Source organism: Nocardioides pymetrozini, assembly GCF_046058985.1.
Classification (GTDB): Bacteria; Actinomycetota; Actinomycetes; order Propionibacteriales; family Nocardioidaceae; genus Nocardioides.
The window spans coordinates 3,019,225-3,074,100 of record NZ_CP175556.1 but is presented as its reverse complement, the minus strand read 5'-3'; the positions used below and the strand labels follow the sequence as shown (position 1 = coordinate 3,074,100).

At 72.5% G+C, this 54,876-nt stretch carries 52 protein-coding genes and 2 tRNA genes (2 of these 54 cut by a window edge); 35 read left to right on the top strand and 19 right to left on the bottom strand.

What is annotated here, in order from left to right; all coding sequences use genetic code 11:
• Positions 1 to 957: the 3' portion of a phosphoglycerate dehydrogenase gene (serA, locus tag ACJ5H2_RS15090; RefSeq protein ID WP_408896230.1), read on the top strand. It extends 648 nt beyond the left edge of the window; 957 of the gene's 1,605 nt are visible here — the last part of the coding sequence; its start codon lies off the left edge, out of view; the stop codon is at positions 955 to 957.
• A gap of 157 nt (positions 958 to 1,114) precedes the next feature.
• On the opposite strand, the gene ACJ5H2_RS15085 is transcribed toward serA, so the two are convergent.
• Positions 1,115 to 2,569: a PLP-dependent aminotransferase family protein gene (locus tag ACJ5H2_RS15085; protein WP_408896229.1), complete on the bottom strand. Its 1,455-nt coding sequence runs from the start codon at positions 2,567 to 2,569 to the stop codon at positions 1,115 to 1,117.
• A 61-nt stretch (positions 2,570 to 2,630) separates the two neighbouring features.
• On the opposite strand from ACJ5H2_RS15085, the gene ACJ5H2_RS15080 reads away from it, so the two are divergent.
• The 12 genes from ACJ5H2_RS15080 to ACJ5H2_RS15025 are packed head-to-tail and all read left to right on the top strand — an operon-like array spanning position 2,631 to position 16,739.
• A complete protein-coding gene (locus ACJ5H2_RS15080; protein WP_408896228.1) occupies positions 2,631 to 3,344 on the top strand; it encodes a YczE/YyaS/YitT family protein in 714 nt (237 codons plus the stop codon).
• A gap of 40 nt (positions 3,345 to 3,384) precedes the next feature.
• Entirely contained in the window at positions 3,385 to 4,614 is a 1,230-nt protein-coding gene (locus ACJ5H2_RS15075) for a toxic anion resistance protein (RefSeq protein WP_408896227.1), read from the top strand.
• A gap of 33 nt (positions 4,615 to 4,647) precedes the next feature.
• A complete protein-coding gene (locus tag ACJ5H2_RS15070) occupies positions 4,648 to 5,166 on the top strand; it encodes a hypothetical protein (protein ID WP_408896226.1) in 519 nt (172 codons plus the stop codon).
• Positions 5,163 to 6,848 carry an AAA family ATPase gene (locus ACJ5H2_RS15065; RefSeq protein ID WP_408896225.1) on the top strand — a complete coding sequence of 562 codons (1,686 nt, stop codon included), beginning with the start codon at positions 5,163 to 5,165 and terminating at the stop codon, positions 6,846 to 6,848. Before ACJ5H2_RS15070 ends, ACJ5H2_RS15065 begins: the two co-directional genes overlap by 4 nt.
• Positions 6,845 to 8,119, top strand: coding sequence for a hypothetical protein (locus ACJ5H2_RS15060; RefSeq protein WP_408896224.1), 1,275 nt, complete (start codon positions 6,845 to 6,847; stop codon positions 8,117 to 8,119). The genes ACJ5H2_RS15065 and ACJ5H2_RS15060 overlap by 4 nt, the downstream gene beginning before the upstream one ends.
• Positions 8,116 to 9,045 carry a glutamate ABC transporter substrate-binding protein gene (locus ACJ5H2_RS15055; RefSeq protein ID WP_408896223.1) on the top strand — a complete coding sequence of 310 codons (930 nt, stop codon included), beginning with the start codon at positions 8,116 to 8,118 and terminating at the stop codon, positions 9,043 to 9,045. The genes ACJ5H2_RS15060 and ACJ5H2_RS15055 overlap by 4 nt, the downstream gene beginning before the upstream one ends.
• Positions 9,042 to 10,172, top strand: coding sequence for a hypothetical protein (locus tag ACJ5H2_RS15050; protein WP_408896222.1), 1,131 nt, complete (start codon positions 9,042 to 9,044; stop codon positions 10,170 to 10,172). The genes ACJ5H2_RS15055 and ACJ5H2_RS15050 overlap by 4 nt, the downstream gene beginning before the upstream one ends.
• Positions 10,169 to 12,577, top strand: a complete 2,409-nt coding sequence (locus tag ACJ5H2_RS15045) for a tetratricopeptide repeat protein (RefSeq protein ID WP_408896221.1) — start codon at positions 10,169 to 10,171, stop codon at positions 12,575 to 12,577. Before ACJ5H2_RS15050 ends, ACJ5H2_RS15045 begins: the two co-directional genes overlap by 4 nt.
• Positions 12,574 to 13,731 carry a protein phosphatase 2C domain-containing protein gene (locus ACJ5H2_RS15040; protein ID WP_408896220.1) on the top strand — a complete coding sequence of 386 codons (1,158 nt, stop codon included), beginning with the start codon at positions 12,574 to 12,576 and terminating at the stop codon, positions 13,729 to 13,731. The genes ACJ5H2_RS15045 and ACJ5H2_RS15040 overlap by 4 nt, the downstream gene beginning before the upstream one ends.
• Positions 13,724 to 15,013 (top strand): VWA domain-containing protein, encoded by a 1,290-nt coding sequence (locus ACJ5H2_RS15035; protein ID WP_408896219.1) that lies wholly within the window; start codon positions 13,724 to 13,726, stop codon positions 15,011 to 15,013. The genes ACJ5H2_RS15040 and ACJ5H2_RS15035 overlap by 8 nt, the downstream gene beginning before the upstream one ends.
• A complete protein-coding gene (locus ACJ5H2_RS15030) occupies positions 15,010 to 15,798 on the top strand; it encodes an FHA domain-containing protein (protein ID WP_408896218.1) in 789 nt (262 codons plus the stop codon). Before ACJ5H2_RS15035 ends, ACJ5H2_RS15030 begins: the two co-directional genes overlap by 4 nt.
• 47 nt (positions 15,799 to 15,845) lie before the next feature.
• Positions 15,846 to 16,739: an SDR family oxidoreductase gene (locus ACJ5H2_RS15025; RefSeq protein WP_408896217.1), complete on the top strand. Its 894-nt coding sequence runs from the start codon at positions 15,846 to 15,848 to the stop codon at positions 16,737 to 16,739.
• A gap of 10 nt (positions 16,740 to 16,749) precedes the next feature.
• On the opposite strand, the gene ACJ5H2_RS15020 is transcribed toward ACJ5H2_RS15025, so the two are convergent.
• A complete protein-coding gene (locus ACJ5H2_RS15020; protein WP_408896216.1) occupies positions 16,750 to 17,319 on the bottom strand; it encodes an O-methyltransferase in 570 nt (189 codons plus the stop codon).
• Between the two features lie 429 nt (positions 17,320 to 17,748).
• Between ACJ5H2_RS15020 and ACJ5H2_RS15015 the strand changes: the two genes are divergently transcribed.
• From ACJ5H2_RS15015 to cimA, 5 genes are all read left to right on the top strand, one after another.
• Positions 17,749 to 17,913, top strand: coding sequence for a hypothetical protein (locus ACJ5H2_RS15015; RefSeq protein WP_408896215.1), 165 nt, complete (start codon positions 17,749 to 17,751; stop codon positions 17,911 to 17,913).
• 11 nt (positions 17,914 to 17,924) lie between these two features.
• Positions 17,925 to 19,025, top strand: a complete 1,101-nt coding sequence (locus ACJ5H2_RS15010; protein ID WP_408896214.1) for a 3-isopropylmalate dehydrogenase — start codon at positions 17,925 to 17,927, stop codon at positions 19,023 to 19,025.
• An 81-nt stretch (positions 19,026 to 19,106) separates the two neighbouring features.
• The gene (locus ACJ5H2_RS15005; RefSeq protein WP_408899640.1) at positions 19,107 to 20,186 is read left to right on the top strand and encodes a branched-chain amino acid aminotransferase; all 1,080 of its coding nucleotides are present in this window, start codon (positions 19,107 to 19,109) and stop codon (positions 20,184 to 20,186) included.
• 76 nt (positions 20,187 to 20,262) lie between these two features.
• Entirely contained in the window at positions 20,263 to 21,990 is a 1,728-nt protein-coding gene (locus ACJ5H2_RS15000; protein WP_408896213.1) for a serine/threonine-protein kinase, read from the top strand.
• Between the two features lie 169 nt (positions 21,991 to 22,159).
• A complete protein-coding gene (gene cimA, locus ACJ5H2_RS14995; protein WP_408896212.1) occupies positions 22,160 to 23,776 on the top strand; it encodes a citramalate synthase in 1,617 nt (538 codons plus the stop codon).
• Here the strand turns inward: cimA and ACJ5H2_RS14990 are convergent.
• The gene (locus ACJ5H2_RS14990) at positions 23,742 to 24,356 is read right to left on the bottom strand and encodes a TetR/AcrR family transcriptional regulator (RefSeq protein ID WP_408896211.1); all 615 of its coding nucleotides are present in this window, start codon (positions 24,354 to 24,356) and stop codon (positions 23,742 to 23,744) included. The two genes, cimA and ACJ5H2_RS14990, sit on opposite strands and share 35 nt — an antisense overlap.
• A 155-nt stretch (positions 24,357 to 24,511) precedes the next feature.
• Here ACJ5H2_RS14990 and ACJ5H2_RS14985 point away from each other — a divergent pair, with 155 nt between their 5' ends.
• From ACJ5H2_RS14985 to ACJ5H2_RS14975, 3 genes are all read left to right on the top strand, one after another.
• Positions 24,512 to 25,069, top strand: coding sequence for an NAD(P)H-dependent oxidoreductase (locus ACJ5H2_RS14985; protein ID WP_408896210.1), 558 nt, complete (start codon positions 24,512 to 24,514; stop codon positions 25,067 to 25,069).
• Positions 25,070 to 25,292: 223 nt separating this feature from the next.
• Positions 25,293 to 26,123, top strand: coding sequence for a hypothetical protein (locus ACJ5H2_RS14980; RefSeq protein ID WP_408896209.1), 831 nt, complete (start codon positions 25,293 to 25,295; stop codon positions 26,121 to 26,123).
• A 61-nt stretch (positions 26,124 to 26,184) separates the two neighbouring features.
• Positions 26,185 to 27,618, top strand: a complete 1,434-nt coding sequence (locus ACJ5H2_RS14975) for an amidase (RefSeq protein WP_408896208.1) — start codon at positions 26,185 to 26,187, stop codon at positions 27,616 to 27,618.
• Between the two features lie 74 nt (positions 27,619 to 27,692).
• Here the strand turns inward: ACJ5H2_RS14975 and bioD are convergent, their stop codons facing one another.
• The 7 genes from bioD to ACJ5H2_RS14940 all read right to left on the bottom strand — a co-directional run bounded on the left by bioD (position 27,693) and on the right by ACJ5H2_RS14940 (position 34,065).
• A complete protein-coding gene (bioD, locus tag ACJ5H2_RS14970) occupies positions 27,693 to 28,442 on the bottom strand; it encodes a dethiobiotin synthase (protein WP_408896207.1) in 750 nt (249 codons plus the stop codon).
• Positions 28,439 to 29,566, bottom strand: coding sequence for an 8-amino-7-oxononanoate synthase (locus ACJ5H2_RS14965; RefSeq protein WP_408896206.1), 1,128 nt, complete (start codon positions 29,564 to 29,566; stop codon positions 28,439 to 28,441). The genes bioD and ACJ5H2_RS14965 overlap by 4 nt, the downstream gene beginning before the upstream one ends.
• Entirely contained in the window at positions 29,563 to 30,861 is a 1,299-nt protein-coding gene (bioA, locus tag ACJ5H2_RS14960; protein ID WP_408896205.1) for an adenosylmethionine--8-amino-7-oxononanoate transaminase, read from the bottom strand. Before bioA ends, ACJ5H2_RS14965 begins: the two co-directional genes overlap by 4 nt.
• A 10-nt stretch (positions 30,862 to 30,871) precedes the next feature.
• Positions 30,872 to 32,038, bottom strand: a complete 1,167-nt coding sequence (gene bioB / locus ACJ5H2_RS14955) for a biotin synthase BioB (RefSeq protein WP_408896204.1) — start codon at positions 32,036 to 32,038, stop codon at positions 30,872 to 30,874.
• A gap of 113 nt (positions 32,039 to 32,151) precedes the next feature.
• Positions 32,152 to 32,763 (bottom strand): energy-coupling factor transporter transmembrane component T family protein, encoded by a 612-nt coding sequence (locus ACJ5H2_RS14950; RefSeq protein ID WP_408896203.1) that lies wholly within the window; start codon positions 32,761 to 32,763, stop codon positions 32,152 to 32,154.
• On the bottom strand, positions 32,760 to 33,461 hold the full coding sequence (locus ACJ5H2_RS14945) for an energy-coupling factor ABC transporter ATP-binding protein (protein WP_408896202.1): 702 nt from the start codon (positions 33,459 to 33,461) through the stop codon (positions 32,760 to 32,762). Before ACJ5H2_RS14945 ends, ACJ5H2_RS14950 begins: the two co-directional genes overlap by 4 nt.
• Before the next feature lie 7 nt (positions 33,462 to 33,468).
• The gene (locus ACJ5H2_RS14940) at positions 33,469 to 34,065 is read right to left on the bottom strand and encodes a biotin transporter BioY (protein ID WP_408896201.1); all 597 of its coding nucleotides are present in this window, start codon (positions 34,063 to 34,065) and stop codon (positions 33,469 to 33,471) included.
• Positions 34,066 to 34,178: 113 nt separating this feature from the next.
• Here ACJ5H2_RS14940 and ACJ5H2_RS14935 point away from each other — a divergent pair, with 113 nt between their 5' ends.
• Together ACJ5H2_RS14935 and zwf are read left to right on the top strand one after the other, a co-directional pair.
• Complete coding sequence (locus ACJ5H2_RS14935) at positions 34,179 to 34,670, top strand: TetR family transcriptional regulator (protein ID WP_408896200.1); 492 nt, start codon at positions 34,179 to 34,181, stop codon at positions 34,668 to 34,670.
• 72 nt (positions 34,671 to 34,742) lie between these two features.
• The gene (gene zwf, locus ACJ5H2_RS14930; protein ID WP_408896199.1) at positions 34,743 to 36,191 is read left to right on the top strand and encodes a glucose-6-phosphate dehydrogenase; all 1,449 of its coding nucleotides are present in this window, start codon (positions 34,743 to 34,745) and stop codon (positions 36,189 to 36,191) included.
• A gap of 97 nt (positions 36,192 to 36,288) precedes the next feature.
• Here the strand turns inward: zwf and ACJ5H2_RS14925 are convergent, their stop codons facing one another.
• Positions 36,289 to 37,698, bottom strand: coding sequence for a DUF222 domain-containing protein (locus ACJ5H2_RS14925; RefSeq protein ID WP_408896198.1), 1,410 nt, complete (start codon positions 37,696 to 37,698; stop codon positions 36,289 to 36,291).
• Between the two features lie 74 nt (positions 37,699 to 37,772).
• Positions 37,773 to 38,360: a TetR/AcrR family transcriptional regulator gene (locus ACJ5H2_RS14920; protein ID WP_408896197.1), complete on the bottom strand. Its 588-nt coding sequence runs from the start codon at positions 38,358 to 38,360 to the stop codon at positions 37,773 to 37,775.
• Between the two features lie 91 nt (positions 38,361 to 38,451).
• Between ACJ5H2_RS14920 and ACJ5H2_RS14915 the strand changes: the two genes are divergently transcribed.
• A complete protein-coding gene (locus ACJ5H2_RS14915) occupies positions 38,452 to 39,384 on the top strand; it encodes an alpha/beta hydrolase (RefSeq protein WP_408896196.1) in 933 nt (310 codons plus the stop codon).
• A gap of 24 nt (positions 39,385 to 39,408) precedes the next feature.
• Here ACJ5H2_RS14915 and ACJ5H2_RS14910 read toward each other — a convergent pair whose 3' ends face one another.
• Complete coding sequence (locus ACJ5H2_RS14910) at positions 39,409 to 40,305, bottom strand: LuxR C-terminal-related transcriptional regulator (protein ID WP_408896195.1); 897 nt, start codon at positions 40,303 to 40,305, stop codon at positions 39,409 to 39,411.
• A 142-nt stretch (positions 40,306 to 40,447) separates the two neighbouring features.
• Here ACJ5H2_RS14910 and ACJ5H2_RS14905 point away from each other — a divergent pair, with 142 nt between their 5' ends.
• A complete protein-coding gene (locus ACJ5H2_RS14905) occupies positions 40,448 to 41,776 on the top strand; it encodes an MFS transporter (RefSeq protein WP_408896194.1) in 1,329 nt (442 codons plus the stop codon).
• On the opposite strand, the gene ACJ5H2_RS14900 is transcribed toward ACJ5H2_RS14905, so the two are convergent.
• The 3 genes from ACJ5H2_RS14900 to ACJ5H2_RS14890 are packed head-to-tail and all read right to left on the bottom strand — an operon-like array spanning position 41,734 to position 45,019.
• Positions 41,734 to 43,254, bottom strand: a complete 1,521-nt coding sequence (locus ACJ5H2_RS14900) for a flavin-containing monooxygenase (protein WP_408896193.1) — start codon at positions 43,252 to 43,254, stop codon at positions 41,734 to 41,736. The two genes, ACJ5H2_RS14905 and ACJ5H2_RS14900, sit on opposite strands and share 43 nt — an antisense overlap.
• Complete coding sequence (locus tag ACJ5H2_RS14895) at positions 43,251 to 44,099, bottom strand: SDR family oxidoreductase (RefSeq protein ID WP_408896192.1); 849 nt, start codon at positions 44,097 to 44,099, stop codon at positions 43,251 to 43,253. The genes ACJ5H2_RS14900 and ACJ5H2_RS14895 overlap by 4 nt, the downstream gene beginning before the upstream one ends.
• On the bottom strand, positions 44,096 to 45,019 hold the full coding sequence (locus tag ACJ5H2_RS14890) for a patatin-like phospholipase family protein (protein WP_408896191.1): 924 nt from the start codon (positions 45,017 to 45,019) through the stop codon (positions 44,096 to 44,098). The genes ACJ5H2_RS14895 and ACJ5H2_RS14890 overlap by 4 nt, the downstream gene beginning before the upstream one ends.
• 86 nt (positions 45,020 to 45,105) lie before the next feature.
• Between ACJ5H2_RS14890 and ACJ5H2_RS14885 the strand changes: the two genes are divergently transcribed.
• The 5 genes from ACJ5H2_RS14885 to ACJ5H2_RS14865 all read left to right on the top strand — a co-directional run bounded on the left by ACJ5H2_RS14885 (position 45,106) and on the right by ACJ5H2_RS14865 (position 49,599).
• The gene (locus ACJ5H2_RS14885; protein ID WP_408896190.1) at positions 45,106 to 45,747 is read left to right on the top strand and encodes a TetR/AcrR family transcriptional regulator; all 642 of its coding nucleotides are present in this window, start codon (positions 45,106 to 45,108) and stop codon (positions 45,745 to 45,747) included.
• 149 nt (positions 45,748 to 45,896) lie between these two features.
• Entirely contained in the window at positions 45,897 to 46,904 is a 1,008-nt protein-coding gene (locus tag ACJ5H2_RS14880) for a methionine ABC transporter ATP-binding protein (RefSeq protein WP_408896188.1), read from the top strand.
• A complete protein-coding gene (locus tag ACJ5H2_RS14875; RefSeq protein WP_408896187.1) occupies positions 46,901 to 47,572 on the top strand; it encodes a methionine ABC transporter permease in 672 nt (223 codons plus the stop codon). Before ACJ5H2_RS14880 ends, ACJ5H2_RS14875 begins: the two co-directional genes overlap by 4 nt.
• 14 nt (positions 47,573 to 47,586) lie before the next feature.
• Entirely contained in the window at positions 47,587 to 48,528 is a 942-nt protein-coding gene (locus tag ACJ5H2_RS14870; RefSeq protein WP_408896186.1) for a MetQ/NlpA family ABC transporter substrate-binding protein, read from the top strand.
• A 174-nt stretch (positions 48,529 to 48,702) separates the two neighbouring features.
• Positions 48,703 to 49,599: a sulfite exporter TauE/SafE family protein gene (locus ACJ5H2_RS14865; protein ID WP_408896185.1), complete on the top strand. Its 897-nt coding sequence runs from the start codon at positions 48,703 to 48,705 to the stop codon at positions 49,597 to 49,599.
• A gap of 141 nt (positions 49,600 to 49,740) precedes the next feature.
• Here ACJ5H2_RS14865 and ACJ5H2_RS14860 read toward each other — a convergent pair whose 3' ends face one another.
• Both ACJ5H2_RS14860 and ACJ5H2_RS14855 read right to left on the bottom strand, forming a co-directional pair.
• A complete protein-coding gene (locus tag ACJ5H2_RS14860; RefSeq protein WP_408896184.1) occupies positions 49,741 to 50,103 on the bottom strand; it encodes a DUF222 domain-containing protein in 363 nt (120 codons plus the stop codon).
• A 70-nt stretch (positions 50,104 to 50,173) separates the two neighbouring features.
• Positions 50,174 to 51,115, bottom strand: a complete 942-nt coding sequence (locus tag ACJ5H2_RS14855) for a 3-methyladenine DNA glycosylase (protein ID WP_408896183.1) — start codon at positions 51,113 to 51,115, stop codon at positions 50,174 to 50,176.
• Between the two features lie 32 nt (positions 51,116 to 51,147).
• On the opposite strand from ACJ5H2_RS14855, the gene ACJ5H2_RS14850 reads away from it, so the two are divergent.
• From ACJ5H2_RS14850 to ACJ5H2_RS14830, 5 genes are all read left to right on the top strand, one after another.
• The gene (locus tag ACJ5H2_RS14850; protein WP_408896182.1) at positions 51,148 to 51,960 is read left to right on the top strand and encodes a fumarylacetoacetate hydrolase family protein; all 813 of its coding nucleotides are present in this window, start codon (positions 51,148 to 51,150) and stop codon (positions 51,958 to 51,960) included.
• Entirely contained in the window at positions 51,957 to 53,441 is a 1,485-nt protein-coding gene (gene gltX / locus ACJ5H2_RS14845) for a glutamate--tRNA ligase (protein WP_408896181.1), read from the top strand. Before ACJ5H2_RS14850 ends, gltX begins: the two co-directional genes overlap by 4 nt.
• Entirely contained in the window at positions 53,401 to 54,423 is a 1,023-nt protein-coding gene (locus tag ACJ5H2_RS14840; protein WP_408896180.1) for a lysostaphin resistance A-like protein, read from the top strand. The genes gltX and ACJ5H2_RS14840 overlap by 41 nt, the downstream gene beginning before the upstream one ends.
• Positions 54,424 to 54,467: 44 nt before the next feature.
• A tRNA-Gln gene (locus ACJ5H2_RS14835) sits at positions 54,468 to 54,539 on the top strand.
• Between the two features lie 104 nt (positions 54,540 to 54,643).
• Positions 54,644 to 54,716, top strand: a tRNA-Glu gene (locus ACJ5H2_RS14830).
• A gap of 59 nt (positions 54,717 to 54,775) precedes the next feature.
• Here ACJ5H2_RS14830 and ACJ5H2_RS14825 read toward each other — a convergent pair.
• Positions 54,776 to 54,876, bottom strand: partial view of a hypothetical protein gene (locus ACJ5H2_RS14825; RefSeq protein ID WP_408896179.1) — the end only. 367 nt of this gene lie beyond the right edge of the window; the window shows 101 of its 468 coding nt (coding positions 368–468); its start codon lies beyond the right edge, outside the window; it ends in the stop codon at positions 54,776 to 54,778.

The following is a 54,876-nucleotide window of genomic DNA, read 5'->3' as shown; positions in this document are numbered from 1 at the left end:
ATCGATGCCGACGCGCTCGCGAAGGCGAAGCCGTCGCTCGTGCTGGTCAACGCCGCGCGCGGCGGCATCGTCGACGAGGCCGCCCTGTTCGACGCGCTCAAGACCGGGCGGATCGCGGCGGCGGGCCTCGACGTGTTCGCCAAGGAGCCGTGCACCGACAGCCCGCTGTTCGAGCTCGACAACGTCGTGGCCACCCCGCACCTGGGAGCCTCGACCGACGAGGCGCAGGAGAAGGCCGGCATCGCGGTCGCGAAGTCGGTGCGCCTCGCGCTCTCCGGTGAGCTGGTCCCCGACGCCGTCAACGTGCAGGGCGGTGTGATCGCGGAGGACGTCCGGCCCGGCATCCCGCTCACGGAGAAGCTCGGCCAGGTGTTCACCGCGATCGCCGGCGAGGTCGCCCAGCAGCTCGACGTGGAGGTCAGCGGCGAGATCGCCGACCACGACGTGAAGGTGCTCGAGCTGGCCGCCCTCAAGGGCGTCTTCAGTGCCGTCGTCGAGGACCAGGTCTCCTATGTGAACGCCCCGCTGCTCGCGGCAGAGCGCGGTGTCGCCGTACGGCTCGTGCTGGACGGCGAGAGCGGCGACCACCGCAACCTCATCACGCTGCGGGGGACGCTCGCCGACGGCACGCAGGTCTCCGTCAGCGGGACGCTCGTGGGGATGGCCCAGCGCGAGCGGCTGGTGGAGGTCAACGGCTATATCGTCGACATCGAGCCCACCGAGCACCTGGCCTTCTTCACCTACGTCGACCGGCCGGGCATGGTCGGCACCGTCGGCCAGATCCTCGGTGAGGCGCAGGTCAACATCGCCGGCATGCAGGTCTCCCGAGAGACCAAGGGCGGCGAGGCCCTGGTCGCCCTGTCCGTCGACTCCGCCATCCCGCCCGACGCGCTCACCCAGATCGAAGCCGCCATCGAAGCGACCTCGATCCGCGCGGTGGATCTGGTCGGTGGTTGAGTCGTCACTTCCGACCCGCCGAGTTGCCGCTTGTGACCGGTCGAGATGACGAAAAGTGTCCCGAGCCCGCGAGGGGTGGTGACTCGGCGGGTCGAAAGTGACGACTCGAAGGGTCGGAAGTGACGACTCGAAGGGTCGGAAGTGACGACTCAACGGATCAGGCCACCAGCACCGGGTCCGATCCGGGTACGGCGGGGCGGCGGCCGGCGCGGCCGGAGGTGACGACGGTCCAGGCGTCGGCGATCCGGCGTACGGCCTCGACCAGCTGGGGCGCGGCGATCGCGTAGGGAAGGCGGACGTAGCGGTCCAGGCCGCCCTCCGGGGCGAACGAGGGTCCGGGCGCCAGCAGGACGCCGTGCCGCTCGGCCTCGGTCGACAGCGCCGTCGCCCCGGCGACGGGGAGGTGGCACCACAGCGCCATGCCGCCGGTCGGCGGACGGAACTCCCAGTCGGGCAGGTGCTCGGCGAGCGCACCGGCGAGCGCGTCGCGCTGCTCGCGCAGCCGGGCGCGCTGGCCACGCAGCACCGCCTCGAGATCGCCGGTCAGCAGCCGGGTGAGCACCAGCTGCTCGAGGACGGGTACGCCGAGGTCGAGCCCGACCCGGGCCCGGGTGAGCCGGTCGACGAGGGCGTGGGGCGCCCGGATCCAGCCCAGGCGCAGACCTCCCCAGATGCACTTGCTGGCGCTGCCCACGCACACCGCGTCCCTGGCGAGCGAGGCGAAGGGCGTGCCGGCCACCTCGTCGTCGAGGGGGAGGAGGTGGTGCGCCTCGTCGACCACCGCGACCGCACCGTGGCGCGCGAGCAGGTCGGCGTACCGCTCGCGGTCCGGCTCGGACATCACCAGCCCGGTCGGGTTGTGGAAGTCCGGCATCACGTGGACCAGCCGCGGTCGGTGGCGCGCCACGGTCGCGGTCACGGCGTCGAGGTCCCAGCCGTGCGGGTCGAGCGCGATCGTCGTCAGCCGTCCACCGCCGGCCCTGAGCGCCTGGACGGCGTTGGGGTACGTCGGCGACTCCATCAACACCCGGTCCCGCGGGCCGGCGAGCGCGCTGCCGACGACGGCCGTCGCGGCGAGGGCGCCCGGCGTCACCAGGATCTGCTCGGGTGCGGTCGGCAGCCCGCGCGCGTCGTACGTCGCCGCGATCGCGGCCTGCAGGTCGGGCATGCCCGCGGGGAAGTAGCCGTGGCCGCCGAGGTGGGCGGGCAGGTCGGCGGCCGCCTCGGCATAGACCGCGGCGATGCCGGGGGGAGCGGTCGCGGCCGCGCACACCAGGTCGATCACCCCGTTGCCGACGTCGCTGGGCCACAGGGCCCGGTCCAGGGCGCGGGTGCGCCCGCCGGGCAGCCGGGTGAAGGTGCCCGCGCCCTGCCGGGCCTGCGCGTAGGAGGAGTCCCGGAGGACGGCGTACGCCCGGGTCACGGTCGTGCGCGAGACGCCCAGCGCCTCGGTGAGATCCCGCTCGCTGGGCAGCCGGGTGCCATAGCCGATCCGGCCGTCGCCGATGAGCTCGCGCAGGGCGTCGGCCAGCCCGACGTACGCCGGTGAGCGGTCGAACCCGGCGACGAGGGTGGCGAGCCGGGCGGCGGTGAGCGCGGTGGACTGCTCCATGAAGGCCATTGGAACACGATTGGCTATTTCGGGACAGTCCAATCTCGGTCACGCTGGTGGCATGTCGATCGCCGCGCCCACTCCTCGCGTCGCCGCCCAGCTGGCCGATCTCGGCCCGATCGCGCAGCTGCGCGCCGGCCGCCTGCCCCGCCGCCTGGTCCAGCTGTACGTCGGCCTGTGGCTCTACGGCGTCAGCCTGGCGCTGATGGTGCTCGGCGACATCGGCCTGGCGCCGTGGGACGTGCTGCACTCCGGCTTCATCCGCCACGTGCCGATCACGCTCGGCCAGGCGGTGGTGCTGTTCAGCTTCGTCGTGCTCGTGCTGTGGATCCCCCTGCGCGAGAAGCCCGGGCTCGGCACGATCTCCAACGCCGTGGTCGTCGGGCTCGCCGCGGACGCCACCCTGGCGATGTTCGACGCTCCCGACGGGATCCTCGCGCGGGTCGCGCTCATGGCCGGGGGCATCGTGCTGTGCGGGCTCGCCACCGCGCTCTACATCGGCGCCCAGCTGGGTCGCGGGCCCCGCGACGGGCTGATGACGGGGCTGGCTCGCCGTACCGGACTGTCGATCCGGCTGGTCCGCACCGTCCTCGAGGTCACCGTCGTCGCCGTCGGCCTCGCGCTCGGTGGCATCCTCGGCGTCGGCACGGTCGCGTACGCCCTCACGATCGGTCCGATCGCGCAGTGGATGATGCCGTGGTTCCTGGTCGAGCTGCCCGCGCCCGCCCCGTCCCTGGGTGGGAACCCTGAACCCGACCCTGATTTGCTCTCCTGACCCTGCATGCGCGGAGGGTTCGCTGGATAGGCTCGGCTCCATGACCACCGACGGTTCCCAGGCTGCCGCTCCCGAGCCCACCCCGCTCGCACCCCCCGAGCCCGTCATCACGCTGACCGCACCGGAGGCTCCGGCCCCGGTGGTGGAGACCCAGGCGCCCAAGATGGCGCCCCAGGTCGAGGCGGCGATGGTGCCCGAGCTCGACGCGAAGGTCGACAGCTTCCTGGCGTCGCTGACCGCCACCAAGGCGGGGAGCCCGGAGTTCGCCAAGCAGGCCGAGAACGTCCGCACCATGGGAGATGCCGACATCCGCAAGGCGGCGGAGACGTCCAACCGGATGCTCGACCGCCCCGTCAACGCGCTCAAGACCGGTGGCATCGCGCAGGGCTCGAACGTCGGCAAGACGCTGCTCGAGCTGCGCCGTACCGTCGAGGACCTCGACCCCGGCCAGGCGACCGGGGTGAAGAAGTGGTGGGACAAGCTGCCCTTCAACGACAAGATCGAGGACTACTTCCGCAAGTACCAGTCGTCGCAGAGCCAGCTCAACGGCATCCTGCACTCGCTGCGCAGCGGGCAGGACGAGCTGACCCGCGACAACGTCGCCCTCAACCTGGAGAAGACCAACCTCTGGGCGGTCATGGGTCGGCTCAACCAGTACATCTACGTCGCGGAGAAGCTGGACGCGAGGCTCTCGGCCAAGATCGCCGAGCTCGAGCTCAGCGACCCCGACACCGCGAAGACGCTGTCCCAGGACGTCCTCTTCTACGTCCGCCAGAAGCACCAGGACCTGCTCACCCAGCTGGCGGTGTCGATCCAGGCCTATCTCGCCATCGACATCATCATCAAGAACAACATCGAGCTCATCAAGGGCGTCGACCGGGCGACCACGACGACGATCTCCGCCCTGCGGACGGCGGTCATCGTCGCGCAGGCGCTGAGCAACCAGAAGCTCGTACTGGACCAGATCACCGCGCTCAACACGACGACCTCGGCGATGATCCAGCGCACCTCGGAGATGCTCAAGGAGAACTCCGCGGCCATCCAGGAGCAGGCCGCCTCCTCCACGATCGGCATGGAGCAGCTGCAGGCGGCGTTCGCCAACATCTACGCCACGATGGACTCCATCGACGAGTTCAAGCTCAAGGCGCTCGACACCATGTCCACGACGATCGGCGTGCTGGAGACCGAGGTCCAGAAGTCGAAGGCCTATCTCGAGCGGGTGCAGCAGCATGACGCGCGCAATGCGGCCGGCACCCTGGACATCGGCTAGGTCGAGGAGCGCAGGGGACAGGGCAGATTCCGGGTGGGGCTGAAGTCGTGGTGGCGCAGGAACCGGGCGGGCGCCGACCAGGAGCCGGCGTACGTCGTGCCGCCGGCGCCGACTGAGCAGGACATCCGTGCCGCCCTCAACCAGGTCAACGCCATGCTGACCGAGGGCAACGCGCCGCCGGTCGTGGTGTCGCGGGTCGTGCGGATCTCGCGCACCATCAACCAGACGCTGCCGCGGCTGAGCCAGCTGGGGCTCGGCAGCGAGGAGAGCTACTCGGTCGTGGCGACCGCGACCGACTACCTCCCTGAGGCCCTGCAGTCGTACCTGCGGCTGCCGCGCGACTGGGCGGACACCCGGCCCATCGACGGACCGAAGACCGCGCTCATGGTGCTGATCGAGGCGCTCGAGCTGCTCGGCGTGACGATGGACCAGATCCTCGACGCCGCCAACCGCGCGGACGCGCAGGCGCTGATCGCGCACAGCCGCTTCCTCGACGCCAAGTTCGGCCACTCCTCCTCGGGCGGCCCCGACCTCACGCTGGGAACACCATGAAGCTCACCGACGCCCTCGACGCCCTCGTCGCCGCGGCCCGCGAGGCCGGTCTCGACGAGTCTGCCGCCCGCGCCGAGGGCGAGGCGGTGGCCGCCACTGTCTCCGAGCGCTCCCGGGGCGCCTTCGTCGACTGGTGCGAGCAGACCGGACGAGCCCGCTCGGCGGAGGAGCACATGCTGGCGGCGAAGCGCGGCAACCGCTTCCGCGCGGGCCCGACGCCGCTGATGTCCCAGCTGCTGCTCGAGAGGTCGGCGGCGTCGGCGCAGTACGCCGGCGCGCTGGCCGACGTCGCCCTCGCCGGGTCGCGGCTGGGCGAGCCGGGTCCGGACGCGATCGGCGCCGCCACCACCGTCACCACGGCCCAGCTCGGCGGGGGATCGGCGGGTCTCGCCCCGTCGGCCGGCTCCCCGGGCGCCTTCGACCTTCCCGCTCGACAGCCGGTCCCGGGCCTCGGCGACCAGATGCTCGACCAGGTCCGCCGGGTGGGGGAGCAGGTACGACGCCAGCTGGGCGCGCTCGATCGGGCGGGCGGTTTCGAGGCTCGGTCGCGGGGCGACCTCGCACCTCAACCACCGTCCGAGCTCGCACCTCGACGACCGACCGAGCTCGCGCCCCAGCCACCGAGCGCCGACGGCGTGCAGACGCAGGCGGCGGAGCCGGAGACGCCCGCCGAGGAGCCGGTGAGGGAGTCCGAGCCGACCAAGACCGTCGAGGAGCTGCTCGCCGAGCTCGACGGCCTGATCGGGCTGGCCAACGTGAAGGGTGAGATCCACCGCCAGGCCGCGGTACTGCGCGTCGAGGGCCTGCGCAAGAAGGTCGGGCTGGAGAGCCCGACCATCACCCGTCATCTCGTCTTCAACGGCAACCCCGGGACCGGCAAGACCACCGTCGCCCGCCTGGTCGCCGGCATCTACCGCGCGCTCGGGCTGCTCACGAAGGGGCAGCTGGTCGAGGTCGACCGCTCCGAGCTGGTCGCGGGCTATCTCGGCCAGACCGCGGCGAAGACCGCCGAGGTGGTGAAGTCCGCCGAGGGCGGCGTGCTGTTCATCGACGAGGCGTACTCGCTCTCCGGCGACCAGTACGGCAAGGAGGCCATCGACACCCTCGTCAAGGAGATGGAGGACAAACGCGACGACCTCGTCGTGATCGTCGCCGGATATCCCCTTCCGATGGCGATCTTCATCTCCGAGAACCCGGGCCTGGAGAGCCGCTTCCGCACGACCATCGACTTCGCGGACTACACCGACGACGAGCTGGTGGCGATCTTCGCCTCGATGGTCGAGGGCGCCGACTACGACGCGGGCGAGCCCGTGCTGACCCGGCTGCGCGAGATCCTCGCCGCGACCGAGCGTGGCCCGTCCTTCGGCAACGCGCGCTTCGTGCGCAATCTGATGGAGGCCGCGATCGGCCACCACGCCTGGCGGCTGCGGGAGGTCGCCGAGCCGACGGTCGAGCAGCTGCGGACCCTGGAGCCCGACGACCTGGTCGTCGACCCCAACGAGCAGCCCGCCGCCGAGGGCGGGGACGCCGGCGAGGGCGGGGACGCCGGCGAGGAGGCTGGCAGCGAGGCTGAGGTCACCCCGCCCGCCGACGCAGCCCCGCAGCAGCCGGTCGACCCCTTCGGTGACGACGCCACGGTCGCCCGCACGCCGGTGACCGCCGAGGATGAGGAGCAGCCGTGAGCCAGACCGCCACCCAACAGGCCGCTCCGCCGCCCCCGACCGCCGCCGCTGCCCCCGCGCACGCCGCTCCGGCCCCGGGCGCCGCTGCCCAGGCCGACCCGGCGTTCGTCGACACGCCCGCCCTGCTCAACCGTTGGCAGCTCATCGGCATGAGCGTGACCATCCTCTTCGGCATCCTCAGCGCGCTGGTGCAGTTCGTCAGCTGGCAGGCCGACGGGCGGGCGGCGGACGACACCGAGCAGCTGGTGCGGACCCAGGAGATCAAGACCTCGCTGCTGCGTGCCGACGCGCTGGCGACCAACGCCTTCCTCAAGGGTGGTCTGGAGGAGCCAGAGCAGCGTCGGGAGTACGACGAGGCGATCGACGGCGTGTTGACCGACATCGCCGACGCGGCCGAGGCGCAGCCCGCTGACCGGAAGGCCCTCGCGGCACTCAACGTCGAGGTGACCGAGTACGCCACCGCCGTCGCCCAGGCACGGGACAACAACAGGCAGAACTACCCGATCGGCGCCGAGTACCTCAGCGGCGCCGATGTCGAGCTGCGCGCCACGGCGCTGCCGATCCTCGACGAGCTGGTCGACGCCAACCAGCAGCGCGCGGAGGACGCCATGTCCGGGCAGCACCCCTTCTGGCTGCTCCTGCTCGGCGTCGCGACGCTGGTGGCTCTCGTCTGGCTCAACCGGGAGCTGGCGCGCCACTTCCGGCGGCGCGTCAACAAGGGCCTCGCCATCGCTGCTGTCATCGTCCTCGCCGTCACGCTGGTGACGATGATCGGCGCCTGGATCCGAGACAGCTCCAACGACAGCCTGCGCGACGGCGAGTTCGCCACCGCGGTCGCCGAGGCCGACGCGCGCACGGCCGGCAACGACGCCAAGGCCAAGGAGAGCCTGCGCCTGATCAAGCGGGGCTCGGGGGCGACATACGAGGAACGCTGGAAGGAGTCCGCGGACGCCGTCATGTCGTCCGGCACCCGCGCCAAGACGTCCTGGCTCGCCTACAAGGACGTGCACGACCAGATCGTCGCGCTCGACGACCAGGGCAGGTGGGGGGAGGCCCGCGACATGGCCATCGAGCAGAGCGGAGAGGCCTTCGAGCCCTTCGACGAGGCGACCCGCGCGGCGGTGGAGGAGAACGGTGCCCTCGCCACCGAGGCGCTGCGCAGCGGGCGCTGGCTCGCGCTCGTGGTCAGTGCGCTGACGCTGGGCCTCGGAGTCACGGCCGCCGTGGCGGTCTCCCGAGGAATCGGCGAGCGACGGAGGGAGTTCTCATGAGGCGGGTCCGACTCACGATCGCGACGCTGGTCGCCTCGGCGGCCATGCTGGCGGGGTGCGGCTACGACGCCACCCCGCTGCCGAAGCCGGAGGAGGAGGCGTCGGCGGCACCGCCGGCTGCCGCGACACCCGTGGAGTGCGACAACGCCACCCAGTCCTACGCGCCGAGCAGCGACAGGGGCGCCGCGGTCAAGCAGCTCATCAACAAGGACCGGCTCGTGGTCGGCGTCTCCGGCGACACCTACAAGATGGGCTTCACCGACCCGACCGACGCCACCCTCAAGGGCTTCGACATCGAGTTCGCCGAGGCGATCGCCAAGGCGCTCGGCGTCACCTTGGACCTGCGCGTGATCTCCGCGGCCCAGCGGATCGAGATGCTCGACGCGGGGGAGATCGACATGGTCGCCCGGAACATGACGGTGAACTGCGATCGCTGGGCCCAGGTCGCCTTCTCCTCCGTCTACTACAACGCCACGCAGAAGGTGCTGGTGGGCACCGACGACGCCGCGGACTACACCGGTCCGGCGAGCCTGGCCGGCAAGCGGGTCTGCGCGCCCGCGGCCACGACCAGCGTCGCCAACATCAAGAAGATCGAGCCCGACGTGATCGCCGTCGAGGCGGCCAACCACACCGGCTGCCTGATCAAGTTCCAAAACAGCGAGGTCGACGCCATCACCGGTGACGACACCGTGCTCGCCGGGCTGGCCGCCCAGGACCCCTACACCGCGGTGCCCCAGCAGGAGAAGCTCACCGACGAGCCCTACGGGCTTGCCTTCAACAAGGGAGACGTCGCCCTTGTCCGGTTCGCCAACTCCGTGCTCGACCAGATGCGGTCCGACGGGCGGTGGACCGCGATCTACGACGAGTGGCTCAAGCCCACGCTCAAGGTCGACGCCACACCCCCCGCTCCCTCCTACGGCCGGTGAGCGTGCCCGCCACCATGACGACCACGGCGCCCACCGCCCCCGGCAAGCTCGGGGACGCGCTGGACCCTGCCGCGATCCAGGCCTACCTGGGCGAGCTCGACACCTGGCTCCGGGTCCGCCGCTCCGAGCTCGACGAGCTCGACCAGGCCGCGCTCGCGGTCGGCCGCGGCGGCGAGCTCGCGGGCGACATGTCGTTGGCCCTCGCGCTGTGGAAGGCGATCTCCGACCGCTACCAGCTGGTCTTCGCGACCTGGGACGGCGGGCGGGTGCTGCAGCAGGAGCGCGAGCGGATCTCGGCGCTGATCTGGGGCCGCCTCGACGGCGCCACCGAGCTGCCGGGCGGACTGGCGGTATCGCTGCCCGAGGCCGGCCGGCTCTGCGACGCGCTGACCGGGCAGCTGCGCAACCGGCTGGCGCTGGTGCCGGGCGCGGACGCGCAGGCCGCGCAGATCCGCGAGCTGCGGGCACAGCTCGAGCGGATCCGCGACCAGGTCGGCCTCGAGCCCGCCTTGACCCGCGACGACGCCGTGCACCGGCTCGCCGACCTGATGTCGCGCCTGGAGGCCATCACCGCGAAGGCCGAGCGCGGGGGCGACGTCGGCGGCATGCTCGGGCCGCTCGTCGCCGAGGCGACGACCTTCGAGCGCGATCTCATCGTCGGCAACGCCCGGCGCCGCGACGCCCGGGACCAGGTGATCTCCGCGCGCGAGCTCCGCGCCGACCTGGCCGAGCGCGCGACTGCCCTGCAGAAGCTGGCGCAGACCTGCGTGGCGACGGTCGAGCCCGCGCCGCGCTACGCCGTGCCCGACGTCGAGGCGCTCGGCCCCGTCCCGGTCACTCCCGACGCGATCGGGCCCTATCGCGAGCGGCTGGGCCGGGTCTCCCAGGCCCTCGAGGTCGCCCAGCACGCCTACGCAGCGGCGCTGGACGAGCACACGCAGCTGGTCGCGCTGCTGGACGCCTATGTCGCGAAGGCCCGGGCCGCCGGGGTCGCCGACCACCCCGACCTCGTCGCGAGCGAGCAGTCCGCGCGCGGCCTCCTCGAGCGCCGCCCGACGCCGATGGCGGTCGCGCGGCAGCTCGTCACGACGTACCAGACCTGGCTGACGAAGGAGACGAGCCCATGAGCCAAGGTGCCTGCACCCAGCCCGGCTGCACCGGCAGCATCCTCGACGGCTACTGCGATGTGTGCGGGATGCCCGGCGATGCGCCCGCCGCGGTCCACTCGCCCGTCGGGGACACCGCCACCGTCAAGGCTCCCATCGCAGCGGCCGTCGCCTCGGGCAACCCCGCCAGCGTCGCCGCCTCGACCTGCCAGCAGCCCGGCTGCACGGGCACGATCCTCGACGGCTACTGCGACGTGTGCGGTACGCCGGCCGTGCCGGGCGCGCGCGTCGCCGAGGCCGCCGCGATCGCCGAGTCCCAGCCCCTGTCGGGCCGGGAGGGCACCTCGGCGACGGCGGCCAGCCGCGTGCAGTCCGCGGCTATCGGGTCCAAGCGGGCCGGTGCGAGCGGGACCTCGTCCACCCGACGAACCCGCACGGGGTCGCAGCGGATGCGCAGCGCGCGCATCGGAGCGGGGCTGACCGTCGTGCCGCCCGCCCCGCCGGTGGACGCCGCGAAGGCGATCATGGCGAACCCGCAGGTGCCCGAGGACAAGCGCACCTGCTCCAAGTGCGGCAACGCCGTCGGCCGCAGCATCGACGGCCAGCCGGGACGCAGCGAGGGCTTCTGCCCGAACTGCGGCCAGCAGTTCTCCTTCACGCCGAAGCTCCAGCAGGGCGACCTCGTGGCGGGCCAGTACGAGGTCGCCGGCGCGCTCGCCCACGGCGGCCTCGGCTGGATCTACCTGGCGCGCGACCGCAACGTCTCGAACCGCTGGGTCGTGCTCAAGGGCCTGCTCAACTCCGGCGATCCCGACGCGCTCGCCGCCGCGATCGCCGAGCAGCAGTTCCTGGCGCAGGTCGAGCACCCGCTGATCGTCGAGATCTACAACTTCGTGACGCACGAGGGCGCCGGCTACATCGTCATGGAGTACGTCGGCGGGAAGTCGCTCAAGCAGATCCTCAAGCAGCGGATGGCGGCGAACAACGGGGTGTACGACCCGCTGCCCGTCGACCAGGCGCTGGCCTACATCCTCGAGCTGCTGCCCGCGTTCCAGTACCTGCACGACCTCGGGCTGGTCTACTGCGACTTCAAGCCGGACAACATGATCCAGGTCGGCGACGCGATGAAGCTCATCGACCTCGGCGGCGTGCGCCGCATCGACGACGAGGAGTCGGCGATCTACGGCACGGTCGGCTACCAGGCGCCCGAGGTCGCCGAGGTCGGGCCGTCGGTCGCCTCCGACATCTACACGATCGGGCGCACGCTGGTCGTGCTGTGCATGGAGTTCCGGGGCTACCAGGGCACCTACCTGCACAGCCTGCCGCCGGTCGACGCGACCCCGCTGTTCCAGGAGTTCGACTCGCTCTACCAGCTCATCGCCAAGTGCTGCGCACCGGACCCGGCGGACCGGTTCGCCTCGGTGGACGAGATGCGCACCCAGGTGCTCGGGGTGCTGCGCGAGGTCGTGGCTCGCAAGCGTCAGGGGACCGCGACGACGTCGGCTGCCTCGGTCCTCTTCGAGTCGCCTGCCACGGCGCGCCCGATCACCGAGTGGAGCCAGCTGCCCGACCTGCGGACCGACACCACGGATGCGCAGTACGGCTGGCTGAGCACGATCGCCGACGAGGACCCCGCCCAGCGGCTCAAGGACCTGGAGTCCGCGCCCGAGGACACCGCCGAGGTGTGGCTCGCCCGTGCCCGCGCCGCGCTCGACCTCGGTGAGCCGGTCCTGGCGCGCAGCCACGCCCAGCGGCTGCTCACCGACGACCCGTGGGAGTGGCGGGCGCTGTGGATCGAGGGGCTCGCCGCGGTGCAGGCGGGGGACTGGGAGACCGCCAAGGCGTCGTTCAACGCCGTCTACCAGCAGGTGCCCGGCGAGCTCGCGCCGAAGCTGGCCCTGGCGTTCGCGTGCGAGCGCGGCGGCCTGCCCGAGGTGGCCGAGGGGCTCTATCTCGTCTGCGCCTCGACCGACGCGGCGTACGTCCCGCCCGCGGCCTTCGGCATGGCGCGGGTGCGCGCGGCGCGCGGAGATGCGGCCGGCGCCGTCGCGGCCCTGGACCTCGTCCCCACGACGAGCCGGGGCTACACCGAGAGCCGGCAGCAGCGCGCCGAGGTGCTCCTCTCCGGAGGCGTACAGGACATCGCGGTGCTGGACCAGGCCATGCGGACCATCGAGGCCTCCAGCGTGGACCAGCAGACCCGCCAGCGGTTCACGGTCCGGATCCTCAACGAGGCACTGCCGGTCGTCAGCAACGGCGGCGTCCCCGCCGGGGCCCGGATCGGAGCCGTCGAGGCGACCGAGGCGGGCGTGCGCGACGGTCTCGAGAACGCCCTGCGGATGCTCGCCCGCGACGCCGTCGACCTCAAGGAGCGGGTGAGCCTGGTCAACCAGGCCAACGCCGTCCGGAACTGGAGCCTCACGTGACCTGTTCGTCCTGCGGAGCCGCGCTCGCCCCGGGTGCCCGCTTCTGCGAGAACTGCGGCGCACAGGTCGGTGCGGCGGCGGGTCCCCACGAGGCTCCGGCGGCTCCGGCGGCGTCCACCGGCGACCCGCTCGGCGACGCGCCGATCAGCGCGCCCACCCGCAAGCCCTCCGGCTCCCTGCCGGACCCGCCGGCCCCGGCCACCCGACGTCCCTGCGTCGAGTGCGGAGGAGAGGTCGGCCCCGACCTCTACTGCCTGGAGTGCGGCACCAAGGCGCCCAGCGAGCGCGACCACTTCCGTGAGCAGCCGGCGTCCTGGGTGGCGGGGGTGTGCGACAAGGCCATCGGCAAGAGCCGCAACGAGGACGCGATGGCGCTGCTCGCCAGCCCGGAGCCCGGCTCGCGCGCGGTGCTCATCGTGATGGACGGGGTGTCCAACTCCGTCGACTCCGACGTCGCCTCGCTCGCCGGGGCCCGGGCGGCGCGCGAGGTGCTGCGGATGCCGCTGCCGTCGGGGATGGGGACGCCGGAGAGCCGCGACGCCGCCGTCCGCAAGGTGTTCACCGACGCCGCGGCCGCCGCCAACACCGCGATCATCGCGGTGACCGACCCGGACTCGACCAACCCCGCGTCCGCCACCTTCTCCGCCGCCGTCCTGGAGGGCCGGCGGATCGCCTGGGCCAACATCGGGGACTCGCGCTCCTACTGGCTGCCCGACACGGGGACGCCGGTCCAGCTCTCCGTGGACGACTCGGTCGCCCAGGCCCAGATCACCGCGGGCGTCGCGCGCGAGGTCGCGGAGACCGGCCCGCAGGCGCACGCGATCACCAAGTGGCTGGGCCGCGACTCCGAGGACCCCACCCCGACGGTGGGCGCCGTGGAGGTGACCGAGAGCGGCTGGCTGCTGGTCTGCTCCGACGGCCTGTGGAACTACGCCTCCGAGCCCGAGGCCCTGGCGGCGCAGGTGCGGGCCGCCGCCACCGACGACCCGGCGGACCTGGCCCTGGCGCTCGTCGCGTTCGCGAACGCCGCCGGCGGGCACGACAACATCACCGCCGCCCTGGCCCGGGTCGAGCTCGCCGGGCTCGGGCACAATGACCAGATCCCGACCCCCGCACCGGCGGGCACCCCAGGAGGAGAGCCGAGCGATGGCTGAGTTCAGCGCCGCCGTCTACCAGAACGAGTTCCTGCCCGACGGCGGGACCGACGTCAACGCGATCGTCACCATCACCTGCAAGGGGGCCGGCACGGCCGGCCGGTCCGGGGCGGGCAGCGCGGGCGAGATCATCATCGTCGACACCTCCGGCTCGATGGGTCCGGCCACCATGGCGGCGGCCAAGGAGGGCGCCCAGGCCGCGCTCGCGGAGATCGTCGACGGCACCTACTTCGCGGTGATCGCCGGCGCCGACCGGGCGATGCTCGCCTACCCGCCGGTGTCCAGCGGCCCGGGCATGGTCCCGATGGACGCCCGCGCCCGTCAGGAGGCGTCGGCGGCGATCGACCGGTTCGTGGGCAGTGGGGGCACGGCGATCAGCACCTGGCTCGACCTCGCCGGGCAGCTGTTCGCGTCGGTCCCCGAGGTGACGCAGCGCCACGTGCTGCTGCTGACCGACGGCGAGAACCGGGAGCGTCCCGGCCGGCTCGACGAGGCGATCAACCGGGCGACGGGCTACTTCCAGGCGGACTGCCGCGGCGCCGGCACCGACTGGCAGGTCGCCGAGATCCGCCGGATCGCGCAGGCCCTGCTCGGCACGGTGGACATCATCCCCAGCCCGGCGCAGATGAAGGCCCAGTTCCAGGAGATCATGCGCAACGCCATGGCGCGCGGCGTCGCGGACGCCTCGCTGCGGGTGTGGACGCCCCAGGGTGCCGAGGTCCTCTTCGTGCGCCAGGTCTCGCCGACGGTCGAGGACCTCACCCACCGGCGTACGCCGGTCAACCCGCTCACCGGCGACTACCCGACCGGAGCCTGGTCGGACGAGTCGCGCGACTACCACGTCGCGGTCCGGGTCCCGGCGAAGGCGATCGGCCAGGAGCAGCTCGCCGCGCGCGTGCAGCTCGCCCTCGGCAGCGACGTGGTCGCCCAGGGCCTGGTGAAGGCGACGTGGTCGAACAACTCCGAGCTGACCACCCGCATCGACCAGCAGGTCGCCCACTACACCGGCCAGGCCGAGCTCGCCCAGGCCATCCAGGAGGGCCTGGCGGCCAAGGCCGCGGGTGATGAGGCCACCGCCACGACCAAGCTGGGCCGCGCCGTGCAGCTCGCCGCCGAGACCGGCAACGACGAGGCGACCTCCAAGCTGCGCAAGGTCGTCGACGTCGACAACGAGGAGACCGGCACCGTCCGGCTCAAGCGGGCCGTCGACAAGGCCGACGAGATGGCCCTCGACACCGCCTCGACCAAGACGACCAGGATCCGCAAGGAGCCCACGTCATGAGCACCTGCCCGTCCGGGCACGAGTCGTCCTCGGACGACTACTGCGACGTCTGCGGGCTCCCGATCCCGGCCGGCGGCGCGGCGGCCCCGCCCGACGCGGAGCCGGCGCCGCCGCCGGCTCCCGCCCCGGAGCAGACGACCGCGCAGTCGACGGCGCAGTCGACGGCGGAGTGCCCGAACTGCCAGGCGGCCAACCCCCCGAACGCGCTGTTCTGCGAGGCCTGCGGCTACGACTTCACGACCGGGTCGATGCCGCGCCCGATCACGCCGTCGGTCCTGGACCTCGCTGCCCCCGGCGCGCCGTCGGCCACGCCGTCGGCGACCGACGAGCCCGGAACGGCGGACGCGGGCAGCGCGGCGGCGTCGATCGCACCGCCGCTCGCGGACGCCTGGGTGGCCGAGGTCTGGATCGACCCCGACTGGTACGCCGACCAGGAGTCGACCGACCCGCTCCCGTCGGCGGGCGTGCCGACCGTCGTACCGTTGCGGACGACGTCGGTCCTGGTCGGTCGCACCTCCCGCAGCCGAGGCATCCATCCCGACATCGACCTCGGCTCCGACAACGGGATCAGCCGCCGTCACTGCCAGCTCACGACCGACGGCACCCGCTGGTGGGTCGAGGACCTGGGGTCCTCGAACGGCACCTATCTCGGCTCCGCGACAGGTCCGCTGCCCAAGGACCCCGTCCCGACGGGGGAGAAGCGGGAGATCGCGCCGGACGCACGGGTCTATCTCGGCGCGTGGACCCGGATCGTGATCCGGCGGGCCCAACCCGGCGAGGTCTGACGCGGACGTCCCCCTCCCGAGCGGCCGTCGTCTGCGAGCATGCGTCCATGGCGATCAAGGACCAGGTCATCCTCATCACCGGCGGCGCCCGCGGGATCGGGCTCGAGACGGCCAAGGCGCTCGCCGCCCGCGGCGCCCGGGTGGTCCTGACCGATCTCGACAGCCCCGCCCTGGAGGAGGCCGTGGCCGCGATCGGGACCGACCGCTGCGAGGGCATCGTCGCCGACGTGTGCGACCTCGCGGCGATGGAGGCGGCGGTGGCCACGACGCTGGAGCGCTTCGGGCGCCTCGACACGGTGCTGGCCAACGCCGGCATCGCCAGCTACGGCTCGGTGCTGGCCATCGACCCGGCCGCCTTCCAGCGCACGATCGACATCAACGTCGTCGGCGTCTTCAACACCGCCCGGGCGTCCATCCCGGCCCTCGAGCAGAGCAAGGGCTATCTACTCGTGGTGTCCTCGCTGGCCGCCTTCGCCGCGGCGCCCGGCCTCGCGGCGTACAACGCCAGCAAGGCCGGTGTCGAGCACTTCGCGAACGCGCTGCGGCTCGAGGTCGCCCACCTGGGCATCGCCGTCGGGTCCGCCCACATGTCGTGGATCGACACCCCGCTCGTGCAGGACGCGAAGAGCGACCTTCCGGCGTTCCGGGAGATGCTGAGCAAGCTCCCGCCGCCGCTCAACCGGACCACCGGCGTCGAGGCGTGCGTCAAGGCGTTCGTCAGGGGTGTGGACAAGCGCTCGCGGCACGTCTACTGCCCGGGCTGGGTCCGCGGCGCCGGGCTGAACCGCAATGTCATCAACTCCGCCGCCGGCAACCGGCCCATCCTCAAGATGGTGCCCGACCTGCTGCCGCGGATGGACGCCCAGGTCCGCGCGCTCGGCCGGTCGACGAGCGCGCGCAACGTGGCCAACGACGAGCGGGCCGCGCGGGGGGACGGCTGAGCGGGCTGTCTCAGCGGCGCGTGGCGATCAGCGCCGACGCATCCGGCGCCACCATCACCTCGACGGTGGTGAACCGCTCGTCGGTCAGCCACTCCTCGCGCAGGGTGTCGACCCGGCCGCCGGTGATCGGCGGCCACATCTCGCAGGGCACGAAGTCGTCGAGGACGACGATCCCGCCCGGCTCGACGAGGTCGGCGATCTTGTCCACCCCGACCGCCGCGGGGTCGCCGGAGTCGAGGAACAGCAGTGCGAACGGCCCCTTGTCCATCAGCGTGGACCAGTCGGCGGCGAGGACGTCGACCAGCGGGTCGTCGTCGAAGATCTCGGTCGCGGCCGCGGCGAGCTTGGGGTTGAGCTCCGCGGTGAGGATCCGCGCCTTGTCGTTGCGGACGCCGGAGCGCAGCCACGCCGTGCCCACCCCGCACCCGGTGCCGAACTCAGCCATCGTTCCCTCCCGCGTCGCGGCCAGGGCGGCCAGGAGGCGTCCCGTCTCGTTGCGGCAGAAGGACACGTAGCCGGCGCGCCGGGACACGTCGAAAGCGCGGTGGACCACGTCGGGCAGCTCGGGAGGCGCGCTCATGACTCGAGTCTCACCCCTGCGACCAAGGACCGGGACCGAGATCTCGGATCGTGGATCGCCCGCCGTCGCGCCCGCATCGTGGACGAAACCGGGACACCGGCCGGCCCGCTGTCGTAGAGTCCTCCCATCATGCGGAGCGCTCTTCTCGTAATCGTGCGCCGCGGCGAGGCCTGAGAGAGGCCACCTCGCCGCGGTGACTGCGGCGTTCCCCGATACCGCGTCGGGCTTCTCGATCCAACCGAAGTCCTGGCGCATCTCCGATCCGCACCGCGGCGGGCCCACCGGCCGGCACAGCGCGATCCGCACCCCCGTCGCAGTCGAGCACCCGTGAGACCCACGAGCTGACGCCCACCCGCCGCGGTGGGAGAGCACAGGACCGACAGCAGCACCCGTCCGGCACCCGTCCTCCAGCTCATGAGAGAAACAGCGATGTTCACCACCTCCACCCGCCCCGGCGCCCAGTACCGCGACTCACGGGAGTGGGGACCGGCCAAGCACGATCCCGAGCACCCCTTCCACGTGGCCCACTTCGACCCGGCCGTCACCGCGACTGACCTGCGAGACGGTGACGAGGCGCTCCCGGACGACAACTAGGTTTTCGTCCCATGACCGACTCCTCTGCCCCCGCCGCCTCCGTCACCACCGGACAGGTCGCCCTGGGCGTCATCCCCGGCGACGGCATCGGCCCCGAGGTGACCGCCGAGGCCCTCAAGGTGCTCGAGGTCGCGGCGCCGGCGGACCTGAAGTTCGCGCAGACCAGCTACGACCTCGGCGCCGAGCGCTACCTGCGCACGGGCGAGGTGCTGCCCGACAGCGTGCTGGAGGAGATCCGCGGCCAGGACGCGCTGCTGCTCGGCGCCGTCGGCGGGAAGCCCAACGACCCGAACCTGCCCCCGGGCATCCTCGAGCGCGGCCTGCTGCTCAAGCTCCGCTTCGAGCTCGACCACTACGTCAACCTGCGCCCCTCGCGCATCTACCCGGGCTCGGTGTCGCCGCTGTCCGACGAGGTGCTGAGCAAGGGCGAGGTCGACTTCGTCGTCGTCCGCGAGGGCACCGAGGGCCCCTACACCGGCAACGGCGGCGCGCTGCGCGTCGGCACCCCGGCCGAGGTTGCGACCGAGGTCTCGGTGAACACCGCGTACGGCGTGGAGCGGGTCATCCGCGACGCCTTCGAGCGCGCCCGCAGGCGCCCGCGCAAGAAGCTCACCCTCGTCCACAAGACCAACGTGCTCGTGCACGCCGGCCAGGTGTGGTGGCGGCTCTTCCAGCAGGTGGCCGCGGAGTATCCCGACGTCACGACGGACTACAGCCACATCGACGCGGTGATGATCTACCTGACCACGGACCCGCAGCGCTTCGACGTCATCGTCACCGACAACCTCTTCGGCGACATCGTGACCGACCTGGCCGCGGCCATCAGCGGCGGCATCGGCCTGGCGGCCTCCGGCAACGTCAACCCCGACCGGACCGCGCCCTCGATGTTCGAGCCCGTGCACGGCTCGGCGCCCGACATCGCCGGTCAGCTCGTCGCCGACCCGACCGCGGCCATCCTGTCCGGAGCGCTGCTCCTGGACCACCTCGGCCACCCCGAGGCCGCCGCCCGGATCGAGGCGGCGGTGCTCGCCGACCTCGAGGCGCGCACCCCCGGCCAGCAGCGCCGTACGCCGGAGGTGGGCGACGCCATCGCGGCACGAGTAGCCGGCTGAGTCCGCGCCGGGGCGCCTCGCCCCGGACGCGGGCACACGGCCCACTCCCGACCCGCGTTAACGAGGACTAACCTGATGACCATGCAGATCACCACCACGCTCTCTGCGAACCCCACCGACGACGCCCGACTGGCCGAGATCCTGGCCAACCCGGGCTTCGGGGTGAACTTCTCCGACCACATGTTCACCGTCGAGTGGACACCGGAGCGAGGCTGGTACGACGCCCGCATCACGCCGTACGGACCCGTCACGCTCGACCCGGCCGCGGCGGTGCTGCACTACGCGCAGGAGACCTTCGAGGGGATGAAGGCCTACCGCCACGACGACGACTCGCTGTGGCTGTTCCGGCCCGAGGCCAACGCCGAGCGGATGAAGCGCTCCAGCCACCGGCTCGCGCTTCCCGTGCTCGAGGTGCCCGACTTCATCCAGGCCGTCGAGGAGCTGGTGAAGGTCGACGCGCGCTTCGTCCCGGGCAACCCCGACGGCGGCGAGAAGAGCCTCTACCTGCGGCCGTTCATGTTCGCCTCCGAGAAGTTCCTCGGTGTGCGCCCGGCCCAGCACGTCACCTTCATGGTGATCGCCAGCCCGGCCGGCGCCTACTTCAAGGGCGGCGTCAAGCCGGTCACCCTGTGGCTGACCGAGGAGTACACCCGCGCCGGTCGCGGCGGGATGGGCGCGGCCAAGACCGGCGGCAACTACGCCTCGTCGCTGGTCGCGCAGCAGGAGGCCTATGCCCAGGGCTGCGACCAGGTGGTCTTCCTCGACGCCCAGGAGGGCAGGTACGTCGAGGAGCTCGGCGGGATGAACATGTACTTCGTCTTCGACGACGGCTCCATCGTCACCCCGGAGACCGGCACCATCCTCGAGGGGATCACCCGGTCCTCGATCATCGAGCTCGCGGGGAAGATGGGCCACCAGGTCACCGAGCGGAAGTTCGGCATCGACGAGTGGCGCGAGGGCGTCGCCAGCGGCCGCATCACCGAGATCTTCGCCTGCGGCACCGCCGCGGTCGTCACCCCCGTCGGCTCGCTGAAGTACGCCGGCGGCGAGACCCCGGCGCCGGCGAGCCAGGATCTGACCATGCGCATCCGCGAGGCCCTGGTCGGGGTCCAGCTGGGTCGCGCCGAGGACACCTTCGGGTGGATGCGCCGCATCGACTGAGGCGGGCGCGTCGTACCGGCGAGCCGCACCGAGGCGCCTCATCGCCGAGCTCGACGCGCGCGGGTAGCCTCGCTTCGTGACGATCCGCCCGGACAGCAGCAGCGCCCCCACGCGCGTGGGGCGCTACACGCTGCTGACCAAGCTCGGCGAGGGCGGGATGGGCATCGTGCACCTCGCCCAGGGCCCGGACCGGCAGCGGGTCGCGCTGAAGGTGCTGCGCCCGCAGGTGGTCGGGGACCAAGAGGCCCGCAGCCGGCTGGCGCGCGAGGTCGGCTCGCTGACCCGGGTGCGCAGCCCGTGGGTCGCGGAGATGCTCGACGCCGACCCGTGGGCCGAGGTGCCCTACGTGGTCACCCGCTACGTCCCTGGCTTCTCGCTGCACGAGCACGTCGCCACCGAAGGCCCGGTGAGCGGGCGGGACCTGCTGTGGCTGGCCGGCTGCCTCGCCGAGGGCCTCGCCGCGGTGCACGGCGCGGGCGTCCTGCACCGCGACGTGAAGCCCGGCAACGTCCTCATGGAGGGCCGCACGCCCATCCTCATCGACTTCGGCCTCGCCCGCGTCGCCGACGACATCCGGCTCACCCAGACCGGCTGGCTGCTCGGCACGCCGGGCTACCTGGCCCCGGAGATCCTGTACGGCGACGACGCGACCCCCGCCGCCGACGTGCATGCGTGGGCGGCGACCGTCGCGTACGCCGCCAGCGGCCGGCCGCCGTACGGACGCGGGCCGGCGATGGCGGTGATGGACCGCACCCGCCGCGGCCAGCACGACCTCGCCGGCATCGAGAGCCCGCTGGCGGAGGTCCTGGCCGCGGCGCTCGACCCGGAGCCCCTGGAGCGCCCCCTCCTCGAGGAGCTGCTGGCCTGGCTGCGCCCGCAGAGCACGCGCCCCGAGCTCGCGCCGGTGCCGCCGCCGGGGGCGCTGTTCCCCGCGCCGGTCTCGGCGGCCGACGACTTCACGCTCCCGCTGGCCCTGGCGGCGCAGGGCGGTGCGCCTGCCCCGGCCGGGCCGGCCACGCCGCCGACGGTGCCGGAGCCCGCCCCGGGCACCCAGGTGCTGCCCACGGCGCTCGAGCCGCCCGCGCCCGTTCCGCCGACGACCGCGGGTCCGACCGCGCCTGTGCCCCCGAGCCCGCCGCCCAGCCCGCCGCCGAGTGCCGCGCCGGACGCCGCGCTGGCGCGGATGGAGGAGGAGTTCGACCAGGCCTGGGGCGCGGACCCGGCATGGGCGCCGCCGCCGAAGGCGCCGCTCGGCGAGCGGGTCCGGCGCTGGACGGCGTTGGGCGCGGGTGCCGTGGCCCTGGGCGCCGGCTTCGCCGCAGCCCCGTGGATGGCGGGCGCGGTCGTCGTGCTCGCCGTCTGGCTGCTCCGGGCCGGCTCGCTGGCGACCTCCGCGGTCGCGAGCCGCCGTACCGTGCGCGGCGCCAGGTGGTACGACGGCCTGCGCTGGGTCTCGACCAGCCCGTGGCACCTGGTCCGCGCGGTGACCGGGACGGTGGTGCTCGTGTCCTGGAGTGCCGGTCTCGGCGCGGCGGCCGGGCTGCTGGGCTACGCGCTGGCGCTGGAGGTCCCCAGCACCCTGATGGCGTGCGGGGCGACCCTGGGTGTCGCGCTGTGGTCGGGTCCGGGCAGCAGCCGGTTCCGCTCGCCGGTGTCCCGACTCGTGGTGCCGCTGTGCCGGCGTCCGGTGCCCTGGCTGCTGACCTGCGCCCTCCTGCTGGCGCTCGCCGGCGGGCTGGGCGCGCTCGTGGCGGGCAACGGCGTCAGCTGGGCGCCGTGGGCGGACGGCCCGTTTGGACTCTGAGCCCCCCGGGCCCCCATCCGTGGCACACTGAGGCTCGTGAGCACCATCTCCACCCCGTGCCCGACCCTGAGCACGATCATTAGTTAGCGCGTCCGACCGCCGTCGGACGCGCCAGCCTCTCGTTGCCGAGGGGCTTTTGTTTTGCCCGGACCCAGCCAGCGAGAGACCGATGACCCAGCAGAGCGAACCCCTGGACCTGCACGGCGCCTTCCACGTCTACGACACCACGCTGCGTGACGGCATGCAGCAGGAGGGCCTCAACCCGACGGTGGCGGACAAGCTCGCGATCGCCCGGCACCTCGACGGCCTGGGCGTGGGCTACATCGAGGGCGGCTGGCCCGGTGCGAACCCGAAGGACACCGAGTTCTTCCGCCGTGCCGCGCTCGAGCTGGACCTGCGGCACGCGCGCCTCGCGGCGTTCGGGTCGACCCGCCGCGCGAGCCTGGTGGCTGCGGACGACCCGCAGGTGGCGGCACTGCGCGACAGCGGCGCGGGCGTGGTGACCCTGGTCGCCAAGTCGCACCCCGGCCACGTGGAGAAGGCGCTGCGCACCACGCTGGAGGAGAACCTCGCGATGGTGCGCGACACGGTCAGCCACCTGCGCGCGGAGGGCCAGCAGGTCTTCCTCGACGCCGAGCACTTCTTCGACGGCTACCGCCTCGACCGGTCCTACGCGTTGGAGGTGCTCCGCACGGCGTACGACGCCGGCGCGGAGGTGGTCGCGCTGTGCGACACCAACGGCGGCATGCTGCCGGGCTGGGTGTCCGACGTGGTGCACGACGTCATCGAGAGCGCCCAGGTCCGCGTCGGCATCCACTGCCACAACGACACCGGCTGCGCCGTCGCGAACACGCTCGCCGCGGTCGAGGCCGGCGCGACCCACGTCCAGGGCTGCATCAACGGCTACGGCGAGCGCACCGGCAACGCGGACCTGGTCAACGTGGTGGCCAACCTCGAGCTCAAGCTGGACCGGCAGGTCCTGCCGCCCGGCCTGCTGACCGAGGCCACGCGGATCGCGCACGCCGTCGCCGAGGTGACCAACGTGCCGCCCGCATCGCGGCAGCCGTACGTCGGCGCGTCGGCCTTCGCCCACAAGGCCGGCCTGCACGCCAGCGCGATCAAGGTCGACCCGGACCTGTACCAGCACATGGACCCCGCCGGAGTCGGCAACGACATGCGGCTCCTCGTCTCGGACATGGCGGGCCGCGCCACCATCGAGCTCAAGGGCAAGGAGCTGGGCTTCGACCTCTCCGAGCGCCCCGATCTGGTCACCCGGGTCACCGCGCGGGTCAAGGAGCTCGAGCTGCGTGGGTACACCTACGAGGCCGCCGACGCCTCCTTCGAGCTGCTGCTCGCCGAGGAGGTCGACGGCCGGCGGCCGTCGTACTTCGAGATCGAGAGCTGGCGGGTGATCACCGAGACGCTGACCCACGCACAGCCGGGGGAGGAGGCGGTGTCGGAGGCGACCGTCAAGCTGTCCGCGGCGGGCGTGCGCTACGTCGTCACCGGTGAGGGCAACGGTCCCGTCAACGCTCTCGACCAGGCGCTGCGCTCGGCGATCGAGCAGGCCTATCCGGAGATCGCGAAGTTCGAGCTGATCGACTTCAAGGTCCGCATCCTCGACCAGGGGCACGGCACCGACGCGATCACCCGGGTGCTCATCGAGACCACCGACGGGGCGTCGTCCTGGGTGACGGTCGGGGTGGGGGCGAACGTCATCGAGGCGTCCTGGGAGGCGCTGGTCGACAGCCTCACCTATGGTCTGCTGCGCCACCACCGGGACTGACCACGCGGCCGACCAGCTCGGTCCAGCCGGCGAGGACCTGCTCCTCGCTCATCCCTCCGTGCTCGATCTGCTGACGCAGGACCGGCACGCTCAGCGGCGCGATGAGCGCCGTCGCGAGATAGCGGAGGTTGCCCTCGACCCCGAGCTCGCCCAACAGCAGGCGCACGTGCAGCGCGGCGAACCCGAGCACGGCGTAGTTCTCGCCCCAGGTCCGCCCGGCGGCCTCGATGAGGGCTCCCTGGTCGAGGTGCAGGCGCAGCCGCGAGGCCCCGAAGGCGAGCAGGCGGTCCATGGGCGGCGCACCCGGACCCAGCGGGGGAGGCCCGCTGATGACGCCCGCCTGCCACTCGGCCTCGCGATGGTCGAGGAGCGAGGCCATCAGCCCCTCTCTGCTCCCGAAGCGCCGGAAGACGGTGCCCTTGCCCACCCCGGCCCGGCTCGCGACGGCGTCCATCGTGAGCGCGTCCACGCCGCAGCCCGCCATGAGCTCGGCGGCGGCGTCCAGCAGCGCCTCACGGTTGCGGGCCGCGTCGCGTCGTACGACGGGGGCGCTGGACAGCAGGGGGAGGTCCTTCGACATGGTGGGCTCAGCGTAGGAGGGGGCACCGACCTTGGACGAAGAAACTGTCTCTTGGACGATGATCCTTCTTCGTCCCAGCGTGAGTTTCACCGGCCGGCCGGTGAAACTGTCCCCAGGCCGGGAATGAAAACGGACCACGGTCCGTTTCGACCGTCATGACTGACACCACCACCACCCGCGTCGCCGTCCTCGTCGGAAGCCTCCGGGCCGACTCCCTGAACCGCAAGCTCGCCGAGATCCTGCGCGACGAGGCGCCCGAGGGCGTCACGCTCGACATCGTCGAGGGCCTCGACCAGGTGCCGTTCTACAACGAGGACATCGATGGTGAGAACGCTCCCGCGGCCGCTGCGGCGCTGCGCGAGCGGGTCGCCGCCGCCGACCGCGTCCTCGCGGTCACCCCGGAGTACAACGGCACGATGCCGGCCGTGCTCAACAACGCCATCGACTGGATCTCGCGCCCGTACGGCGCCGGTGCGGTCGTCGGCAAGCCGTTCGGCGTCATCGGCGCCACGCCCACGCCGTACGGCGGCAAGTGGGCCCACGGCGACACTGCCCGCTCGGCCGGGATCGCCGGCGCCGTCGTGGTCGAGGACGTGACCGTCTCGCAGCCGGCGGTCGATGTGGACCCCACCACCGACCCCGAGGTGCGCGCCAAGCTGCTGGGCGCGCTGAGCACCCTGGTCGAGTTCACCCCTGCCGTCACCGCCGCCTGAGCCCCAGGCGCGCGCCCACCTCGCACCGGCCGCTGCCGTACCCCTCCGGGGGTGCGGCAGCGGTCGTTTTGGTGACTGGTCATTACCAGTAACAGCGTGTGACAACAAGAGTTGACCTTCTGGTGATGGTTTGACTGGATGGGCCCGGCGGATGTGGCTCGGGACACACCGTCGCTCGACCCGATCCGGGCCTCCCGCCCCCTGCTCCCAGGAGAACTGCCTCATGTCCCTGCTCCCGTCCCGTCGTCTCCGCCGCGGCCTGGTCGCCGCGACCGCCGCCCTCGCGCCGCTGCTGACCCTCACGCCGCCCGCGCACGCGGAGGAGGCGCACCCCTTCGAGGTGTTCCGCAACTGCCCCGCGGCGCAGCTGGTCGCCGAGGCCGACAGCGACGCGACCACGTCCTGCGTGACGGCGGCGGTCACGGGGGGCACCTTCGTGATCGGCAAGGGCACGGTCCCCGTCACGGCCGAGTCCCTGCTCTCGCTGGGCATGGCGACCGTCGCGGGCAAGGAGAAGACCTTCGGCGTCCCCGGGAAGGTGTTCACCTCGAGCCCGATGCAGGTGCCCGGCGGGCTGCTCGGCGTCCCCGGCCTGGAGCGGCTGCTGCCGGGCCTGACCGACGTCACCGCTACCGTGGAGCTGGCCACCACCGAGCTGCCCCAGGTCGACATCCTGGCGTCGATCTACGGCGGCGAGGTGGTCGCGCTGCCCATCAAGATCCGGCTCAAGAACGCGCTGCTCGGCGGCAACTGCTACATCGGCTCCAACGCCGACCCGATCGTGCTGCACCTGACCACCGAGAAGACGGGGACCTTCACCTTCGTCCCGGTCGGGGAGTCCGGCAGCCTGATCCACGCCAGCGGCGGTGTCGTCGTCGACCGGTCCTTCGCCGTGCCGGCGGCCACGGGCTGCGGCCTGGGCGGCCTGCTCAACGGCGTGGTCAACGCGCGCCAGGGCCTCCCGTCGCCCGCGGGCAAGAACAGCGCGGTGCTCGAGCAGGAGGCCTACCTGGGCGGGCCGGCCTCGCAGGTCCTCGCCTACCAGCAGGGCTGAGCGCCCCCGCGCTCGACGGAGCCCGGCGATTCTCGGCGATCTCGACGGATAGGGTCGGGTCGTGGCCGAACTCCACGACCTGACCGCCCTCGAGCAGGGAGCGCTGATCCGCTCCGGCGAGATCAGCCCCGTCGAGCTCACCGAGCACTATCTCGACCGACACGAGCGCGCCGCCGACGGCTTCCAGGAGTACGTCGACGGCGCGTTCGCGTACCGCGACCCCGACGGCGCGCGACGCCGCGCGCGCGAGGTCGCGGCCGTCGGGCCGGTGGGGGAGGGCGCCTCGCCGCTGGCCGGCGTACCGACCGCCATCAAGGACCTCAACCTGACGCGCGGGGTGCCGACCGCCTTCGGCTCGCCGGTCTTCGCGGGCTACGTCCCGGAGGTCTCCGACGCCGTCACGCTGGCGATCGAGGACGCCGGGATGGTGAGCCTGGGCAAGACCAGCACGCCCGAGTTCGGCTCGCCCTGCTACACCGAGCCCGAGGGGCGAGCGCCGGCCGTGACCCCGTGGGACACGACGCGGATGGCCGGCGGATCGTCCGGTGGGGCCGCGGCCGCCGTCGCCGCGGGGCTGGTGCCGGTCGCGCCGGGCTCCGACGGCGGCGGGTCGATCCGGATCCCCGCCTCCTGCTGCGGGCTGGTCGGCCTCAAGCCGACCCGCGGTCGGATCAGCGGCTTCCCGATGTACGGCGACCCGGTCGGCCTGGCCGTGGCCGGCCCGGTCGCGCGCACCGTGGCCGACGCGGCCGCGTTGCTCGACGTGCTCGCCGGCCGCCGTCCCGGCGACCCGACCTGGGCGCCCGAGCCCGCCGGGACCTTCCTCGACGCCACCCGACGCGACCCCGGACGACTGCGCGTCGCCTGCTTCGACGCCCCGGTGATCGCCGACGCCGAGGTGCACCCCGAGGTGCGACGGGCGTACGACGACGCGACCCGGCTGCTCGCCTCGCTCGGCCACGGCGTGGAGGACATCTCCGTCCCGCTGCCGCCGGAGGCCGTCGGGGTGTTCGAGACCTGCTGGGCCGTGCTCACCGCCCTGTCGACGGCGCCGCTCGCGCCGGCGCAACGCCAACAGATCCGCCCGCTCACCCGCTGGCTCGGCGAGCGGGGCGAGGCCGTCTCCGGCCCGGAGTTCGGCTTGGCGATCGGGGCGATGCGTCGCTACGCGGCCGACGCGCTGGTCGCGCTGGCGCCGTACGACATCGTGCTCACGCCGACCCTCGCCGCGCCACCGCTGCCGGTCGGCGCGATCCGCGACGACGCCGACCCCGCGGCCGACTTCGAGGCGCAGAAGCGCTTCACCCCCTGGACCTCGGCGTGGAACGTGACCGGCATGCCCGCGATCTCGCTGCCCCTGCACCAGACTCCTGAGGGGCTCCCCGTGGGCGTCATGCTCGCCGCTCGGCCTGCCGAGGAGGAGCTCCTGCTCTCGCTCGCTGCCCAGGTCGAGGCGGCCGCTCCCTGGAAGGACCGCCGCCCGCCGCTGTGGTGACGAGATGCGAGCTGGGACAGTGCCCGCAGCTCACACCTCGCGTGCCCACAGCTCACACCTCGCGCCCCCACAGCTCACACCTCGCGGAACCACTGGGGGGCTGCCGCGCGGAAGTCCTCGGGCGACAGCGAGCCGGCTCCTTCCGGGACGACGGCGAGGAGGGCTACGCCGGTGACGCGCGGGAGGTCCGCGAGGTTGCAGGTCTCGGCCAGGCCGGGCACGTCGGGCCAGGAGCCGACCACCAGTCCGGCGGGCTCGACCTGCGCCGCGCGCAGCGCGGTGACGGTGAGCTCGGTGTGGTTGAGCGTGCCGAGGCCGGCGCGGGTGACCACGACGACCTCGACGGGGGAGGAGACCACCCCGTCGACGCGGCGCCGGAGCGCGAAGGTCAGGTCGCGGGCCAGGTCGAGCAGGGTGCCGCCCTCCGCGTCCAGGCGGACGAGCAGCCCACCCGCGCCCTCGACCAGCACCAGGTCGTAGCCCTCCTGCCCGGCGCGACAGGTGTCGGTGGTCCCGGCGAGCAGCGCGCGTACCCGACGGACGTGCTCGCGCACCGTCGGGAGGGCGACGCCCTGGCGGCGGGCGGCGGTGTCCGGGGCGAGGGGCTCGTCGAGACCCACGAGCTGGAGCGCGTCGACGCCGGCCAGGTCGCGCACGGTGGCGACGTCGGGGACGTCCGGGGCGGTACCGCCGATGCCGGTCTGCACCGGCTTCACGACGAGCACCCGCTCGCCGGCCGCGGCCGCGCGCGCGGCGAGGGCGGCGGTCGCGATGGTCTTGCCGACGCCGGTATCGGTGCCGGTCACGACCACGACGCGGCTCACTGGTGCTCCTTCACGAGCGCGGCGAGCGTGGCGACGGCCTCAGCCCAGTCGTCGTCGGCGACCCCGGCCGTGACCGTGATGCGCAGTCGCGAGATGCCGTCGGGCACCGAGGGCGGGCGGAAGCAGCCGACCCGCAGGCCGGCCGCGAGCGCTGCCGCCTGGGCCGCGACCGCCGCCCGGGGCGAGGACATCGGGACCGAGAGCACGGCACCGGCCGGTGCCGCGACGCCGAGGGTGTCGGCGAGCGCCGCGACCCGGTCCCGTACGACGGCGCCGAGCTCGGGTCGCTCCCGGACCGCCCGCAGCGCGGCGAGCGCCCCCGCGGTCGCGGCCGGCGCCAGGCCGGTGTCGAAGATGAAGGGCCGGGCCCGGTTGACCAGGTGCTCGCGCAGGGCGGCCGAGCCGAGGACCGCACCGCCCTGCGCGCCCAGGGCCTTCGAGAGCGTCGCGGTGACGACGACGTGGGGGCGCCCGGCGAGTCCGAGCGTCGCGACCAGGCCCGGCCCGTGCACTCCCAGGCCGTGCGCCTCGTCGACGACCAGCAGAGCGTCGTACTCCTCGCAGAGCGCGGCCAGCTCCGCGAGCGGGGCGGCGTCGCCGAGCACCGAGTACACCGACTCGACGAGCACCATCGCCCGCTCCCCGGCTGCCGCCGCCTCCGCCAGCCCGGTGCGGACGGCCGCCACGTCGCTGTGCGGTACGACGCTCAGCCGGGCGCGGGAGAGCCGAACGGCGTCGACGAGGGAGGCGTGGATGTGTGCGTCGGAGAGCACCCGGGTCGCACGGTCCGCCAGCGCGGTGACGACCGCGAGGTTGGCGTGGTAGCCGGTCGAGAGGACCAGCGCCGCCGGCTGTCCGAGGTAGGACGCGAGCTCGGTCTCGAGCTCGTCATGGAGGGTGAGGGTGCCGGACACCAGGCGCGAGGCGCTCGCGCTCGCGCCCCAGTGCAGTGCCGCGTCGGCCGCTGCTCGGCGCACGGCGGGATCGCGGGCCAGCCCGAGATAGTCGTTCCCCGCGAGGTCGATCGCCGCGTCGTCGGCCGCGCGTGGGCGGAGCCGGCGGGTCAGTCCGGCGGCCTCCCGCTGCTCGGCCTGCGCCGACAGCCAGCTCTCCCAGGTGCTCATCCGGCGCGCACCGCCGCCCCGATCCCTGCGACGAGCCGGTCGAGCTCGGCGTCGTCGATGACATAGGGCGGCATGGCGTAGACCAGGTCCCGGAAGGGCCGCAGCCACACGCCCGCCGCCAGCGCCGCGGCGGTGGCGGCGACCACGTCGACGGAGTGGTCGAGCTGCACCACGCCGACCGCGCCGACCGTCCGGACGTCGCGGACGCCCGGCAGCGCGCGCAGGGGCGCCAGCCCGGACGCGAGCGCCTCGCCGATCGCCCCGACGCGCGCCCCCCAGTCGCTCGCCAGCAGCAGGTCGATCGAGGCGCTCGCGACCGCGCAGGCCAGCGGGTTGCCCATGAAGGTGGGACCGTGCATGAGCACACCGGCCTCGCTCCCCGAGATGCCGCGGGCCACCGCGTCGGTCGTCAGCACGGCCGCGAGCGTGAGATAGCCGCCGGTGAGCGCCTTGCCGAGACAGACGACGTCGGGCGTCACCAGCTCGCTGACGAAGAGGTGCCCGGTCCGGCCGAAGCCGGTCGCGATCTCGTCGAACACCAGGACCAGCCCGTGCTCGTCGGCGACCTCGCGCAGCACGCGCAGGCAGGCGACGGGATAGGGCCACATGCCGCCCGCGCCCTGCAGGAGCGGCTCGACGACGATGCCGGCCAGCTCGTGCGCGTGCCGGGCCGCCAGGTCGCGCACCGCGTCGGCCCAGGCGGCGATCTCGGCCGCGGCGGCGTCGTACGACGGGGGCTGCTGCGCGAAGACCTGCGCCGGCAGCAGCCCGGACCACAGCGCGTGCATGCCGCCGACCGGGTCGGTGATGCTCATGCAGTCGAAGGTGTCGCCGTGGTAGCCGCCGAGGACGGTGAGCATCCGGGTGCGCTCGGGGCGACCCACGCCGCGCTGGTACTGCAGGACCATCTTCATCGCGACCTCGACGCTCACCGACCCGGAGTCTGCCAGGAAGACGCGCTCGAGCGGCGCCGGAGTGATGTCCACCAGGCGCCGGCCGAGCTCGACGGCCGGCTCGTGGGTGAGCCCGCCGAACATGACGTGGCTGAACCGGTCGGCCTGGCGCGCCAGCGCGGCGTCGAGGGCCGGGTGCCGGTAGCCGTGGATCGCGGACCACCACGAGGACATCCCGTCGACGACCCAGTCGCCGTCGACCTCGAGCAGGCAGCCGCGGGCGTCGGTGACCAGCCGGACCGGCGCGGGGTCGGTCATCGACGTGTAGGGGTGCCACAGGTGCTCGCGGTCGAAGGCGAGCAGGGCCGCCGTCGTGGCCGCGGGCGGAGAGGTGGTGGGCATGGGCGGGTGCTCAGGCGTTCGCGGCGACCTCGGTACCGGCGCCCCGGCGGCGGATCGCCGGCTCGCGGGTCGCGCAGCCGCCGCACCCGTCGCCGCAGCCGGTCTCGGCGGAGGAGCCGCAGGGCGTGGTGGCGTGCGCCCGGTGGGTGACTCCCGCCTCGTGCGCCGCGATCAGCTCGTCGAACGCGCTCTGGTCGAGCCCGAGGATGGTGAAGCCGTTGTCGCGCAGCATGTGCAGGTCGGCGAGCGCGTCCTGGCCCTCGGAGGTGAGGTAGTCGCCCAGGAAGATCGAGTTGGCGACCTGGAGCGCCATGGCCTGAAGGCTGCGCAGGTGCATCTCGCGGCCGCCCGCGATCCGGATCTCCTTGTCGGGGCACACGAAGCGGGCCATCGCCAGGATCTTCACGCAGCGCAGCGGGGAGAGCTCCCAGGTGTTCTGGTACGGCGTGCCGTCGAAGGGCATCAGGAAGTTGACCGGGATCGAGTCGGTGTCGAGCGCCTTGAGAGCGAAGAGCGCCTCCACGAGCTGCTCGTCGGTCTCGCCCAGACCGGCGATCAGGCCCGAGCACGGAGACAGCCCGGCGTCCTTCGCCTTGCCGATGGTGTCCACCCGGTCGGCGTAGGTGTGGGTCTGGACGATGTGGTCGTGGTGGGACTCCGCGGTGTTGATGTTGTGGTTGTAGGCGTCGACGCCGGCCGCCTTGAGGCGGGCGGCCTGGCCGTCCTTGAGCAGGCCGAGGCACGCGCAGACCTCGACGCCGTCGTACTCGTCCTTGAGGGCCTCGGTCATCTCCACGACCTTGTCGATGTCGCGCTCGGAGGGGCCGCGACCCGACGAGACCATGCAGACGCGGGTCGCGCCGCCCCGCAGCCCGGCGCCGGCCTGCTTGAGGGTCTCCTCCTTGGAGAGCCAGGAGTACTTGAGGATCGGCGCCTGGGAGCCCATGGCCTGTGAGCAGTAGTTGCAGTTCTCCGGGCACAGGCCGGACTTGAGGTTGACGAGGTAGTTGACCTTGACCGTGGCGCCGAAGTGCGCCCGGCGCAGGCGCCCCGCGGCCGCGACGACCGCCATCGTCTCCGCGTCCGGCGCCCGGAGCACGGCGAGAGCGTCGGCCTCGGAGGCCGCGCCCCCGTCGAGGATGCGGCTGGCCAGGTGGTCGAAGTCGGTCGCGGTCATGGTGCTCCTCGTGAGATCTCGCCGAGCCTAACTGAACAGTGTTCAGTTCGCCAGGATAGCCGTGATCCGCGGGAGGGGGAGCCGCGTGCCCGAGGAACGGACGCGGCCGCCGATCAGTCGTCGCCCAGGCCGCGGGCGTGCAGGGCGTCGCCGGTGGCCCGGGCGTGCGCCACGACCCGGATCACCAGGGGAGTCAGGTAGGCCCGGGGGCTGCGCTCGAGGCCGCGTGCGCGGGCCGCGTCACGGGTCTCGCCGGCGATGGCGAGCGTCAGCGGGATGCCTCGGATCATGAGCGAGAACGCCAGGGCGACCAGCTCCGGCCGGACGCCGACGCGCCGGAACGGCCCCAGCCAGCGCGTGATCGCGTCGATCATCCGCTCCACGGACGTCGTCGTGGTGAACACGGTGGCGAGGAGGACGAGCGCCACCAGCGCGCCGACGACGACGAAGGCGTGCTCTCCGCCGCGCTGCCAGGTCTGGTACGCCGCCAGCAGCGCCATCGCGACCACGACGCCCCGCAGGGCACGTGCGGCGCGGCCCAGGCGGACCCCGGCGACGGCGCAGCCGAGCACGGCCAGGACGAGCAGGGTGCCGGTCGTGGCGACGCCGCGGAACGCCACCGCGACGACGCTGAGCACCAGCAGTCCCAGGAGCTTGGCTCCCACCGGCAGCCGGTGGAAGACGGTGCTGCCGGGCTGGTAGTCCCCGAGCGGGCTCGAGGTCACCGGGCGCTCGCCCGGTAGTGGGCGACCACGTCGTCGGCCGCGCCGTCGGCCACGACCTCCCCGTCGTCGACGAGCAGCACCCGCTCGCAGCGCAGCGCGAGGTCGAGGTCGTGGGTGGCCAGCACCAGCTGCTGGGGGAGGCCGAAGAGGAGGTCGCCGATCCTGCGCGCGTTGCGCAGGTCGAGCAGGGTCGTCGGCTCGTCGGCGACCAGGACGGCCGGGTCGGTGGCGAGCACGCCCGCCAGTGCCAGCAGCTGCCGCTGCCCGCCGGACAGCGTGTGCACGCTGCGGTCGGCCAGCTCCGCGAGCCCGTACGACGCCAGCACCTCCCGTGCCGCCCGCGCACGCTCCTCGCGACCGCGCACCTGGTGGCGCAGGGAGAGCGCGACGTCCTCGACGACCGTGGGCATGACGAGCTGTGCGCTCGGGTCGGTGAAGACGAAGCCGACCCGTCGGCGTACCTCCCTGCCCTTCTTGGCGACGTCGAGGCCGTCCACCGTGACCCGGCCCGATGACGGCTCGACGAGGCCGTTCACGAGCCGGGCGAGGGTCGACTTGCCGCTGCCGTTGGGCCCGATGAGGGCGATCCGCCGCTCGGTCAGGTCGAGCGTCGTCTCCCGCAGGACGGTGACCTCGGGCTGGGGTCCGCCCGGCGTCGCCGCGCGGACCACGACGCGGTCGAGCTCGATCCGGCTCACGCGGGCCTCAGGCCGACTGGGCGGCCGGCTCGTCGGTGGTCGCGGCGGCGCGGCGGGCAGCCAGGTCGGGGAAGGCGCGGTGGACGGCCGTGGCGATGAGCGCCATCACCACGTTCTTGGCGATGTCGCCGGGGAAGTAGGCCGCGTCGAAGCTGAACGCCTCCTTGAGGCTGAGGTCCGCGCGCCAGGCCAGGTTGAGCGGGCCGAGGGTGTGCACGACGACGAAGCTGCTCAGCAGGCCGCAGGTGAAGACGAGCGTGAACTGCGTCGCGTGCTGGCGGTTGCGGTAGACGAGATAGCCGCACAGTGCCGCCGCGATCGGGAAGGCGACGAGATAGCCGGCGGTCACCCCGGTGTAGTGGGAGATGCCCGACGCGCCGCCGGAGTAGATCGGCAGCACCAGGCCCGCCACGAGGTAGAGCAGCACGGAGAGGAAGCCGCGCACCGGGCCGAGGACGGCGCCGGCGAGAAGCACGCCGAAGGTCTGCAGCGAGTACGGCACGCCGATGCCCGTCTTGATGTCGGGCAGGATGGCGCAGACCGCGATCAGCGCGGCGAAGCCGGCGATCAGCGCCACGTCGGTGGTGGGGGTACGGCGGTTCATCGGGTCACTCTCGGTCCGGGGGAGCGCGGCACGCGCAGTTGAACGGTGTTCAGGTTAGGCTGGCGGGCGGGACGCGGTCAAAGGCGGATCGACGAGGGAGCGAGGGAGCGGCAGTGCGGTACCGACGGGACGACGTGGTCGCGCGCGCGATCGAGGTGCTCGACGCCCATGGGCTCGAGGCCCTCTCGATGCGCCGGCTGGCCGGAGACCTCGGTGTCCAGCCCGGGGCGCTCTATCACCACTTCACGAACAAGGACGCCCTCCTCGCGGCGATCGCCGACGAGATCCTGCGCCGCGGCCGCCGGCCCGCCGAGATCATGGCCTGGGACGCGGAGGTGCACCTGCTGTGCCTGGGCCTGCGCGACGCCATGCGCCGCCACCGGGACGGCGCCCTCCTCATCGGCCGGGTGAGCCGGTCCGACGCCGAGGGCCTCGAGCGGCCGCTGCGCGCCGCGCTCGAGCGTGCGGGTGCCGAGGAGCGGCTGGCGTGCGTCGGCGCCCGCACGCTGGTCCGCTTCGTGCTGGCGCACGAGGACGACGAGGACGGGGACTTCGCCCTCGGGCTGGGCCTGCTGCTCGACGGGCTGCGTGCACGGCTGGCCTGACGGCGGCCGGGGGCAGGGAGGCGACGCCTCTCGTTATCGTGGTGGTAACGACGAGGAGGCAGTGTGGACGACATGGCATCGACGATCCAGAAGCCCGTCACGGTGGTGCTCTTCGGTGCGACGGGGGACCTCTCCCGTCGCAAGCTGCTGCCGGGGATGCTCCATCTCTTCGAGACCGGTCTGCTGCCCCAGCTGCAGATCATCGGCACCTCGCTCGACGAGCACACCACCGAGTCGTTCGTGGAGTTCGTGCACGAGGCGGTGATGGAGTTCTCCGGCGACGACGGCGACATGGCGGCGTGGCCCGAGTTCTCCAAGCTCCTGCACTGGGCGCCCGGCGCCGAGGGGCCGGCCGGGCTGCGCGCCGCCGTCGAGAAGGCCGAGGCGGACTGGTCCGGCGACCGGGTGCGGCTGCACTACCTCAGCGTCCCGCCCAAGGCGGCGCTGTCGGTCGTGCGGACCCTCGACGAGGCGGGGCTGGCGGAGGGCAGCCGGATCATCATGGAGAAGCCCTTCGGGGTCGATCTGGTCACGGCGAAGGCGCTCAACGCCGAGCTGCACAAGACCTTCGACGAGTCGCAGATCTACCGGATCGACCACTTCCTCGGGAAGGAGGCCGCGCAGAACATCCTCGCCTTCCGCTTCGCCAACGGCCTGTTCGAGCCGATCTGGCACCGCAACAACATCGACCACGTGCAGATCGACGTACCGGAGGAGCTCGGCCTCGAGCAGCGCGCCAACTTCTACGAGTCCACCGGTGCCTACAAGGACATGGTGGTCACCCACCTCTTCCAGGTCCTCGCGTTCACCGCGATGGAGCCGCCGACCTCGCTGCACCCGGACGCCATCAACGAGGAGAAGAACAAGGTCTTCCGCTCGATGATGCCGATCGACCCGGCCAACGTGGTGCGCGGGCAGTACCAGGGCTATCGGGACATCGACGGGGTCGCACCCGAGTCCGAGACCGAGACCTTCATCGCCCTGAAGTGCTTCATCGACAACTGGCGCTGGGCGGGCGTGCCGTTCTACCTGCGCACCGGCAAGCGGATGGCCGAGGGCGCGCGGATCATCTCGATCGCGTTCAAGGAGCCGCCGCGCTCGATGTTCCCGAAGAACTCGGGCGTCGGTGACCACGGCCCCGACCACCTGACCTTCGACCTGGCTGACAAGGCCAAGATGTCGCTGTCCTTCTACGGCAAGCGACCCGGGCCCGGCATGAAGCTCGACAAGCTCTCCATGCAGTTCGCGATGGGCGACACCACCTGGGCCGGCTCGGTCCTGGAGGCCTACGAGCGGCTGATCTACGACGCCGCCCGCGGCGACCAGACCCTGTTCACCTCCGCGGAGGGCATCGAGCGGCTGTGGGAGGTCTCGCAGCCCCTGCTCGACAACCCGCCCGTCGTCCGGCCGTACCGCCAGGGCAGCTGGGGACCGAACCAGATCCACCAGCTCGTCGCGCCGTACGCCTGGCGGCTGCCGTTCGAGCGCCAGTGGCGCAACCCCAACGCTCTGGGCGGCTGAGCCGGGGCCTGCTCGTCGGTCTGCTGGCCGAGCCGGCGATCGGCCTCCTCGCCTCCGCCCCGGCGCATCCGGATCCCACGTCGCGGTGTCGCGTGGCTCAGGCGGCGCGGGGTCGGGCGGGGTGGTAGGTGATCCCGGTTTGGTGGAGGTGGTCGAGGGTGTGGCGGGGTGGTGGGGTCCAGACGGGTTGGCGGGTGGTGGGGTCGAGGTGGACGGCCCAGGGGGTCTGGTGGATGAGGGTGTGGTGGTGGCGGCAGAGCATGACGAGGTTGTCGATGCTGGTGGTGCCGCCGTCGGCCCAGTGGGTGATGTGGTGGGCGTCGCAGGCCAGGGGCATGCGGGTGCAGCCGGGGAAGGCGCAGTGCCGGTCGCGGGCGACCAGGGCGGTCCACAGGGCGGGGGTGACCAGGCGTTGGGTGCGGCCGACGTCGAGGACCTGGCCCTGGCCGCCGAGGACGGCGGAGAGGATGTCGGCGTCGCAGGCGAGGCGTCGTACGGCGGTGGCGGAGAGCCGGGCGCCGGTGGGGGTGCGACCGGGGCGGGCCAGGCCGGCGTCGAGGACCTTCTGGCGCAGTGAGTCGTGGTCGATGAGCACCATCACGCGGGGGCGGGTGCCGTGGTCGCGGGGCAGGTCGGGAAGGGTGGTGAGCCGTTCACAGGCGTCCACGAGGGCGTCCCACAGGCGGGCTCCGGCGTCGCGGGGGTCGCGGCCGGTGTGCGCGCACCCCGGGGTCAGGCACGCGGCGCTGGTCGCGACACCGTCCTCGTCGAACAGCGGAGCACCCGCCGGGCGGGCGGTCCCGCCGCATGACCCGGGCTCGGTGGTGACAGGCGCGGCGAGGGGGTGCAGGGTGGCCTTGATCCGCTCGACGTCCTCGACGCTGCCGTAGCCCTTGACCCGGACCCCGCCGAGCCCGTCGGGGGCGAAGGAGAGGTGGCGGGCGTGGTGGGCGGCTCGTTCGGTCTTGGCCTTCTCCTTCTCGGCGTTGAGGAGGGCGGCGTCGGGGTCGAGCTCGCGCACGATGTCGGTGAACGCGGTCTGCAGGTCGGAGGCGTCGTGACCGTGGGTCGCGACGAGGTCGAGCATCGCGGTGGCAACCTGGGTGCGGAACTCTTGGACGCGGGGCAGGGTGTGCACCCTCCCCGCGATCACGCGGGCCTGGGGCAGCGTGACCCGTCCCTCCTCCAGCGCGGTCTGCACGGCGGGCAGGTCGCGCAGCTGCTCGGCGGCACGGACCAGCCCACCACCGCTGCCCTTGTGGCCGCCGGTGAGGTGGGTCAGGAAGTCCTTGGTCGAGGCCCAGCCCAGCTCGCGCAGCGCGTCGGTGTCCTCGAGGCGGGCGATGCCCCGCAGCAGTGCGGCGTCGAGGAACGCCCGCGCCGCGGTGACCGCCTGCACCCCGGCCACGGTCGCGGGTCCGTCGAGGGCGTCCCAGTCGCTGCCGGCCAGCTCCGCGGCGCCCTCGCACACGGCCGTGGCCGTCTCGAGCGCCCCGGGAGAAGTCATGCGCTCATCCTATCGAACACCTGTTCGAATTGTCAAGCATCCCTCGGCCGGGGCTCCGGCGCGGCCGAGCGACCTCAACTGCCCGAACGAGTCTCCTCGGAGCCGGGCAGCGGCCGAGGGGCAGTGCTCCCGAGCCTCGCCAGGAGGTCGATCACCTCCCGGCGGCTCGGTGCCGTCTCCGGGTGGAGGAGGAAGCCCTCGACGACGAAGACGCCCACCTGGGTCGACGCGCGCAGTGACTCCTCGGGCACCCCGAGGCGGCGGAACCCGTGAGCGAGCATCTCCTCGGCGAGCCTGTGGAAGTCGGTGTGCCATGCGTCGACGGCCGGCGCGATCGCGGTCCGGGCGTGGACCACCGTGACGAGGCGGCTGTAGCGCTCCAGGCGCTCGACGGCCCACAGCAGCTGGTCCTCCCAGGGGTCGCCGACGTGCTGGGCTGCGTCGGAGAGCTCTGCGGCCAGCACGCGGTCGAGGACGGCGACCAGGAGCGCGTCCTTGTCCGCGAAGTACCAGTAGATCGTGTTGGTCGCGACGCCGGCGGCCGCGGCGATGGCCGTCATGGGCGTCTCGTCGTAGCCCGTCCGGGTGAACAGCTCCGCGGCGGCGGCGACGATCTCGGCACGCTTCTCCTCACGCTTCTGAGGCCGGCGGTTGCGAGGCATGCGTCACCTTATCTTGACTGCCATTCAAGACCGCGCCTACCGTCTCTTGGACGGCGATCAAGATCCGACGCCCGCACCTCGAGGAGCCCTCATGGCACGCACGCCCGACCAGTTCACCTGGACGGAGGAGTCGTTCCTCTCCGAGGGGGTCGCCTGCGCGGCCAGGGTCTACCGGCCGGCTTCCATCCCCAGCGCCGGCGCGCCGGTGGTCGTGATGGGCCACGGGTTCGGAGGGGTCCGCGCACTGCGGCTGTACGCCTACGCGGAGCGCTTCGCCGCCGCGGGCTACCTGGTGCTCGTCTTCGACTACCGCGGCTTCGGCGACAGCGCCGGGACGCCCCGCCAGATCCTCGACATCTCGATGCAGCAAGGGGACTGGCTAGCGGCGCTCGCGTTCGCGCGCCGGCTGCCGCAGGCCGACGACCAGCGGATCGTGGCGTGGGGCACCTCGTTCGGCGGCGGACACGTGATCAGCGTCGCGGGCGAGGGCGAGCCGCTGGCGGCGATCATCGCGCAGGTGCCGCACGTCAGCGGACCTGCTGCGGTACGGGCCACTGGCCTTCGTGCGAGCCTGCGGGTCGCGCCGCTCGGCATCCGCGACCACGTCGCTGCCCTGCTCGGGAGAGACCCCGTCTACGTCGAGTGCGCCGCCGCCCCCGGTGAACCGGGGGCGATGACCAGTCCGGACGCGCTGCCCGGCATGAACAGGCTGATGGCCGAGTCCGGGCTTGCGCGGGACGACTACCCGACCTACGTCGCCGCCCGCATCGTCCTCAAGATCGGCTTGTACTCGCCGAAGCGACGAGCCCCCGCGATCACCTGCCCGGCGCTCGTCCAGATCGCCGAGCACGACACGATCACGCCGCGCAGGGTCGCCGAGGCGGCGGCAGCGCGCATGGCTCACCCCACGGTGAAGGTCTACCCCTGCGGGCACTTCGATCCCTACGTCGAGCCGTTCTTCAGCCAGGTCGTCGCCGACCAGCTCGCCTTCCTGCGACAGCACGTGCCGGTCAGCGCTGTCTGACCGAGAGCCGCCCGCCGGCCCGACCTAGTCGATGACCCCCGCCTCCCGGGCCAGCCGCACGGCGTGCACCCGGTTCGTCGCGTGCAGCTTCCGCATGGCGTTCTTGAGATAGGACTTCACGGTGCTCTCCACCAGCCCGAGGGAGGCCGCGACCTCGCGGTTGCTCTGGCCGAGAGCGACCTGGGCGAGGACGTCGATCTCGCGCGCGGCGAGGCCGGTCGGCACCGTCGGCGTGCGGCGCGGGGCGGGCGCGGCGGCGGGGGAGCGGCCCTGCTCGACCTTGCTGCGGACCTCCTCGAGCCGGGCGCGCAGCGCGTCGTCCTCGACGAGCGCGGCGAGGTCGGCGAGCTCGTCGGAGATGTCGCGCAGGTCGGCGCGGGTGAGCTGGACCTCGGCCGGCGCGGCGGGCGCCGACACCCGGCCGAGCCCGCGCAGCTGGCCGAGCCGGCGGCGCACCTCGTCGTCGACGGCGATCTCGCGCTCGAGGCGCCGCACGAGCGGCAGGAAGGCGTCGTACCAGACGTCGCCGAGCACGACCTGGGCGCGGTGGCCGAGGTAGACGACCATCCGCGGCACCCGGTCGACCACGATCGGGAGGGCGGTCACGGTCTCCAGCTGCTCGGCACGCACCGGGCCGTCGTACTGGTGGGTGATGCCGCGGGCGTCGTAGTAGTTGGTGACCGAGACCGGGCGGCCCATCAGCAGTGCCTTGCCGCCGAGGCCGTGGCCCGAGCGGACGCGGAGCCCCTGCAGGGCGCGGGTGTGAGCGCTGTGCAGGCCGGTGATGTCGAGCGCGTTCCCGTTGTCGATCACCGGACCGCCGAACGCCATGTCGCTGTGCCCCGTCGCTCGGAATGCGGCGAGGGTGCGCAGCAGCCGACCGCCGTCGGTCGGCGCCTCCTGGACGAGGTCGGGGGACATGCCCTCCACGGTAGGTGACTGCGGTCACACGCGGCAACGAAGGCACCCTCCTTGGGAGGTAGCACCTCCTTCGAGGGGTTCGGCCCGGCTGTGGTCCGGCTCACACTCCGGCGATCGACCGAAACCCGAGGAGTGGATGTCCATGTCCGAACGACCGACCCCGATGCGTCGGGTCGCCTTCGCCAGCTGCGCGGGCACGACCATCGAGTTCTACGACTTCTTCATCTACGGGACCGCCGCGGCGCTGGTGTTCCCGACGGTGTTCTTCCCCGCCCTGGGCGACTCCGCCGCGAGCGTGGCTTCCTTCGCCACCTTCGCCGTGGCGTTCATCGCCCGCCCGCTCGGCGCGATCGGGTTCGGGCACTTCGGTGACCGGCTCGGCCGCAAGAGGACGCTGATCAGCACGCTGCTGCTGATGGGTGCCGCGACGGTCGCCATCGGCCTGCTCCCCGGCGCTGCGACGATCGGCGTGACCGCGCCGATCCTGCTGGTCGTGCTCCGCTTCCTGCAGGGCCTGGCCGTCGGCGGCGAGTGGGCGGGTGCGACGCTGCTCGCCGCGGAGTACGCCCCGGCGCACAAGCGGGGCCTGTACGGCGCCTTCCCGCAGCTCGGCCCCGCCCTCGCGTTCGCACTGTCCAGCGGCACCTTCCTCCTGGTCAACCGGGTCGTGGGCGACACCAGCCCGGCCTTCCTCGACTGGGGATGGCGGGTCCCGTTCATCGCCAGCGCGCTGCTGGTCGCCATCGGCCTCTACGTGCGGCTGAAGGTCGAGGAGACCCCGATGTTCCAGGAGAACGCCCGCACCCGCGCCTCCACCCAGGGACCGCTGGCTGCGGCACTGCGCCACCAGTGGAAGGAGATCCTGCTCGGCGGCGGCTCGCTGGCGATGCTCTTCGCGTTCTTCTACGTCGGCACGGCGTTCCTCACCTCGTACGGCACGACCGCGATCGGCCTCTCCCGCGCGACGGTGCTCACCATCGGCGTGTGCGCCGCGGTCGTGTTCGGCACCGTCACCCTGCTCTCGGCCGTCTACAGCGACCGGATCGGGCGGCGCAAGGTCGTCCTCGGCTCGTGCATCATCGCCGTCCCCTGGGGCTTCGCGCTCTTCCCGATCCTCGACCGCGGGACGGGTACGGCGTTCGCTATCGGCCTGTTCGGCACCCTGGCCATCTTCGCCATGTCCTACGGGCCGGCCGGCGCGATGCTGCCGGAGATGTTCCGCACCGAGTACCGCTACACGGGTGCCGGCATGGCCTACAACCTCGCCGGCGTGATCGGCGGCGGCACCGCGCCGTATCTCGCGTCCGACTTCGCCGAGGCCGGCAACACCGAGGCGATCGGCTGGATGCTGGCGGCGTTCGCGCTCGGCAGCGTCGTGTGCGTCCTGCTCATGCAGGAGACGCGGCACCGCGCGATGGCGCCGAGCGCTCAGGACGCCGACGCGGCGAGCCTGGCCGGCGCGAAGGCGTAGTCCTCCAAGGGGAAGCGGGTGGCCTCGCGCGTCGCGCTCAACGTCGAGGTCGGACGCAGGAGCACCGCCTCCCCGTGCTGGTTGAAGTAGTAGCTCCGCGCGGTCGCGCAGCTGCCCGCGTTGAACACGGAGTTGCCGAGGAGGCCGGTCATCCGGTCCAGGAACCGCTGGTTGGCCTCCTCGGTGACCTCCACGACGTCCGCGTCGCGCTTCCGCATGGCGCGCAGCAGCCGCCCGATGTGGGCCATCTGGGTCTCGATCGTCGTGAAGTACGACAGGCCCGAGTACGAGTAGGGGCTGTTGAGCGAGAAGAAGTTGGGGAACTTCGGCACGCTGATGCCCTCGTAGGCGGAGAAGCGGGTCTCGCGCCACCACTGCCCGAGATTGCGGCCCTCGCGGCCCACGACCTCGATGGCCGGGAAGTTCGCCTCCCACAGGTTGAAGCCGGTCGCGAGGACGAGGACGTCGAGGTCGACCCGGCGGCCGTCGGCGGTGACGATGCCGGCGGCGTCGACGTGGTCGATCGAGGTGGTCTCCAGGTCGACGTGCGGCTGGGTGAACGTGGGGTAGTAGGTGTTGCTGAAGGTCGGCCGCTTGCAGCCGAAGTCGTAGTCGGGGGTCAGCTTCGCGCGCAGCTCCGGGTCCCGCACCTGGCGGCGGAGGTGGGCCTCGCAGACCCGCTTGCCGAGCGCGTTGGCCCACGGCAGGTCGCGGAAGTGCAGGACGCCGGCGACCATCAGCACCTCGAGGATGGAGGTCCCGACGAGTCGGGTGGCGCGCTGCGTCAGCGGGATCCTCGCGAAGGCGCCGCGGACGACGCCCGGCACCGGGCCGTCCAGCTTCGGGCTGACGTAGATCGGGGTGCGCTGGTAGACCGTGAGGTGCCCGGCGACCTTCGCCAGCTCCGGGATGAGCTGCACGGCGGTGGCGCCCGTGCCGATGATCCCGACCCGCTTGCCGGCGAGGTCGACGTCGTCGTCCCAGCGGGTCGTGTGCATGACCGTCCCGGCGAACTCCTCCACGCCGGGGATGTCGGGGAGCCGGGGCTGCGACAGGAAGCCGGTCGCGGTGAGGAGGAAGCGTCCGCGGACGACCTCGCCCCCTTCGACAGCCACCTCCCAGCTGCTCGTCTCCTCGTCCCACCGGGCGCCCTCGACGACCGCTCCGAAGCGCATCAGCCGGCGCAGGTCGTACTTGTCCGCGACGTGCTCGGCGTACCGCTTCAGCTCCGGGCCCGGCGCGAACAGCCGCGACCAGTGGGGGTTGGGCTCGAAGGAGTAGGAGTACGTCGAGCTCGGGATGTCGACCGCGAGGCCGGGATAGCGGTTGACGTGCCAGGTGCCGCCGAGGTCGTCCTCGCGCTCGAGGACCACGAGGTCGTCGAAGCCCTGGCGGCGAAGCTCGATCGCGGCTCCCATGCCGCCGAAGCCGGCGCCGACGATGACGGCGTCGTGGAGATGGGGCGTGGGGACGGTCATCGGGCGGTCCTCTCGGTGGCGGCGCTCTCGAGGCGCTGCGTGTACGCGGAGCGTGCGGAGTCGTCGGCGCGCAGCGCGCGGTCGTCGCGCAGGGCCCTGCGCAACCGGTCCAGCGCGCCGGTCGGCATCAGCGAGGTGGCGGTGGCCAGCGCCCCGACGTACCGCGGCACGGCGATCTCCGCCTCGCGCGTGCGGACCGAGGCGACCACGGCCTCGGCGATCCGCTGGGGGCTGACCTTCGGGATCGGTCTCATGTCCAGTCCGGAGGCGAGATCGGTGTCGACGGCGGACGGCAGCACGGCGCTCAGGGTGACGCCGTGCGGTGCCATCTCCAGGCGGGTGGCGGCGGTCAGGCCGACCACCGCGAACTTGCTGGCGTTGTAGACGGCGAGCCCCGGGATCGGGAACTTGCCCGCGAGCGACGCGACGTTGACGACGTGGCCGCGGCGGCGCTCGACCATGCCGGGCAGCACTCGCCGCATGCCGTGCAGCACGCCGTGGACGTTGACCTCCATCATCAGCCGGTCCAGCGCGGGATCCATCTCCAGGAAGGCTCCGTTCGGCATCACGCCCGCGTTGTTCACCAGGACGTCGACCGGGCCGTGCTCGGCCTCGGCAGCCGTCACGAAGGCGTCGTACGACGCCGGGTCGGCCACGTCGAGAGGGTGGGCCGAGGCGCCGGTCTCCTGAGCGGTGGCGCTCCCCAGGTCGAGGTCGAGGTCGCCGAGCGAGACCCGCGCTCCCCGAGCGAGGAAGGCCTCGACGGTGGCGCGGCCGATGCCGCGCGCGCCGCCGGTGACCAGCACGTGCGCGCCCGCCAGGTCGATGGTCGGGGGACGGGTCATCGGATGACCTCCTGGTGGTCGGGTGCGCCGTCGAGGCGCTGGGCGACGAGAGTGGGAGCGGTGCGCGCGGCGGTCGAGCGGACCTTCGGGGCACGGGAGCCGTCCATGAAGTTGGCGCCCATCGCGTCCAGGTCGGCCGGCGTGGGCTCGATGCGGACGACGCGGGCGCCCGCGGCATGGAGGACGGCCACCTCCCGGTCGAGCCGGCGGGTCATCGGCCGCCGGAGCAGCCGCTCGACCCGTGATGCGCCGCGTGCGCGGGCCCCGCCCAGGCTGGACATCGGCGCGACGACGACGACCTCGTGGATGCTGCCGTCGGCGACCTGGGGGAGCAGCAGGTCGGCGGACGTCGGCGACACGGCGCCCCCGTCGAGGAACGCACGCCCCGCGATCCGCACGGGCGGGAACCAGCCGGGGATCGCCCAGGACGCGGCGATCGCCTGTCCCAGCGTTGCTCTCGGCGCGTCGGCGCGGCCGAGCGCGAACCGCTCGCCGGTGCGGGCGTCCGCCGCGACCAGCCAGGTGCGCGGGTGCGCGACCCAGGAGGTGCCGGGCTCAGCCAGCCGGTCGCCGAGGTCGAGGAGCCATCGCGGGTCGTCACCGCCGCGCGGCAGCAGCCCGGCGAGCCCGGCGAGCAGGTCTGCCCGTCCGCTGAGTGCGGCCCGGGTCAGGCCCAGTGCCGGCAGCCCCGGCCGGGGAAGCGGCGGAAGCGCTCGGGGCGGCTCGCCGAGGTCGTCCTGCAGGGCAGCGGCAGGCATCCCTGCGCCGAGGCGGGCGACGAGCTCGGCGCCGGCCGACGTACCGACCAGGACGTCGGCGGTGCCGGGGACCCAGCCCTGCCGCTCGAGCTCGGCGAGGACGGCGGCGGACCAGGCGAAGCCCAGGGTGCCGCCACACCCGACGACCAGTGCACGCCCCATGCGGCCCCCTGTCGAACGAAACGGAATGAGATGTCAGTTCCGGAACGTATCGTCACTCATCCCGATCTGCAATAGGCTCCGTGGTCATGACGGCCACGACGGAGGGAGCGACGCAGCGGCCCTCGCGCCTGGAGCGGCGCAAGGCCGAGACCCGGCGCGAGATCATCGACGCCGCGTTCACCTGCTTCGCCGAGAGGGGCTACCACGCGACCGGGATCGCCGACATCGCTGCGCGACTCGGCATCGGGCACGGGACCTTCTACCGCTACTTCGAGAACAAGCGCGACATCGTCGAGCACGTCATCACCGAGACCGTCGACAAGATCGTGGCCACGCTGGGTGCGGAGAACGCCCCCGAGGCCGTGACGACGCTCGAGGGCTATCGCGCCCAGACCGAGCGCATCGGTGCAGCCCTGGCGCGGATCTTCAGCGAGGACCCGCGGGTGCCTCAGCTGCTGCTGTCGGCCGCGGGCATCGACGACGCCATGCGGGAGCGGATGCTCGACCTCTTCGACATGACGACGCCACTGACCGCCGCCTATCTCGAGCACGGCGTCCGCCTGGGCTACCTGCGCGCCGACCTCGACATCGAGCCGACCGCGCAGTCGATCAACGGGATGATCCTCGGCTCGGTCCTGGCCGGGCTGCGCGACCCCGCGCCCGAGCGCCAGGCCCGGCTGAGCGCCGCGATCCGTGCCGTCATGTACGACGGCATCGCCGCGCGCTGAGTGGACCTGGCCGCCCGCTGCAAGGTCTCGTCGATGGCGGGATCGGACATGCCGTCGGCCAGAGCCCTGGCGAACCCTGGTCAGGCGCGGAGTCAAAGTCTATAAAGTCAGTCGAGAAACATCGGACCGACTGAATCGGGGGACGCCGGATGATCGAGATCGCCGGACTGACCAAGTCCTACGGGGCGACCACCGTCCTCGACGGCATCGACCTGAGCGTGGGCCAGGGGAGGATCGCCGCAGTGGTCGGCCCGAGTGGCGCCGGCAAGAGCACCCTGGCCCGCTGCGTCAACCTGCTCGAGCAGCCGACCAGCGGCACCATCGCGGTCGCCGGGCAGGACCTCACCCGGCTCTCCCGCCGCGACCTGCGCCTGGCCCGACGCCAGATCGGCACCGTCTTCCAGTCGGCCAACCTGCTGCGCCGGCTCACCGCCGCCCAGAACGTCGCGCTCCCCATGCGGCACGCCGGGCTGCCCGAGGCCGAGATCCGGCGCCGGGTGGCGGAGCTGCTCGAGCGGGTGGGCATGCTGCACCGCGCCAACCACTATCCGTCGCAGCTCTCCGGCGGCCAGCGTCAGCGGGTCGGCATCGCCCGCGGACTGGCGCTCGGTCCCTCGGTGCTGCTGGCCGACGAGGCGACGTCCGGGCTCGACCCGGACAGCACGCGTGCCATCCTCGACCTGCTGACCGAGCTGCGCGACGACCTCGGCCTGACGGTGCTCGTGATCACCCACGAGATGGACGTCGTGCGGGCCATCGCCGACCAGGTCGCCCAGCTCGACCACGGCCGGATCGTCGAGCAGGGACCTGTCGCGGACGTCGTACGACGCTCCGACTCGGGCCTCTCCCGCGCCCTGCTGTCGATGCCTCCGGTGGCCGCCGTCGAGCGGCTGCGGACCTGGAACGTCCGCTACGAGGGCGGCGACGTCTCGCCCGTCTGGCTGGCCCAGGCCGGCCGCGAGCTCGACGCCGACATCGCGGTCCTCGCGGCGCTGGTCGAGGCGGTGGGGGAGTCGCGCGTGGGCCGGCTGGCTCTCGGCATCGACCCGCAGCTCGACGAGCGCCGTGTCGTCGAGGTGCTCTCCCGGCACGGCGTCGTCGCCGAGCCGACCGAGCGGCCGCTGCTGCGGGCCGTCCCGGACGCGGGCGCGGCATGATCGCCCTCCTCGGCACGCCGTGGCCCGACGTACCGGACCTGCTGGTCCCCGCGATCGGCGAGACCCTCCGGATGGTCGCGATCGTGATGGCGGTCGTCGTCCTCGTCGGCGGTCCGCTCGGCGTCCTCATCTTCAACACCTCGCCGCTCGGGCTCACCCCGCACCATCTCGTGCACGTGTCGATCAGCTGGATCGCCAACCTCGGCCGCTCGCTGCCCTTCCTCGTCCTGATGGCGGCGGTGATCCCGGTGACCAAGCTCGTCTTCGGCACGACCATCGGCTTCCGCGCGGCGCTCATCCCCATGTCCATCGCCGGGATCGCGTTCTTCGCCCGGTTGACCGAGAACGCCGTGCGCGAGGTCCCGCGCGAGCTCCTCGACGTCGGGCTCGCGGGCGGCAGCAGCAAGCGCCAGATCGTGACGTCGATCCAGCTCAAGGAGGCGCTGCCCGGCCTCACTGCCGGGCTCACCCTCAACGTGATCGCGATGATCGAGTACTCCGCGATCGCCGGCGCCATCGGCGCGGGCGGCATCGGCTACCTCGCGGTCAACTACGGCTACCGGCGCTTCGACGACAACATCATGGTCGCCTGCATCGTGCTGCTCGTCGCGCTGGTCCAGCTCATCCAGTTCTCCGGTGACCGGATCGTCCGGGCCCTCACCCACTAGGCAAGGAAACCGCCATGTCCACGACCCAGCAGCCCCGGCGCCGTACTCCCGACCCCTCGGACGCCGCCGACGCCATCGACCTCGAGCGCTCGCCTCGCCGTTGGCTCCTTCCCGGTCTCGCCCTCGTCGTCGTCCTCGCGCTCGCCGCCTTCCTCGTGCTGCGGCTGACCGGCGGGAACGACGAGAAGGCCGTCGAGGGCAGCCACTTCGGCAACGACTTCCAGATCGCCTACCAGGCCAGCAGTGCCTCCGAGAAGGCCTTCCTCGACTACCTGAACGAGGAGATCGCTCCCGACTACGGGGTCACCATCGAAGGTGTCGGCATCGAGGACGGCAACCAGCTCGACCAGGCCACCGCGGACGGCAAGTTCATCGCGAACATCTACCAGCACAAGCACTGGCTCAAGCAGGTCACCGAATCCACCGGCATGGAGCTGACGGCCCTCGGCGAGGTGTTCCAGTGGTCGTACTCGGTGTACTCGACGAAGCACGCCTCCCTCGACGACCTGCCGAAGGGCGCGACCATCGCACTCCTCAACGACCCCGCCAACACCGCCCAGGCCCTGTGGATCCTCGAGCGTGCCGGGAAGCTCACCTTCAAGGACGGCGTCGACCCGTGGGCCGCCACCGAGCAGGACATCGCCGAGAACCTCGGCGGCTACCGGTTCACCTACATGGAGTACGGCGCCGGTCCCCGCACCCTCGACTCCGTCGACGCGGTCATCGACTACAACATGTCCTTCGTCGACGCCGGGACGCCCGAGAAGTACCGGATCTACGAGCCGGACGCCCCCAAGGAGTTCGCCGGCCAGCTGGTCGTCGGCACCGCCTACCTCGACGACCCGCAGGTCGAGAAGCTCAAGAAGGTCTTCTTCGACGAGCGGGTCCAGCCCTATCTCGCCGAGAACGACGACCCGAGTCTGTCGGGTCAGCTGGCGCCGGTGTCGGCGGAGTAGGCCCCTCGGCCCGTCCCTGCGGACTTCCCCGCGCCCCTCTGCCCCCTCGGTGGGCGGAGGGGCGCGCTGGCAGGGAAGCGGACGGCCGAGCCGCGAGGACTCGACGCCTGCAAGGTGTTGTATGTAACCTTGATAGGTAGGGTTTATCACGTTCCTTGGGTAAAGGGTCCTCACATGTGGTTGGTCGCCGTCTTCGCTCTCGCCGGCGGGCTCGCGCAGCTCGTCGACGGCACGCTCGGCATGGGCTTCGGCGTCACGTCGGCCACCGTGCTCCTCGCGGTGGGCGTCGCGCCCGCCACCGCGAGTGCGGCGACCCACGCCGCCAAGCTGCCGACGACCTTCGTCTCCGGCATCTCGCACTGGCGCGCCGGCAACGTGGACAAGGCAGTGCTCGTGCGGGTCGCGCTGCCCGGCGCGGTCGGGGGATTCGTCGGCGCCGTCATCCTCACCTCGATCAGCCTGGAGGCGGCCAAGTCATCGATGGCGGTTCTGCTGCTGTTCTTCGGCTTCGTCATCCTCGCCCGCTTCGGCTTCGGTCTGCGGATCATCCCGACCCCGAAGTCCGGGCACACCGCCCGCTGGCTCTCGCCGATCGGGCTGCTCGGCGGCTTCGTGGACGCGACCGGCGGCGGGGGATGGGGGCCGGTCGTCACGCCCAGCCTGATGACCGTGACCAGCCACGAGCCCCGGCGGGTGGTCGGCACCACCAACGCCGCCGAGTTCGTCGTGGCCCTCTCGGTCTCGACCGGCTTCGTCACCGGCGCCGCGCACCAGGACATCCCGTGGCTTCCCGTGCTCGGCCTGGTCCTCGGCGGCGTGGTCGTCGCTCCCGTCGCGGCCCGCCTCGCCGGCCGGCTCCCGCACGCGCCCATGGGCGCGATGGTTGGCGGCCTGGTCATCCTGGTCAACGCCGTCACGGTCGTCGGGGCGCTGACCGACCTGCCGGGCTGGCTCGACCTCAGCCTCATCGTCGGCTGGTTGGCGCTGGTCAGCCGGATCGCCTGGTCGGCCTGGCTGCGCGAGCGTGTCGACCTGGCGGCGGCCCAGGAGCAGGAGCCGGTCGCCGCCTGAGGCCGGGCTCAGGCCTCCCAGTCGAGGGCGAGTTCCCCAGGCAGGTCTCGAGACGCGTGGGTGTCTGGTCCGGCGTGGTGCCGGTGACGCGGCGGGTGCCGGTCTGGTCGACCAGGTAGTGGGCCCCGTGGGGATCGCGCCCTAGGACGATCTGCACCCCCGGGGCTTCACCGGACCCACCGACGGGTCCACGTGGGCGTCGGGGTTGGTCAGGAGCGCAAACGCGGCCACCTTGCCCTCCACGACGGCCTGGAAGCGTGCCCACCCGAGACGTCCGTCGGCGACCTCCACCACCTCCCCGTCGACCCATCCGGCCTCCGGCGCCGACAGCTCACGGGTGGCCTCGGCGACGTGCCGGGCGTGGGTGCTGCGGACCCGGCCGGCCCGCACGCCGGCCCACGGCCTGGGCAGGCGGTGGTGCAGGTCGACGGCGTCGGCGATCAGCCGCTTCGCGCCGTACGGGCTGGTCTGAATCCGCGCGCCGAAGGTCGCGGCGGCATGCATCGGAGCCGTGATCGTCGACCTCGTCCGACGCCCCCTGGCGGGCCCGACCAGGCGCGGGCAGGAGAGCCCGCTATGGACGGGCGGTCGGCGACGAGGCCGGAGCTGACCCGCCCAGCAGACGCTCGCACTCCTCGACCAGCCTCGCCCGCAGCGGGGCCGCCCGCTCGGCGAACTCGCGCTGCGCCTCGACGTACGCGGCCTTGCCCTCGGGGGTTTCGATCCGCACCGGCTCGAAGCCCAGCTCCCGCAGGTCGTACGGCGCCGCGCGCATGTCGAGGGTGCGGATGTCCCAGGCGAGCTCGAAGCAGTCCGCGACGAGGTCGGAGCAGAGCAGGGGAGAGAGCCGGAAGGCGTGCTTGTAGAGGTCCATCCCCGCGTGCAGGCAGCCCGGCTGCTCGAACGCCGGCCGGTCGTCGCGGCCCGGACTCAGGGTGTTGAGCGGCCGCGCCGGCGGGGTGAAGAAGCGGTAGGCGTCGAAGTGCGAGCAGGCGATGCGGTGGCCCTCGACGACGTCGTCGGTGCCGCGCGGGCCGAGCCGGAGCGGCCAGTCGGCGTGGCGGGTCTCGTCCTCCTCGAGGCGGTAGACCATCGCCCACTCGTGCAGGCCGAAGCAGCCGAAGTGGGGGGAGCGGCCGGCGGTCGCGGTGAGCAGGCGGTGGGTCGACTCGACGAGGGGGCGCTGGGTGAGGAGGTAGGAGGGTGCGACGGTGACGGAGGTTTCGAGGCTCGTCGCTGGCGCTCCTCGCACCTCAACCACCGGGGCGATCTCGTAGCCCTTGAGGCCGGCATAGGACGCGGCGTCCTCCAGGGCGACCCCGAAGCCCGGATGCCAGCGGCGCAGCTGGGCGGGGCGGTAGGAGTAGTAGGTGAAGAGGAAGTCGAAGACCGGGTGCTTCACGTGCGCCTCGCGGCGGGCGAGGTGAGGGCCGACGTACGCGTCGATCCGCGCGGCGTGTGCGGTGGCCCGCTCGCGCCACTGCGCGTGCGGCAGCACCACCTCCTGCGCATTCACGACCGACCAGCCTAGGTCGATAGGCTCGCCGGGTGCGCATCGTCAGATTCACGACAGGCGAGGACCCGTCGTACGGCGTCCTGACCGGCGACCTCGACGAGTACGGCCAGCCGAGCGAGGACGCGGTCGTCGTGGCCCTCGCGGGCGACCCGCTCTACGTCGGGATCAAGCTCCTCGACAAGGAGCACCGGCTGGAGGACGTGCGCCTGCTGGCGCCGGTGCTGCCTCGCAGCAAGGTCGTCGGCATCGGGCGCAACTACGCGGCCCACGCGGCCGAGCTCGGCAACGACGTGCCCCGCGAGCCGCTGATGTTCCTCAAGCCGAACACGAGCGTGGTGGGCCCGGGCGACGCGATCCTCTATCCCCGCCAGACCGAGGACCTGCACTACGAGGGCGAGCTCGCCGTCGTCATCGGCCGGATCTGCCGTGACGTCCCGCCCGAGCAGGCCACCGACGTGATCCACGGGTACACGATCGCCAACGACGTCACCGCTCGCGACCTGCAGCGCTCCGACGGCCAGTTCACCCGGGCCAAGGGCTTCGACTCGTTCTGCCCCCTCGGGCCGTGGATCGAGACCGATCTCGACCCGCACGACTTCGCGCAGGGGCGGCGCGTGCAGACCTTCCTCAACGGCGACGTCGTCCAGGACGGCACGACCGCCGACATGGTCTTCGACGTGCCCGCCCTCGTCGCCCACGTCTCCAGCGTGATGACCCTGCTGCCCGGCGACGTCATCCTCACCGGCACCCCCGAGGGTGTCGGACCCATGCAGGTCGGCGACGAGGTGGAGATCTCGATCGACGGCCTCGGCACCCTCACGAACAAGGTGGAAGCACGCGCATGACGGTTTCGACAGGCTCAACCAGCGGCGTCCGAGTCCGCATGGCCCCCTCGCCGACGGGGAGTCCGCACGTCGGCATGATCCGCACCGCGCTGTTCAACTGGGCCTTCGCCCGTCACCACGGCGGCACCTTCGTGTTCCGGATCGAGGACACCGACAAGGAGCGCAGCACCGACGAGTCCCTGGACGCGATCTTGGACCTGATGCGCTGGCTCGGTCTCGACTGGGACGAGGGTCCGGGTGTGGGCGGTCCCTTCGCGCCGTACCGCCAGAGCGAGCGCGGCGACAAGTACGCCGACGCCCTGGCGAGGCTGAAGGAGAGCCGGTTCACCTACGACTGCTACTGCACCAACGAGGAGGCCGCCGCGCGCCGCAAGGCTGCCGGCTCGAAGGTGCAGGGCTACGACGGCTTCTGCCGCGAGCTGACCCAGGAGCAGGTCGACGCCTTCGTCGCCGAGGGTCGCCGGCCCGTCGTGCGCTTCCGGATGCCGGAGGGCTCGATCACCTGGAACGACCTGGTGCGCGGCGAGGTCACCTTCGAGACCGAGTTCGTCCCGGACTTCGCGCTCTGCCGCGCCAACGGCGACCCGCTCTACACGCTGGTGAACCCGGTCGACGACGCGCTCATGGAGATCACCCACGTGCTGCGCGGTGAGGACCTGCTGTCCTCCACCCCCCGCCAGATCGCCCTCTACGAGGCGCTCAAGGAGGTCGGCATCGCCACGGCGACGCCGGAGTTCGGCCACCTCCCCTATGTCATGGGGGAGGGCAACAAGAAGCTCTCCAAGCGCGACCCGGAGGCGCACGCACTGGCCTACCGCGACCAGGGCTACCTGCCCGAGGGCCTGCTCAACTACCTCGCGCTGCTGGGCTGGGCGATCGCCGCCGACCGCGACGTCTTCTCGCTCGAGGAGATGGTCGAGGCCTTCGACATCAAGGACGTCGTCGCCAACCCGGCACGCTTCGACATCAAGAAGTGCGACGCCATCAACACCGCCCACCTGCGCCTGCTCTCGGTCGAGGAGATCACCCACCGCGCCCTGCCGTTCCTCAAGCGCGACGGTGTCGTGAGCGACCCGGTGTCCGACGCGGACGCGCAGCTGCTGGAGCTGGCGATGCCGCTGGTCGCCGAGCGGATCAACAAGCTCACCGAGGCCAGCGACCTGCTGGCGTTCCTCTTCGTCGACGAGGACTCCTTCGAGGTCGACCCCGAGGACGCGGCCAAGCAGATCGGCGAGGCCGGCATCCCGGTCCTGCAGGCGTCGTACGACGCGCTCGCGGCGCTGCCCACCTGGTCGACCGAGGCGATCCAGACCGCCCTGCAAGCGGCTCTCGTCGACGGCCTCGGCCTCAAGCCGCGACTGGCGTTCGGCCCGGTGCGGGTGGCGGTGACCGGACGACGGATCTCCCCGCCGCTGTTCGAGTCGCTGGAGCTGCTCGGCCGTGAGCGCAGCCTCGGGCGCCTGCAGCGTGCCCTGGGCTGAGCCGCCCGGGTCCGCCGCGGCGGGCCTGCGGTACGACGAGCTGCACCGCCGGGGACCGGCCGGAGGCTGGCGGCCGTTCGCCGGCATCGCGCTGCTGGTGGCGCTGTTCTTCGCCTCGCAGCTCGCGCTCAGCGTCGTCGTCGTGCTCGTCCTGGTGCTCGGCGGCGACACGGCCGACCAGGCGCTCGACAAGCTGTCGGGAGACGAGGCGACGCCGTCGTTCCTGGCGCTGGTCAACCTGGGCTGGGCCGCGGCCATCCCCGCGGTCTGGCTGGTCGCGCGCGTCCTGCACTGGCAGACGCCCGGCTGGGTGACCTCGGTGGTCGGCGCCCTGCGCTGGCGCTGGCTGCTGACCTGTCTGGGCCTGACGCTGCTCTCGCTGCTGGTCACCGTCGGCGTCTCGAGCCTGCTGCCCGACCAGGGAGCGGGGAGCATCGACACCAACGGCGAGCTGAACCCATGGACGTCCGCGGTCCGTGACTTCCTGCTGGTGATCGTGCTCCTGACGCCCCTGCAGGCGGCCGGGGAGGAGTACGTGTTCCGCGGCTATCTCGCTCAGGCGTTCGGCGGGCTCACCCGCCGCCTGGGCTCACGGGTGAGCGCTGGGGTCGCCGTCGTCGTACCGGCACTGATGTTCGCGCTCGCGCACGGCCTCGGTCAGGACGCGCCGATCTTCTTCGACCGCTTCGCCTTCGGCCTGGTCGCCGGGACCCTGGTGATCCTCACCGGCGGCCTCGAGGCGGGCATCGCGATGCACGTGCTCAACAACTTCCTCGCGTTCGGCGTCGCCCTCGCGTTCAGCGACATGACGACCGCGCTGAACCCCACCGACGGCACCTGGTGGTCGATCCCCGTCACGCTCACGCAGTCGGTGAGCTATCTGCTGCTGGCCGTCTGGGCGGCCCGGCGGCTCGGCGTCGTGCATCGCACGGGACCCTCCGGAGGCGGGGCCATTTTGGAGCGCGAGCGCGCCGACGGGTAAGGTAGGTTCTCGGTTCGCCGGCCTCGGCCGGCGGGTCACAACCATGGGATATGGTGTAATTGGCAACACAGCTGATTCTGGTTCAGTCGTTCTAGGTTCGAGTCCTAGTATCCCAGCGAGGCTCTCGCGAGAGGCAGGTCGGGCCGCCACGATTTGGCTGGTCAGACAAAGAATCGCTAGAGTTCACGCCGTTGTCACGGAGAGATCCGGACAACAAAGCGCCCCCGTTGTGTAGCGGCCTAGCACGCCTGCCTCTCACGTAGGTAGCGCCGGTTCGAATCCGGTCGGGGGTACAGCTTCGGGCCCGGTCCTCGCGGACCGGGCCCGAGTGCGTTTTCCCGGTCGCTCCGGTTCACCCCGGCGTCGGCGCGGAGCCGCTCTCACGCTTGCCCGCGGCCGCCTTCTTGGCCGCCCGCGTCTTCGGCGGGGTCGGGTCGGTCCCGACGAGCGCGA

What these genes read in the sequence shown, in the direction of transcription:
- ACJ5H2_RS15005 (WP_408899640.1), top strand. Translation starts at nt 19,107, where the DNA reads ATGCAGATCACCACCACGCTCTCTGCGAACCCCACCGACGACGCCCGA.
- ACJ5H2_RS15055 (WP_408896223.1), top strand. Translation starts at nt 8,116, where the DNA reads ATGAGGCGGGTCCGACTCACGATCGCGACGCTGGTCGCCTCGGCGGCC.
- cimA (WP_408896212.1), top strand. Translation starts at nt 22,160, where the DNA reads ATGACCCAGCAGAGCGAACCCCTGGACCTGCACGGCGCCTTCCACGTC.
- gltX (WP_408896181.1), top strand. Translation starts at nt 51,957, where the DNA reads ATGACGGTTTCGACAGGCTCAACCAGCGGCGTCCGAGTCCGCATGGCC.
- ACJ5H2_RS14915 (WP_408896196.1), top strand. Translation starts at nt 38,452, where the DNA reads ATGGCACGCACGCCCGACCAGTTCACCTGGACGGAGGAGTCGTTCCTC.
- ACJ5H2_RS15010 (WP_408896214.1), top strand. Translation starts at nt 17,925, where the DNA reads ATGACCGACTCCTCTGCCCCCGCCGCCTCCGTCACCACCGGACAGGTC.
- ACJ5H2_RS15075 (WP_408896227.1), top strand. Translation starts at nt 3,385, where the DNA reads ATGACCACCGACGGTTCCCAGGCTGCCGCTCCCGAGCCCACCCCGCTC.
- bioA (WP_408896205.1), bottom strand. Translation starts at nt 30,861, where the DNA reads ATGCCCACCACCTCTCCGCCCGCGGCCACGACGGCGGCCCTGCTCGCC.
- ACJ5H2_RS15065 (WP_408896225.1), top strand. Translation starts at nt 5,163, where the DNA reads ATGAAGCTCACCGACGCCCTCGACGCCCTCGTCGCCGCGGCCCGCGAG.
- ACJ5H2_RS14985 (WP_408896210.1), top strand. Translation starts at nt 24,512, where the DNA reads ATGACTGACACCACCACCACCCGCGTCGCCGTCCTCGTCGGAAGCCTC.
- ACJ5H2_RS15045 (WP_408896221.1), top strand. Translation starts at nt 10,169, where the DNA reads ATGAGCCAAGGTGCCTGCACCCAGCCCGGCTGCACCGGCAGCATCCTC.
- ACJ5H2_RS14925 (WP_408896198.1), bottom strand. Translation starts at nt 37,698, where the DNA reads ATGACTTCTCCCGGGGCGCTCGAGACGGCCACGGCCGTGTGCGAGGGC.
- ACJ5H2_RS15085 (WP_408896229.1), bottom strand. Translation starts at nt 2,569, where the DNA reads ATGGAGCAGTCCACCGCGCTCACCGCCGCCCGGCTCGCCACCCTCGTC.
- ACJ5H2_RS15025 (WP_408896217.1), top strand. Translation starts at nt 15,846, where the DNA reads ATGGCGATCAAGGACCAGGTCATCCTCATCACCGGCGGCGCCCGCGGG.
- bioB (WP_408896204.1), bottom strand. Translation starts at nt 32,038, where the DNA reads ATGACCGCGACCGACTTCGACCACCTGGCCAGCCGCATCCTCGACGGG.
- ACJ5H2_RS14895 (WP_408896192.1), bottom strand. Translation starts at nt 44,099, where the DNA reads ATGACCCGTCCCCCGACCATCGACCTGGCGGGCGCGCACGTGCTGGTC.
- zwf (WP_408896199.1), top strand. Translation starts at nt 34,743, where the DNA reads ATGGCATCGACGATCCAGAAGCCCGTCACGGTGGTGCTCTTCGGTGCG.
- ACJ5H2_RS15080 (WP_408896228.1), top strand. Translation starts at nt 2,631, where the DNA reads ATGTCGATCGCCGCGCCCACTCCTCGCGTCGCCGCCCAGCTGGCCGAT.
- ACJ5H2_RS15035 (WP_408896219.1), top strand. Translation starts at nt 13,724, where the DNA reads ATGGCTGAGTTCAGCGCCGCCGTCTACCAGAACGAGTTCCTGCCCGAC.
- ACJ5H2_RS15015 (WP_408896215.1), top strand. Translation starts at nt 17,749, where the DNA reads ATGTTCACCACCTCCACCCGCCCCGGCGCCCAGTACCGCGACTCACGG.
- ACJ5H2_RS14880 (WP_408896188.1), top strand. Translation starts at nt 45,897, where the DNA reads ATGATCGAGATCGCCGGACTGACCAAGTCCTACGGGGCGACCACCGTC.
- ACJ5H2_RS14905 (WP_408896194.1), top strand. Translation starts at nt 40,448, where the DNA reads ATGTCCGAACGACCGACCCCGATGCGTCGGGTCGCCTTCGCCAGCTGC.
- ACJ5H2_RS14885 (WP_408896190.1), top strand. Translation starts at nt 45,106, where the DNA reads ATGACGGCCACGACGGAGGGAGCGACGCAGCGGCCCTCGCGCCTGGAG.
- ACJ5H2_RS14990 (WP_408896211.1), bottom strand. Translation starts at nt 24,356, where the DNA reads ATGTCGAAGGACCTCCCCCTGCTGTCCAGCGCCCCCGTCGTACGACGC.
- ACJ5H2_RS14910 (WP_408896195.1), bottom strand. Translation starts at nt 40,305, where the DNA reads ATGTCCCCCGACCTCGTCCAGGAGGCGCCGACCGACGGCGGTCGGCTG.
- ACJ5H2_RS14900 (WP_408896193.1), bottom strand. Translation starts at nt 43,254, where the DNA reads ATGACCGTCCCCACGCCCCATCTCCACGACGCCGTCATCGTCGGCGCC.
- ACJ5H2_RS14870 (WP_408896186.1), top strand. Translation starts at nt 47,587, where the DNA reads ATGTCCACGACCCAGCAGCCCCGGCGCCGTACTCCCGACCCCTCGGAC.
- ACJ5H2_RS14940 (WP_408896201.1), bottom strand. Translation starts at nt 34,065, where the DNA reads ATGAACCGCCGTACCCCCACCACCGACGTGGCGCTGATCGCCGGCTTC.
- ACJ5H2_RS14965 (WP_408896206.1), bottom strand. Translation starts at nt 29,566, where the DNA reads ATGAGCACCTGGGAGAGCTGGCTGTCGGCGCAGGCCGAGCAGCGGGAG.
- ACJ5H2_RS14860 (WP_408896184.1), bottom strand. Translation starts at nt 50,103, where the DNA reads ATGCATGCCGCCGCGACCTTCGGCGCGCGGATTCAGACCAGCCCGTAC.
- ACJ5H2_RS14920 (WP_408896197.1), bottom strand. Translation starts at nt 38,360, where the DNA reads ATGCCTCGCAACCGCCGGCCTCAGAAGCGTGAGGAGAAGCGTGCCGAG.
- ACJ5H2_RS14875 (WP_408896187.1), top strand. Translation starts at nt 46,901, where the DNA reads ATGATCGCCCTCCTCGGCACGCCGTGGCCCGACGTACCGGACCTGCTG.
- ACJ5H2_RS15020 (WP_408896216.1), bottom strand. Translation starts at nt 17,319, where the DNA reads ATGAGCGCGCCTCCCGAGCTGCCCGACGTGGTCCACCGCGCTTTCGAC.
- ACJ5H2_RS14865 (WP_408896185.1), top strand. Translation starts at nt 48,703, where the DNA reads ATGTGGTTGGTCGCCGTCTTCGCTCTCGCCGGCGGGCTCGCGCAGCTC.
- ACJ5H2_RS14890 (WP_408896191.1), bottom strand. Translation starts at nt 45,019, where the DNA reads ATGGGGCGTGCACTGGTCGTCGGGTGTGGCGGCACCCTGGGCTTCGCC.
- ACJ5H2_RS15030 (WP_408896218.1), top strand. Translation starts at nt 15,010, where the DNA reads ATGAGCACCTGCCCGTCCGGGCACGAGTCGTCCTCGGACGACTACTGC.
- ACJ5H2_RS14980 (WP_408896209.1), top strand. Translation starts at nt 25,293, where the DNA reads ATGTCCCTGCTCCCGTCCCGTCGTCTCCGCCGCGGCCTGGTCGCCGCG.